Raw genomic sequence first — 56,928 nt, forward strand, 5'->3', positions numbered from 1 at the left:
ATCTGCCGAACCTGTCCGCCGGCTTGCGGAAATCCCCTTTCCGCTGGCGCCGCAAGGATCCGTTCCAGACACGCATCTCCGGCTTCCTCACCGGCTTTGAAAAAGCCGCCCAGGAAACCATGGATCACCTGGACCGGCTGTCGATCGCCCAGGAGCAACTGGCGCGCCATTGCCAGGCGTGCCGAAGCCACTCCCGGTTGCCGGAGTTTGCGCAGATGTTCCTGTCCCGCCCCTTGGTGACCATTCCCATGGCGCGCCAGACCCTCGGTGTCACCGCCGCCGCCGTCGACCGCATGATCCGCCAACTCGGCCCGGCGCTTCCGCGCGAGCTCACAGGTCGGGACAGATACAGAGCCTGGGGTATTCTGTGAGATTGGAGTGGGCGATCACGCGACAGGGACCAAGCACCGAACCAAGGTCTTAGTCCGGTCGATAGCCGCGCCTTTGTTTTTGCTTCGCCAGGCCCTGCTGATGGGCCGCAGCCGATGAGACATCGGCAAAGAGATCCAGCCGCGTCCGTCCCCAGGTGCCCACACGTCCCCATGTCCGTCGCACAGCAAATCCGCCGAACAGGGTCGGCTCGACCGACAGGTGGTAGAACCGGTTCATGTTCCGGTCGGGGTCCACTCGTTTGAGCAGAAGAGGGGTGTCACCAGGTTCCATCCCCCAAGTCTCGAGGACTTCCGATCTGCGGTCCAATGAATCATTGGAATCAAAACGTGAGGAAAGATTCAAACGGATGATGTGTAACGGAAGGGGGTCGCAGGACTGATGAGGTGGAAAACCTCCTGCTCCGGATAGTTGTAGGATAAATCGCCTCGAACGCCCCCTTGAAAGAGAATGCATTGCCCGGGGATCCACTGAACAAATTTGTCTCAGAAATCTTTTCTCGGCTTTTGAGGGCGTGCCTTTATTGGAAACTTCTAAATACGACATAAATCCCTAATTTTGTTACGGATTTTCCTTTATGACAATTTTTTGCCTTATTTCGATGCCGCTCGTTCGATTTCGATCGGGCCATATCACGCTCAGGGACTCTCAGGGCAAATTTTCTAAGCAAAATCGCCGAAGGGCAGCGCATTTTCTGGGCGAATTCTGCGGTTGACTTTCCGTTTCGTCAAATCTTAAAAGTCCCTTAATGCAATTGGTGATTGGTGCCCGGACTTGTGCCGGAGAAGGGATAATACCCCCGTTGGAGCGCTGATCTCTCCCTCTGAGGGAAGCCGAAAAGAGGACGTCCGGCGCGGTTGCGGTGGAGCTTCCCGAAAGGCGGAATGGTGCTTGGACAAATAGTGGGGCGATTGGTGACATTTGTTGAGATCGGCTTAGGTCGGGCGTGCCCCGCGTTAAATAGCCACAACTGACGATGAGTCTGGAACACGTTTCGGCGGGACATATAAACTCCGCGCGTGTGACGAACGACTTATCCGTGGGTCTTCGAATAACTTTGAGATCGCCAAGAGTACCTGCCGCCACAAGGATGCTGGCGCCAGGTACTACGGTGTCACCATACCTTGCCGGTAAGTGTCCAGGCTGCAGACTATGACGCGCATCTCCAGCCTGGTTAAGCCGCTCCGCTTTGAGTTTTGTCGACATGACAACTAGAGACGCGTCACACAGATTGCCGGCGCGAATGCACCGGTTGGGACACCGTCACGAAATGAGCGGGACGGCGCAGAATGGGGCGATAGTGTGAAGGGCAAAAGCGATCTCTCCGATGAAGCGAAGGGTAGGCCTGTCGTGCAGGCACAGGCCGGCCAGGTTCCTGTTCAGGCGAAATCTGTGGCATTCGGAAAGACTTCCGTTTCGGTGCGACCGAAACGAACCAGCGTGAAACTCCGGCTGGCGGACGGTTCGGAGACTGATTGCCGGGCCGAGATCCATCTCGCGCGGGAAGCGCATCTCAGGACGATCTTTCGCGACATTCCGTTCTCCGAAGCCAAGGCCCGGGCGATTTTTGACAAGGCGATAGTCGAGCCGGAGCGTTTCGGGCTGATCAATGCTGTACCGGGGCCGGACGTTCGCAGAAGGGCAATTATATCAGCTTTGATTGCTATTATTAGGCTTAAAGGCAGTCGACTGGCGAATGACGTGTCTGCTATTTTTGCTTTGCGGTGAGTAAACAGCATGAAAAAATTTTTGGCAGAATATTATGACGAAAATAAAATACTTATATTTGCAGCGATACTTGGATTATCGTATTATTTTTATAGAAAAATAACCGGAACAGACTCATGGTATACTGGAAAAGTGCTGATAGCAGTGTTTTTTTCTTTTGTTTATTTATTTATCCTCTTCGTTTTGAAGATAAAAGGGAATAGTACTTAAATATTCCTGATAAAGCATAAATAAGTAGAGCACCCTTTTAACGCTCTAGAACATCCTCGAAAAATCTCTTTGGTGGGAATATGGTAAATCCAAATGGAGTAATTCAGCCGCATCCTGTAGGCGGCTTCTTTTCATATGGCGGTACGAAATACACACCTGCACCCACCTACTACAACGAAAATATTACTTTCAGTTTAGAAGATTTGTATCCAGATCTTGGAGGCTACTTCGGCTCCATTGTTTCTGGGGCTGGCAACATTTTAGCCGAAATTCCAGGCGCGTCGCCCGTGACAAAATTTGTTGGTAAAGCGACGGGAATCCTTGGAATTGGCATTGATGTTTATGAGCGCTCCACCGACGAAGATGGATTAACTTTTAGAGACATAGCAGCTGTTGGCGGCGGCATCGTTACAGGTGCGCTAGTAGGAGCTGCTGTTGGGGGGCCGCTCGGAGCGTTTGTTGGTGCAGTCGCAGGCACATTAACTGCTGACGAAATTAGCCGAATTGAAGCGCTCGCGAACGATCCAATACCATCCTTTCGTCATAACAGCGGTATTGGCTTCCAGACTATCAACCCCAGTACAGCGTACGTTCCCACGGAGGTAGTTGAGAAGCCGGGAGATGGACTGCCGAGCCTGCCATTCGGCATGAAAAGTGAACACCTAGAGTATACCACAATCAATGGCACTAGGATCATTGATGTATACACGAAAGTCATGCATCCGTTTTTTTCAAAACTTCTCAAAGGTTATGAAATTGAACGAATTCAGATCACGAAAGAAGGTGTAGTAACACGTGAAGTTTTTCCGATTGACCGTAATCTGGATTTCCAAGCGATACGAGATAATTCAAACCATGTTGAAGTTACGCCTGAAGTAAAAGCGATTGCAGAGAAAATCGGCTCCGCAGTCTCCCTAAAACACATTGTGGGCGCCTTAAATAGTAAGTTCACTGAGGATCAGATCGTTAACGGGGTCAGGTTAGGGGCTGATGACCACACTCCTGGCGCCACAATTGATTTTTCCACAGCAGCAGGCGCGGCAAATAGAGAAACATCTACAGCGCAGTCGCAATCAAGAGGCAGTTCCGGTTGGTTTGGTGGCAATGGACCTGGCGATGGGTCAATTGCTCCTGGCACTGGAGGTGGTTCCAGTGGAGGAGGGACCACTCCGACGCCACGCTCCAAGCCGAGCAACAACAATGGAGACAGAGACGGCAACAACCCGGGGAACGACAATTACAGCGGCGGCAGAAACAATGGTAGCAGCGGTAGCTACGGTAACTCTAACACTGGAGGTGGCGGCTACGACGGCCGGGGTGGATCGAGCAGCAGTTCCACGGTTGGTGACCACGAACAAGGCACTTGTTTCGCTGCTGGCACGCTGATCCTTCTGGCCGATGGCTCGGAAAAGCCGATTGAGGAGATCCAGCTTGAAGACGAGGTGATGTCCTTCGACAGCCTGGGCGTTTTGGAAGCACGTAGGGTCATAGATCTCATCGTGCACGACGACCAGCATGTCATGAACATCGATGGTGTTCTGGTCACGCCCAATCACCCGTTTCTGCTACCGGACGGTTCCTTTAAGCCGATTGGCGACCTCTCGGTTGGTGATGCGATCGTCCGTGCCGATGGGGCCCTGCATGTCATCGAACACATCTCACCAACTGACGGCGTTCAAACGGTCTATAACTTCACAGTCGCCGACCTGCACACTTACGTTGCCGCTGGCTTCCGCGTTCACAACAAATTTGCGGCTCCGGTCATGCTCGACCTTGACGGCGACGGCCTTGAGGTCACGGCGCTTGACCGTTCGACTGTCTTCCTCGACACGGGCGGCGAGGGTTTTTTGCACCGCACGGCCTGGGCCGGTGAAGGCGACGGGGTTTTGTATTTCGACCCGGACGGGCGCAATGACATCACCGAAAAGCGCCAGTTCGTCTTCACCGAGTGGGACCCGACGTCGACCAGCGATCTGGAAGCGCTCGCCTCGGTGTTCGACAGCAACGGCGATGGCGTCCTGAACGCCAGCGACACGGATTTCCAGAAATTCAAGGTGATGGTGACCCTCGCCGACGGCTCAACGGTCTCCAAAACGCTGGCCGAGCTCGGCATCACCGAGATCGACCTGACGGCGGATGCCAGCAACATCGAGCTGAGCGACGGCTCGGTGATCACCGGCAAGACGACCTTTACGCGCGCCGACGGGTCGACCGGCACGGTCGGTGACATGCTGCTGGCGTCGGAAGAACAAGGCCACCGGGTGACCCAGGTGGAGTCCGTCGATGGAGCCGGCACGCGCAGCCTGACCACCACCGCCTATGCCGCCGACGGCAGCAAGGCTTATGAGATTGTCTCCGAAGTAAGCGCCGACGGGCTTTCGATCACCAATCGCTATGATGATGATGGTGACGGGGTGATCGACCGGATCCAGACAATCGAGACGGTGGTGAATGGCGATGGCAGTCGCACGGAAACCGAACGTAATTTCTCCGGCTCGAACCTCACAACCGCCGTTCTGACCTCGCGCGAAGTCACCACCAAATCCGCCGACCACAAGGTCGAGACCATTGAGCGAGACTCGATGGGCGGTGGCTGGTTCGACCAGCGCGAAACTCGCACGGAAGCTGCTGACGGCAGCTTCACGATTGTGGTCGAAAACCTTGCCCAAGACGGCACGGTGATCACCAGCACCAGCGAAACGGTCTCGCTGGACGGTTCGCAGCGTATTGACGGCATGGACGCCGATGGCGACGGCGCTGCTGACACCATCGAGACCCATCTGGTCGACAAACACGCCGATGACAGCCGCCCGGAAACCGTGACGGTGACCAACCAGGACGGCTCGCTGCACTCCAAAACGGTCGAAGAGGTCGAGGCTGATAATCGCTCCAAGGTGATCACTAGGGATTTCGACGGTGACGGGCAGATAGACCAGCGCGAGATCCTGGACATCACCGTGACGCCGGGCGGCGGCAGCACGTCGCGGCTGGAGATCCGCAACGGCGACGGCTCGCTCAAGAGCGCCTCCACGACCGTGACGTCTGACGATGCGCTCAACAAGACCACCGAACTCGATCGAGACGGCGACGGCGACATCGACCTGACAACCGCAGAGACGACCACGGTCAACGCCGATGGTAGCCGGGAGCGAACTGTCACGGAGACAAACGGCGACGGCTCGATCCGGGCGATGCGCAAGGAAAGCCTCGACGCGGACAAGGTCGGCCAGGAGATCTTTGTCGATCTCGATCAGAACGGGAGTATTGAGGCTGACGAGAAGGTGTCTTCCGTTGTGATCGACGCCGCCACGCAGGAGCGAACCGCAGCCCAGTGGACACGTTCTGCTGATGGATCGGTCCTGGCAAAAACAACGAGCATCACCTCAGCCGACGGTTTGGCCAGAACCACAGAGAGCGATCTCGATGGCGACGGCGACATCGACCTTCGGGTCAGCGACGTCACGGTGCGAAATGGCGACGGCTCGTCCAGCCGCACGGTGACGACGAAGAACGGCGACAACTCTCTGAGGACCATCGTGGTCACCGAGACCAGCGCGGACGGTCTCACCAAAACCGTGCGCGAGGATGTCGACGGCGACGGAGCGTTTGAGAAGAAGAGCGTCAACACACTCGAACTCGAAGCCGACGGTGGCACGACCCGGACGTCCTCGGCCTATGCCGGCGACGAGACCACGCTTCTGTCCGAGACCGTCACTACGGAGAGCGCCGACCGGCGCACCAGAACTATCACCCTGGACCGGGACGGCGACGGCACCGTCGACAGCACCACGGTGCAGGTCAAAGGTACGGATGGCGCCATCACCCGGACGGTGACCGAAAAGGCGGCCGACGGGACGGTTCTGGGAGAGGTTGTCAGCACGGCCAGTGCCAACGGCCTGGTGACCACGACAGCAAAGGATCTCGACGGCGACCAGGTCGCTGATGTTACACAGAGCAGCAGCACGACTCTCAATGCCGACGGCCGCAAGACCACAGTTCAGCGCACGGAAAATGGCGACGGCTCGCTTCGAAGCACCTCGACCGTAATCAAGAGCGATGACGGCCTCAAGATCGCCAGCAAAACCGACGCGGACGGCAACGGCACCTATGAGCGCATCGTCACCGATGAGACGGTTCTGGACGCCGATGGCGGTTCGACACGCACCATTAAGACCCGCTCGCAAACCGGCCAGCTTCTGAGCCGCACGAAGATAGACACCAGCGACGACGGGCTGATCACGGTTGAAAGGACCGACCGGGACGGCGACGGATCGTTTGATGTTGTCGAAACTTCGACCACAGTTCTGGAAGCCGATGGCGATACGGTGACGACGTCGGAAACCCTTGAGGGTGGCGTTCTGCGCGCCAGCACTACCCAAACCGTCTCCGATAATGGCCGCTCCAGCGTCACGGAAGAGAACGTTAACGGCGACGGCAAGACGGATGTGAGAACGTCGCTAACTGTTGCCGACACGGGCGTCGCAACGACCCTGACTCAATCACTCGACACGAGCGGCGGCGTTCAGAGCCAGAGCCGCGCGGTCGCCAGTGCCAACGGCCTGTCTGTGACTTCGGAAACCGATGCCGACGGCAACGGCGCCTATGAAACCCGCTCGGAAACCGTCCGTGTTCTGAATGCAGACGGCTCGGTGACCACAACCGTCAGCGCCAAGGCGCAGAACGGCACCCTGCAGAGCCGTCTTGTCGAAACCGTCAGCGCGGATGGCCTGACCACCACCCGCACACAGGACTTTGACGGGGATGGCAAAACGGACGAGGCCTCCGTGCGTGAAGCGGTAATTGCCGCCGACGGCACCGTCACCACCACGGAGACAGTGACCGCCCGCAACGGCGATCTGTTGATGAAGTCCGTCGAGACCGTCAGCGGCGATGGCCGCTCGTCGACGCTTGCGATAGATGCCGACGGCAATGGCATCAACGACAGGGTGACCACCAAGTCGGTTGGCGATGACGGCGTCACCACCACCACCGTCTCGTCCTATTCGGCAAGCGGAACGCTGATCTCCCGGACGACCTCAAGCGAGAGCGGCAACGGGCTGGACAGAAGTGTCTCCTTCGATCTGAACGGCAACGGCTTTGCAGAGCGTGTGCTTGACCAGACCACGGAGATCGACGCCGACGGTACCACGACCCGCACGGCAAGGCATGAGACCGGCTCCGGCCGGCTGCTCGCCCGCGAGGACGTCACCAGCTCCGATGACGGTCTCACGGTGACCACCGCGCTTGATCTGGACGGCGTCGGTGGCAATGATTTTGTCTCCACCAAGACGACAGAGTTCGGTGCTGATGGCTCGACCTTGGAAGCCTGGACCACTCATGGTCCGGGCGGCCAAAAGGGAAGCGCTACGCGGGAAACCAGCGGCGACGGCCTTGAGGTGGCAATAGAGGTCGATCTGGATGGCGACGGCGACATCGACCGCAGCACCAGCGTGACACGAAACGCCACCGGCGGAGCCACGGAAACGAGCCAGCTCTACGGCAACGGCACCAGTCTGCAGCGTTCCAAAACCACCGTCACCTCGGCAAATGAACGCCAGCGCATCACGACGATCGATCAGGACGGCGACGGCAAGCCCGATCTCCGCACCCAGACAAATATCGACCTGAGCGGCAACGAGACCACCACCTGGAAAGACCTCGCCGCCAATGGCAGCACCGCCGAGGCGATCATAACGCGTCAGGCCAATGCCAACGGCACTAGCGATCTCTACCGTCTGGACACCGATGGTGACGGCAGCACTGACATCAGCCGCAGTACCACGGTCTCCTACGACAGCGCCGGCAGGGAGATCCGCGTCTTTGAGGAAAAGGAAGGTGCGGCCGGTGTGCTTGCCTTCAAGTCGACGACGACAACCTCCGCCAACGGCCTGACCTCAACCACGGCAACCGACAGCGACGGCGACGGTGAGATTGATACGCGCGCGGAAACCAAGACGGTCTTCAACGCGGACGGCTCCACCACCACGACCAGCCGCGATTGGCACGAGGACAGCGGCGACCTGCGCTCCAGCTATTCCGAAACCATCAGCGCCGATGGTCGCACGATCACGGAAGAGTTCGACTTCGACGGTAACGGCGTTACCGACAAGACAAGCGTGACGAAGACCTCCGCCGATGGTTCGACAGTCGTCACCGAGACCGGCTATGGCGACAAGGGCGCCCGGAAGCGAGCCATTACCACCACCTCGTCGGATGGTCTCACCACCACTGTCCAGCGTGACGGTGTCACCCAGACCTTCTCCCATTCAGAACTCGGCAACGGCAGCTACGACTGGGAAAACGGCAAGACAGGTGCGGACCGTATCACTGTCTCCCACAAGGTCGACGCCACCGGGGTCGAGACCTGGGAAATGACGGCGTCTACAGGCACCCGCAGCGTGCGCTTCGACGCCGCCGCCAAGACCCGGCTCCTGGCCGAGGCCGCAAGGATCTATGACGCGGTGCTCGACCGCGACATGGACGCCTCGGAAATCGAGGTGCTGGTCAAATACGCGGCGCATGGCCAGCTCGATCTTGAGGATCTGGCAAGCGCGCTGCTCTCCTCCGGTGAGTATAAAGCGCGCTATGGTTCGCTCACCGACGCCGGCTTTATCGCCCACGCATACCAGAACACCTTCGGCCGGGAAATCATGCTGGAAGACCTCGGCGAGCATCTGGCCGCGCTCAAGTCCGGCACCTCGCGCGCGGCCCTGATCGCCGAACTTGCCGAGAGCGCAGAACACATCGTCGTCGGCAACGGACACGGCGAGACCAACAATTACGATGTCTTCCTGATTGATACCGTCAAAGAGGATGACCTGCGTGCGTCGTTTGGGGTGGACGGTCTCAATATCGACACCGATGAAGCAAAGGTCCTGGTTGGCACCAACGGTGGCAACACACTCACCGCTGCGAGCGGCGGTATTGTCTTTGGCCAGGCCGGCAACGACACGCTCAATGGCACCTCCGGCAGTGAGATCCTGGTCGGCGGCAAGGGTAATGACGGCCTGCGTGGAGGAACAGGAAACGATACCTATCTCTTCAACCGAGGCGACGGTAACGACATTATCATCGACGATGGCAGTGGTTCAAACGGCGACACCCTGCTCTTCGGGCCAGGCATTGAAATCGAAGACCTGAACTTTGCCCGCTCCGGCGATCACCTGGTGATCAGCTTCTATCCGGAAAACACTGCAGATGCGCAGGCCGCCGAGGCGGAAGGGCTCGACCAACTTACCGGCTCAATCACGATCCGCTATTGGTTCTCTGACAGCGCCAAACGCATCGAACGCTTCGCTTTCGACAACGGCGACGCCTACTGGTTCGGACACATCAACTCGTTTTACTCGGAGCCTGGTGTGAACATCAACATGTTCCGCCGCCAAGGCACTGGCAACGATACCTTCAGTGCAGATCCAGGTAGTGACATCATTGTCGGAGCCGAAGGGAATGATACTCTTTACGGCAACGACGGCAATGATGTCCTGTTGGGTGGAGAAGGTGACGATCGTCTCTATGGCGGTGCAGGAAACGATGTCCTTGATGCCGGCGATACGGCCGGCGGCTGGCAGTATCTATATGGCGACGCAGGCGATGACACGTACCTATACAAAAGGGAAAACGGCAAAGTATTCATCAACTATGGCGAGGGAGCCGGCAATGGTTCAGACACAGTTCAGTTCACGAACTTAAATCTCTCCGACCTGACCTTTACCTACCACGATTACACCGCAAACAACCCAAGCAATCCCGAAGGAATCGTCTTAGGCTTCTCCTGGAGTTCGGGCACACAGAGTGGCGAATTGCGAATTGCCCAGAAGGGACAGCATATCGAGCGGATCGAGTTCGCCGATGGCAGCGTCTACAGCCGTCTTGTCTGGCGAGAAGATGGCCGCGTGCAGCTGGAGGGAACAACAGGCAACGATCTGGTTATCGGCACCGACTTTGACGATTTCCTGACTGGCGGCTCAGGCGATGACGTTCTGGACGTTGGCGCGGGCAACGGATCCTGGCAGCATACTCGCGGAGGAGCCGGGAATGACACCTACCTGATCGGCAAGAACAGCGGCAACACTGTTGTGCATGAAGCGTCAGATGCCGGTATGGACACCCTGCAATTTAAAGATCTTCAGCTTTCAGATCTAACCTTCAGCTACCTCGACACGAGCAACTATGGCCGGGCGTTGCTGCTAACTTGGAATAAGGACGGCGAGAGCGGCAAGGTTCAGGTCTCGAATGGAGGCGCTGACATTGAGCGGATCGAGTTCGCCGATGGCAGTGTCTACAGCCGTCTTGTCTGGCGAGAAGATGGCCGCCTGGAACTCCATGGCACGGACGGCTCCGAGGTCATGGTCGGCACCGGCCATGACGATTTCCTCTTTGGCGGCGACGGCAACGATGTTCTGGATGTGGGCGCAGGGAACGGGAGCTGGCAGCATGCAAGGGGACAGATGGGCGACGATACCTATCTGATCGGAACTGACAGCGGCTCGACCACGGTTCATGAAGGCCCTGATGCAGGGACGGACACGGTCCGGTTCAAAGACCTGGTTCTCTCGGATCTAAGCTTCAGCTATCTCGACACCGATCCGTCCGGCAGCTACGGCCGGGCTTTGCTCCTGTCCTGGAACGTGGACGGCCTCACAGGCAAGGTGCAGATCTCGAACGAGGGCGATGACATCGAGCGGATCGAGTTCGCCGATGGCAGCGTCTACAGCCGTCTTGTCTGGCGAGAAGATGGCCGCGTGCAGCTGGAGGGAACAACAGGCAACGATCTGGTTATCGGCACCGACTTTGACGATTTCCTGACTGGCGGCTCAGGCGATGACGTTCTGGACGTTGGCGCGGGCAACGGATCCTGGCAGCATACTCGCGGAGGAGCCGGGAATGACACCTACCTGATCGGCAAGAACAGCGGCAACACTGTTGTGCATGAAGCGTCAGATGCCGGTATGGACACCCTGCAATTTAAAGATCTTCAGCTTTCAGATCTAACCTTCAGCTACCTCGACACGAGCAACTATGGCCGGGCGTTGCTGCTAACTTGGAATAAGGACGGCGAGAGCGGCAAGGTTCAGGTCTCGAATGGAGGCGCTGACATTGAGCGGATCGAGTTCGCCGATGGCAGTGTCTACAGCCGTCTTGTCTGGCGAGAAGATGGCCGCCTGGAACTCCATGGCACGGACGGCTCCGAGGTCATGGTCGGCACCGGCCATGACGATTTCCTCTTTGGCGGCGACGGCAACGATGTTCTGGATGTGGGCGCAGGGAACGGGAGCTGGCAGCATGCAAGGGGACAGATGGGCGACGATACCTATCTGATCGGAACTGACAGCGGCTCGACCACGGTTCATGAAGGCCCTGATGCAGGGACGGACACGGTCCGGTTCAAAGACCTGGTTCTCTCGGATCTAAGCTTCAGCTATCTCGACACCGATCCGTCCGGCAGCTACGGCCGGGCTTTGCTCCTGTCCTGGAACGTGGACGGCCTCACAGGCAAGGTGCAGATCTCGAACGAGGGCGATGACATCGAGCGGATCGAGTTCGCCGATGGCACGACGCTCAGCAAGATCGAACTGGCAAGCGACGGAAGCGTGATCCTTACCGGCACTGCAGGCAATGACGTGATTAGCGGTACCGCTGGAAACGACACCCTCATCGGCGGCAATGGCGCAGACATCCTCACCGGCGGTGCCGGCAATGACACGTTCGTCTTCACCGCGCTGAACTCACAAATTCCGCAAGCCATTCCAGCAGATATCGTCACTGACTTTGCCGCCGGCGCGGGTACGGACGATGTCCTGGAGCTGTCCTCAAGCCACTTCTCCGGCTTCGACGATGTTCTGGCCCGGGCGACGGAAAACGTCGCGGATCGCAGTGTCACACTCAATGTCGGCCTGGACGCGCCCCTGGTGGTTCTGGAGGACGTTGCACTCGCCGACCTGCACCAGGACGACTTCCGCTTCGTGTGATGCCAAAGCCCCTGTCACGCAGACTGCGTGGCGGGTTTCTTTATCAAGAGAAACCCAGCGATTGGGTCGATAAGGCGCTCTGACCGCCGAGTGGTGAATTGAGACAATAGACGATCAGACTTGAAGTAGATCTCGCTTCTCTGCCAGGATCGGCCAGCCTGGCGTTTGCGGCGATGGGCTTCGCCGGCCACCTGGCTGGCATATTTTGTGACACAGCGAATGAGCGTTGCATGGTCAACCTTAACGCCGCGTTCTTCAAGAGTTCCCTCAAAGTCGCAATACGATATGTGTATCGGGTGTCGAACAAGACAGCGAACAGAAACAGGTGGCATCGCCGGCTAGCTTCGCCATGCCGTCGTGCAGCGAACTTGCATTCATTCTAACGTCGGCCACCTTCTCGAAGATCGCGCGCCGCGTCGGATCAGCCAAGGCTGAATTTCTTTGACATGTTTACGAGAAATACTTTTAAGCGAACAGTTGTGAGAAAGACTATTCTCAGCGCGCAAAATCTTGTCTGCGTGCGCAAATTACTGCGTGCGATATAGCGTGCCGATCAGGACTGAGGAAATATTCCCGAAATAGATCGCAAGCTCATTTGGGGAAGAGAAATGGCAACCAGCACGGAGCACATCACTGAAGAGCTAGAGCGGATTATTGAAAGTCTGCCAGATAACAATGATGCGACTGAGACCGGCCCGAGCGGAAACCCATTCGTCGACTATGCTCGAGAAAACTTCGAAGCCGTTACGGGAAGCGAGTTCGACGGTCTCAATCGGCTGTCAGCCCAGTATCTGACTTACAATATATGGACCTCGTACAACATTTTGAAAGCCGCCGGTGGAGTTGGCTCGGATAGCGCTTCGCAGGAGATGAACGCGCTGCGCCACAAGGCAGGATACCATAACGCTATCGTCAATGTCATGTCGTCCATGGGTCGACATGGCTCCACCCTCGGAGCTATCAACGACGATGATGACGAGGCCTATAATATCGCTATAGCGAAGATGGCGTTTGATTCACTTCGAATGACCTTTCGAATTGTTTATCTCTTAAACGACAAGTTCAATGAAAAGTACGTGAAGGAAATCAAGGCCTGGTACCTAGATGATAAGAATAATCCCAAACACATTTTTGGAGAAAATAGTAACGAAGCTAAAGAATTTAGTGAAATAAAAAATAAATTAACTACGCAGGTCGATTCTTATTCTACCCTTATCCAGGAGCATCGGGAGTATCTTCAGGAACATAAGTCGCATCTGGAGAGTAAGAGCAATATTCTTGCGAGCCAGATTAACGACATCAACACTGAACGAGATTCCATCAATAATCTCTTGCCAGTCATTGCGGATCAGAAAGCACAGCTAGGCACTGAGATTGGTGCATTAAAAAAGACTATTGAGAAAGCCGAATCCAGCAACCCGGACGATCCCGGCGTGACTACGATGCAGTCAAAACTTGCATGGCTTGAACAACAACTTACAGATCTTGAAACTGAGAAGACAGGATTGGAGGAACAATACAAGGTCCTTACAAATCAAATGCACGATCTGGATAATCAGAAAATAGATATAGCCACAACCATGCCCACTCTTGAGGCCGAGCTCAAGAACTCAGACACTCCCTACTACAACAATCACAAAATGAGCGGTAACATCGCCGACCTTGGGCTTGACGGCTTGGGTATCGTAACTGGGGCGTTGGGTCTTGCACTTGTTTCAAACACGGCCGATTCCACTGACTTACAAAAAACCTCCGCCAACCTCGCAATGAGCAGCTTTGCGATCGAAGGGCTGACCACGATCGGGGCTGTGACAGCCGAATTGGGTGGTAGCAAGATGCCCACCATTATGAACAAGGGTTTCCGGGCAATTGCGTCAAGTCTTGGAACCGCTGCGATGGGTGTTGAGATTGCTAGCGTAGCGCAGCAATTGGACAATCCGGATCTTACAGACTATCAAAAGAACATGCTGCGAGCCGAACTCGGTATACAGGCGGTAGCGATGGTCAGCGAAACGCTGACGGGAGTTTTTCTCGCGAGCGGCGCTTATTTTGGTGCAGCATCGACAGCAGCAAAAACAGCGTCGAAAGCTGTTCCTGTTTTGGGTGCCGTCACCGCGATCGCCGGTGCCTTCAGCCCGTCCACATGGTCGTATTTCTCAGACAAGCAAGATCAAATAGATGATCTAAAGGCAATCGAGGACAGCCCTTCGGCCGCGCTGCTCGCCGAACTTATGGGAGCTCAGCTGAAAACGGAAATAAGGCATCACGCTGCAACGAAAGTCATTGATACAGCCACCGCGCTTGGTGCAACGCTGGTCGCAGGCGCTGGTATTGGAATTGGGATTGCTCTGGTCGGAGGCGCGGTTTCGGCGATCGTGCAGGCCACGCAGCAAGTGAAGTTCCGCCAAATCGCCGCTGGCATCGAAAAAAAGATGCGAACCGGACCAGACGGCCACGATCAAACGATCGAAGAATTTTTCCAACAGAGCTTTGACGCCCAACAAGAGGAGACGCTCGCGGGCTTTGAAGACTTTTTTGATGAGCTAGTGGACGAGGGAGGCTACGAGAGTATTTTTACGCTCGGAAGCCAGACCTTGACAGATATCGATGTACAACTTGCAGGTCAGACATATACTTCCGGTGAGTTGAACAAAACCGCCACTCACTACTTTGAAGAGTATTACGGCAACCAGCAGTGGTCTGACGTAGGGTTGGAGGCAAAGCTACAGGAAGGCAATGACGTAGTCGTTTTGACCGATCTGAGTGGCGCGGAGGCCTACCTTACCTTTACAAGTCCGCTTCTCGCAAGTGGTGTAGAGGATACAGATCGCGAGTCGGACGGGAAGAACAAACACGTCACTGAGTTACATATTTCTGATCTCGCCGGTTGGGAAATACAGGATGTTGGCACAAACGCGACGACGTTCAACCTGTCTCAGGTCATCAACCGCGTAAAGCCTCTCGAAGAAGAGGTTTCTATAATCGACTTCGTCGTTCATGCCGGGGCGGGGGACGACACCTATATCGCCTATGACTCTGAGATCACTTTTCACGGGGGCGAGGGTCGGGATACGGCAACCTATGTTCGACTGGATCCAACGCTCCTAGCCAATATCCAGGGCAAAGACCTTGAAGAGTCAGGGCAGAAAGTTGCAAGAAGTTTTTACCCTACTCCTTCAACTGGGCTAGCGGGGTCGCTTTCTGCCGTTTCTGCTGTGACATCGGCCGTTGAGTCTGGCAATTCGCTTGATGTTAAGCAAGCTCTGGAACAGCTTTACGAACTCGCTTTCTCTGGGGAATCGCCAGATGAACAAGATGCGGAATTGGCGCTGATAACTGCCATACTACTGGGTTTGAATCCTGGAGATTCCTTAGGCATTCAGGTGTTTGCGAGCGGTGACCTGACCACTGTCTTAAAAGTGATGGGAAAGGGCAGTGTCTACTATCAGGAATCGACAGAATTTAAACACACCAGCAGTGGGAAAGATTCGGAGAAACTCGAGGTTCGTTTCGTAGATGCCATAGAGCGCGAAGCTGATGAAATGCTTGTGGACCGCCTGTCATCCATCGAAGTCATTCAAGGGACACAGGCCGCCGACTTGTTTGAACTTAGTGAGAGCACCTCGGTCGAAGAGGTCCACGGCTTTGGCGGTAATGACATTATAAACGGCGGAGTAAGCACCCGTATTGCGGTTGGCGGTCAGGGTGACGACAAGATTGATCTATCCAAGGGAATAAAAGCCTTCATCGCCAAGGATAGCTTCGAGCAAAGCGATGTTGTTTATATCAATGGCGGCTCGGGTGTCGATACCGTCACCGTTGATCAGGAATTGACAAATACCCTTGCCGCCGCCTTTTCTGAAAAGGCGATATCACAAACTATTGCGCGTCAGATGGCGGCTTCACAATCTGGCGGCACGGATGATGGCACGGTGGCCAACATGTTTGCCGACTCGATGTGGATTACCGAAGATAACCCTTATGTTCGAATGATCCAGCAGGACGTTGAGTTTGTTAAATTCGGTCTGGATGAGGGAGCGCTTGTCCTCGACCCTGGCACATTAAGGTTCCGTTCTATCGACTCCAACGTCACCGAGTTGGGTGACCCGACATTCGCAAATGCATATTCCGCCATTTTCCCAGGCCTAATATCACAAGACCTGATGACAGATGGGGAATGGGACGGGCAATTGGTGGCCGACTGGGTCGCCGCAGCTGACATGAAAGCGATTGACTTCATTGAAGGGCAAGTTAGTGGCATGATCGACGAGGGAAACCTCGTGAAGGTCACAGGCGCAATGTACCTTCTGACCGGGGAGACCGTTGAATTTCAGGTGGTTCAGGGCGACTTGGGTCTTGTCTTCGTCGACGGATCTTTGCTGGCCGAGAGTGCTGGCAGCGGACCTGCCTCTGCTTTCTCCTACACCGCGTCCACCGACGGGTTTGTAACAGTCGATTTTCTGATGACCGGAGACAGCGCGGCACAGGGAGAATATCACGCCGAGATCAAGATGCCAGGGCAATCGGAGTTCGAGCCGTTGGAGTCGATCTTGCCAGGTCGCTGGGCATCGGCAATGTTGACCCCTACCTTGAAGAAGATTGGCTCAGGGGAACAACAAACCGAAGATACGTACCATCTGCGCGACTACAATGACCTGACCAACAGTATTCTGTTTGATCAGACAACTGCTACCTACTCGACACGTAACACCACCGTTACCTTCTTCGATGGTTTGCCGACGTTCTCGGATCATTACCAGTGGCAAAATGAGCTACCGCATACGATAGCTGACAATTGGAACGGGGTCGTTGATCGTCGAAGTGCAACGGATATACTCGATGGTGTATTTGAGGACCCATCCAGCTATGCGGTTTTCGAAGGCGAGATTTACCTGTCTTCGGATAACGAATACACTTTCCGCAACAGCGGTGACGTTATCAGTAGTCTGATAATAAAAGATCTCAAGATCAGCAATGACGGGTATGAAGTTCGGGCTGACGTAGATGTGTTTGGCGTGATGCCGGGTGCAGGATCTGCTCAGTCCGGGTCTTTCGCGACGACTGAGAGCGGCTATTATCACTATAGCTACGTCGTACGTGCCGACAATACGGCATCGACCGAAACGCCCTCTCGCTACGGTTTGGAAATAAGATCTGGACAGGATGCTGAGTTTGAAAAATTCGACCCCCAAACTTTAGCAGCTGCCTATCTGGACGGTTATGCGAACCAACAGATTGGATACGACCGCAGCCTTACAATGATCGGCGATGAACTGGGTGAGTTTCTGAAGGGTGGCAACGGCGACGACTTCATCATTGGAATGGCGGGTAATGATACCATCTGGTCCGGTGGCGGTTTTGATATACTGATGGGCGCAGATGGGGACGATATTTTCTGGGTTGGTCGCCACGGTACATTGCAGGATACCCCCACCGGTCATGACGCAGTCATTGAGGTTTATGCCGAAGATTACAAGTTCAACACCTTTGTTTTCGGCCATATTTTCGATGGCTCAGCCGCAAACCTTGATGACGTAAACTTCGTCAGGAATCAGGACGACCTTCTGATCGTGAATACTAATGATCACGTGACAAGCGAAGGCTTTAGCGTGGAATCTTCTGTCACGCTTGTCGATTACTTCAAATTTGCGACAGCTGAGACGGACACCAATCAGCGCGTGATGAACACTGCGGGAGACTCGAAGATCTTCGACCGTAGCACATTGCTGGATGCGGCAAACGCCGCCGACGATGTTTTGCTCGACCAGATTGAAGGCGCTATTCTGCAAAACGACGAGTATTTAGCTTTCATAGACAACGTGCGCCAACAATCTGCTGAATTTGACAGTATTCGCGATGGGAGCTGGATCGATGAGCAGATCGACCAGATCGAAGATACTCTGGCAACCGACTATAGAACAATTGGCGAAGTTGGAACCGAAAAAATTACGGATCAGTCGGTCAGGATTGATTTTGACAAGGAGTATGACAATCCGATCGTCTTTACATTTGTCTCCGGCTACGATGACGCCAGCCCTGTTGTTGCCCGCATCGCGAATATCGATGCCACCGGGTTTGAAATGTTCTTGCAGAAGCCCATCAACGAGGGGGGGCAATCGGAAGAGACTGTTTCTTACCTGGTGGTGGAGGAAGGCACTTACACCTTGCCGGACGGAACCGTTTTACATGCGATGACACAGGATGTCGGCAAGGTTGCGAAGGAAGGCTTTGTGAGCGTTGATTTCGGAGATGTATTCAAAGCGGAAGGCGCGACCTCAGCGCTTACTCCGGCGGTGATGTCAAGTGTCCAGACGTACAACGGAACCGATTTCGTCAAGACGCGTACCAAGAACGTGTCCGAAGACGGAATGAAGATCGCGCTGGAGGAAGAGGAGAGCCGCGAGAACGGCGGACATACGACGGAAACGGTTGGTGTCCTTGCTATCGAGCGCGGGGTTGGTGGCTGGGCCGTGGGAGGGGCCGAGACTATGCTCTTTGAAGTTTCGAGTTTGACCTCCGTTACCGACGACGGAAAGACGGGAAACTTTCTCGCCTCTTTTGATGAACAACCAATCATATTCTCGTCCATGTCGACCTACGATGGCAAAGACCCGGCCAGCGTGAGAATATCCTCATTCGACGAGGATAGTTTCAACATGTTTATCCAAGAGGACACTTCAGCAGGTGACGAAACGAAGCACAGTGATGAGACCGTCGACTACTTCGCTTTCAACTCGGAAGGGTTCCTGTACGGGCACGACAACGACTTGCCCTTTTCATGAGATCGTCGATTTTGCAGGGTGGAAATTACGTGATCAAGAAAATCGAAAATCGAAAATTCGAAGCTTGCGGTAAAATTGCATGGCTATGGAGTGCTTCACCTCTACATCAGGCATTTACGACCTCCCTTCAAGCGAGATTTATTCTGCCGGCAGTCGAACTTGGCAATTTTCACATTCTTGAGGCTCATGGAATGCCTGCAGCTTATTGCTCGTGGGCCATGATGAGCCGTGAGGCTGAAGCACGCTATGTCCTCAACCCCAGCGAGATGAAGCTGGAAGATTGGGCCTCGGGTGACCGGCTTTGGTTTATTGACTGGATTTCGCCCTTCAGCAGCCGATTCACATGGAGGCTGAAGCAGACAATGGCGGAGGAGAAATTTCCAAATAGCGTTGCCCGCTCCTATAAAGTCAAAGGGAAGTCTTCGAAGGCCCGCATCGCTACATTTATCGGAGCGAACCTTACGAAACAACAGAGTTACCAATTGCGCCGCAAATATCATTTGGAATTGACCGAAGAATTGCGGAAGATTTCAGAAACCGATCAGTCCTTCGCACTGAGAGACTCGGGCTGATACTGACGCTTTAGTCTCGGGCTCGAGTAAGTGGACGGTCTCATACCCCGGCATCTGAGATGCCATACTGCGCTTATTGGAAGCCACAGAAGGGAGAGCCGTCCACTTAATCAGCCCCTCCATCTTCCCACGTCAGCCCGCCTCCCTAGGCTCTCTCAAAACCTTCGAAATCCATGTCAAACAGCAAACAAACTTCTTTCAGGTCCCGGGCCTCGAATGACAATCCGGTTCGCTTGGCCTTTCGTCCTATACATGCCGCGTTCTGGGGTGTGGCAGTCGTCAGTTTTATCATCAATATCCTGATGCTGACCGGGCCTGTCTTCATGCTTCAGGTCTATGACCGGGTGCTTGCCAGCGGATCCATTCCAACGCTTGTGGCGATCGGTGCGCTGGCAATCGTACTCTATACATTCTACGGCCTTATGGAGGGTGTGCGCAGCAGGCTCTTGGCCAGGCTGGGGCAGCGCGTGGATGCGAGACTGTCCGGGATCGTCTACCGCGTCTCAAATGACCTTCCCGTACGCCTGGGACGCAAGGCCGCCAAACTGCGTCCGGTGCAGGACTTGGATACGGTAAGGCAATTCCTGTCCGGGCCGGGGCCGGCGGCCATTTTCGATATTCCATGGCTACCGCTCTACCTCGGGATCGTCTTTCTGTTTCACCCGGTCCTCGGGTTTGTGGGGCTGGGCGGCGCATTGGTCATAGTTGCCCTAATCGCACTGAACGAAATGATGTCCCGGGCGCCGGCGCAAGAGGCTGCCGGCCATGCAGGGCGCCGTTCTTCCGATGTCGAAATCGGACAGCGAAATTCTGAAGTCGTCACCGCCATGGGCATGCAAGATGCCCTGACGTCCAGGTGGGAGACGCAGAATAGCGACTATCTGGCAACCCAGCGGCGCGCTGCTGACCGCACGGGCTTGTTCGGCACAGCGATCAAAACCATTCGCTTCATTCTCCAGTCTGCCATTCTTGGTGTCGGCGCGTGGCTGGCGATCAAACAGGAAATCACCCCTGGCGTCATGATCGCCTCGTCCATCATGACATCGAGGGCATTGTCGCCAATTGAACAGGCCGTTTCCCAATGGCGCGGGTTTATCGCCAGCCGCCAATCCTTAAAACGTCTGCATGAGGTTCTGTTGGTCGCCGACACGGAAACCGACAAGATGGATTTGCCATTGCCGGCGAAAAAGCTGTCCGTCGAGCAGGTCTTTTGCGGTCCATTCGGTGAAGCCGTACCCTTTGTCCAAAATGTCTCACTTGACCTTGAGGCCGGAGATGGCCTTGGAGTGATCGGACCTTCCGGCTCTGGCAAATCGACCTTTGCGCGGGCGCTGGTCGGGGCAGTGCCGTCGCTCAAGGGTGTCATTCGCTACGACGGGGCGGAGATTGGCCAATGGCCCGGCGCAAAACGCGGGGAATTTATTGGCTATCTGCCCCAGGATCTTCAGCTCTTTGATGGCACCATCGCCGACAATATTGCCCGGTTCCGAACCAATGCATCGTCAGACCTCATCATTGAGGCAGCAAAACTGGCGGACGTACATGATCTGATCGTTGGTCTTCCGGAGGGTTACAACACAGTTATCGGCCGAAGCGGTCGCCTCCTGTCTGCCGGACAACGGCAGCGCATCGCACTGGCCAGGGCGCTTTACGGCAATCCCTTCCTTATTGTTCTTGACGAACCAAATTCCAATCTGGATGCGGAAGGGGACGGAGCTCTGTCAAGCGCCATCAAGGCAATGCGAGACAAAGGATCCATCGTGGTGGTGATTGCCCATCGTCCGAGCGCGATCGCGACGGTCGACAAGATCCTGTGCCTGAAAGACGGAAAAATGGCCGGCTTCGGGCCGAAGGATGAAGTGCTCAAGCAAACGGTCCAGCCTGTGCCAAACACGCGAACCAATATTGCCATGAGGGGGTGACGATGTCTGATCAAAATGAGGCATCACCGCACAGTGGCTCAGGATCGTCCCACGCCGATGACATGTTGCGTCACACAGTGCGCACGCACATGCTGTTTGCGCTGTTTTTGACCATCGTGATTGTTGCCGGAATTGGGGGCTGGGCTGCCTTCACCGAAATATCCGGCGCGGTTGTCTCTTCCGGTACCATCGTCGTGGAGACCAACACCAAACAAGTGCAACACCGTGAAGGCGGTATTGTTCGCGATATCCGCGTGAAAGACGGAGATGTTGTTGAAGCAGGGGACCTTTTGATCAGGCTCGACGACACGGTGACACGCGCCAATCTCGCGGTCATCACCAAACAATTGACCGACCTGACTGCGCAGGAGCTGCGCCTTGCCGCAGAGCGGGACGACCTGCGGGCAATTGAGTGGCCTGAAAAACGAGCCGCCAGTCTCGGTGACGTTGAAAGAGGTCAACAGCTTCTTCTGGAAGCCCGGCAGAATTCCAAGGAAGGCCGCAAGAACCAGCTTGAAGAGCAAATCCGCCAGTTCAACAAGCAGACCGAAGGCCTCGAAGCTCAGGTTAAGGCCAAGACATCCGAAATCGACCTGATCGGAGAAGAGCTAGGCGATCTCGGTGGACTGCTGGACAAGAAACTCGTCTCAAAGAGCCGCGTGACGGCGCTTCGCCGCGAAAAGGCGCGTCTGGACGGGGAGTATGGCGACCTGATTGCACAAATTGCTCGCACGAAGGAAGCAATCAGCGAGCGGCACATCCAGATCCTTCAGATCGAGGAGACCTACCGGGCCGAAGTCCTCGAAAATCTGCAGGAAGTCCGCTCCCGGATCGCGCAGCTTGAAGAACAGAAGATCGCAGCGGAAGATGAACTTACCCGCGTCGATATTCTGGCGCCACGAAACGGCTATGTTCATCAACTCGCTGTGCACACTATCGGCGGTGTCATTGCGCCTGGCGAAACCATTCTGCAGATCGTCCCTCGGGAAGATCAGCTCATCGTTGAAACCCAGGTTCGGCCGGTCGATATCGACCAGATGTCTCCAGGCCAACAGGCGAGGGTTCGCTTTCCAAGCTTCGATCAACGAACGACACCTGAACTGAAAGCGGAATTGCTGACCATCTCGGCAGATTTGAACCAGGATGAGCGGACGGGCATGAGCTACTATGTTGCCCGGCTTGTCATCGATGAGAGCGAACTTACGAAACTCGGCGAGCATGCCCTCATACCCGGCATGCCGGTCGAGACCTTCCTGCAAACCGGTGACAGGACGGTGCTCAGCTACCTGGTGAAGCCGATAAGAGATCAGATCGCACACGCTTTACGAGAGAGGTAGGGCCCTTAAAAATAGCCACCGCCCGGGCCGGGCCCCGGCGGTGCCTGTTTTGATCAGGTTGGCCTTTCCTCAGACGAAAATCACATCGTCATAGTGAAAATCAGACAGCACATGTCCCGTCACAACGATGCTGTTGTTCGCATCAATCGTGATGGTTGTGTCGGTGCCGTTGTCAGATGTGGCTGCGATCAGGCTGTCAACGTCGGCAAAAACGGACGTGTCAAATACGAGCACATCATCGGATCCTGCGCCAGCTGCAAAGCCGGTGATCGTGTCATGGCCGGTCTGCATAGAGCCGAAGAAAAAGGCATCATGCCCGGCTGCCGCGGCAAACGCGTCGTTGCCTTCATTCGAGAAGTGGGACGTGACGTCGTCAAAGCCGGCTACGCCATTTTCAAAATTCACCGGATCGGCATTGAAAAAGTCGTCCAGGATATCGGTCCCTGAGCCGTCATTGGCGCCGAGATAGTAGTGGTAGCTGGTTGGCCACCACTCGCCGGCACCCCAGGCAGTCCAGCCGAGCCAGACATCTCCGTTGGCGTTCATGTGGTTCAGCAGATCCACATATTCGTCGGCATTGGCACCGTCCGCAGCGACGCCAAACTCCCCAAGGAACAGCTCGATTCCGTGCGCGCGGGCCCAGTCGGTAACCCCTTGCAGCACCGCTGCGCCCTTGCCGTCGACCGCGTCAGGGGACGTACCGCTGCTGTCGCTGTCCAGATATTGATGCACCTCGAAAGCGAAATTGCCGGCCGGATCGTGGAAGGCCTCGTAGATAGCTTCCTCGTCCTGATAACCCGGATCGTTGAAGCGGTGTGCACCGGACCAGTCAACGGTCGGGATCAGCAGCTTGTTGGTCGCCCCCGTCGCCCGGATCGCGTCCGTCGCGGCCTGGGCGTACTCCATCCAGGTGGCGGCAGTAATGTCATGCGGTTCGTTCATGATGTCGAACCAGACATTCGGCTCGTCCTTGAATTCGTTGGCGAGTTTCGTCCAGACGTCCATGAAGGCTGTCTTGAGGCTTTGTGAGCCGCTCGACATTTCCTGGTCGAAATACGAGCCGAAATTATGCATGTCGAGGATGATCAGCTGGCCGTTGGCCTGCGCATGGGCAACCGAATCCTTGATCAACTGCAGGTAATCCGCATCCAGCGGGCCATTGGCCGTGTGCTGCACACGCTCCCAGGTGAATGGCAGACGGACAGTGTTCGCACCGGCATTTGCCCAGTAGTTGTAGTGCTCGATGCCGTTGGTGCCGTAATCGGTCCAGACTTGGCCAATATCGGCACTTCCGAATTCCATGCTGGAGAGGTTCACCCCGGTGTATTTCACCGCCGCCGGTTGGGGAGCGGAACCGATGGTCACCGAGACGGTTGCGGTCGAGGTCTCGTTGCCGTCCGAAACAGTGTAGGTGAAGCTCTTGGTTCCGCTTGCAGATGCGGACGGCTCATAGGTCAGCGTGCCGTCCGTGTTGTAGACGACCAGCCCGTCCGCATCGGACACCCAGGTCTGCCAGCCCGGCTGCATGTCGACGCCGTTGATCTGCGTGACGGTCAGCGTATCGCCGTTGGGGTCGCTGTCATTGGCAAGAACGTCGATCGTGACGGACCCGCCGGAAGACACTTGTGCCGTGTCGTCGGTCGGTGCCGGGGCCGTTGCCACCGGTGCGACCGTCGCCGTGACAGTTGCCGTTGCGGTCTCGTTGCCGTCGGACACCGTGTAGGTAAAGCTTTTGGTGCCGGTTGCGGAGGCGGACGGCTGATAGGTCAGCGTGCCGTCGGTGTTGTAGATGACGAGGCCATCCGCCCCGGCCACCCACGTCTGCCAGCCCGGCTGCATATCGACGCCGTTGATCTGGGTGATGGTCAGCGTGTCGCCGTTCGGGTCGGTGTCATTGGCAAGAACGTCGATGGTGACCGAGCCGCCAGGGGCGACATCGGCGCTGTCGTCGGTGGGCGTCGGTGTGGTCGGGACGATGGTCGCGGTGACCGTCGCCGTCGCTGTCTCGTTTCCGTCCGAAACCGTGTAGGTAAAGCTCTTGGTGCCGGTCGCAGATGCAGACGGCTCATAGGTCAGCGTGCCGTCCGCATTGTAGATGACAAGTCCGTCCGCTTCGGCAACCCATGTCTGCCATCCTGGCTGCATGTCGACGCCGTTGATCTGCGTGATCGTCAACGTATCGCCGTTCGGGTCGGTGTCGTTGGCCAGGACGTCGATTGTCACCGAACCACCAGCAGAAACCTGAGCTGCATCGTTCGTGGGGACCGGTGTCGTCGGGATCGGTGCGACCGTCGCCGTAACGGTTGCCGTTGATGTCTCATTGCCATCCGAGACAGTGTAGGTGAAAGTCTTGGTGCCGGTCGCGGTTGCTGACGGCTGGTAAGTCAGCGTGCCATCAGTGTTGTAGATCACCAGCCCATCTGCTCCCGCCACCCACGTCTGCCAGCCCGGCTGCATATCGACGCCGTTGATCTGGGTGATGGTCAGCGTGTCGCCGTTCGGATCGCTATCATTGGCCAGAACATTGATCGTCACGGAACCACCAGGCGCGACCTCGGCCGTGTCATTGACAGGTGCCGGTGCAGTCGCTCCAGCCGACGTTCCGGCAACGCCACCATTTCCGCGAGCAATGTCCGTGTCAGTGAGTGTCACTGTGACGGCGTCTCCGGTAAAATAGATCTCTTCTACATTGATGGCCGAGGTGAATTCAGAGCCATCGTTGGCACTCACAGTCACGTACCAGCCATTACCGGACCAGGCATAGGCGCTGCTGGTCCCATCAACGACGACAGTGTCCCAGCCCGTGCCGCCATCGATGCGGTTGCCGCCCGCGCCGCCGTTCAGCCGGTCGTCACCGGTATTGCCATAGAGATCGTCATCACCGTCGTTGCCGGAGAGGGTGTCGTTGCCCTGGCCACCATAAATACGGTCATCGCCGCCATTGCCGTTCACCGTATCGTTGCCGTTGCCGGCAAAAAGGCTGTCGCTGAAGGCGGAGCCCTGGACGCTGTCGTCGCCGTCATTGGTAAGGACGATATAACCGTTCAAATATCCAACACCGTTCGACCCCCAGCCAGAAATGTCTATCGCATTGGAGCTTACGACGTTTAGGATACGGATGTTGGGGTCGGAGTAGTCGTTGCCGGAGGTAACCGCCTGCAGGAAACCGACCACCGGCTTGGCGTATATCGTGCCGTCGGCATAGCGGCCATAAAGGCCGAAGGAGCCTTCTGCAGTGGAGGTGCTGCCGTCGTTGCTGCCGTCGCCGTCATATGCGTTAAAGGCGTCGTTGGTTTCCTTATAGTAGTTGTCGAGCACCATATGGGCCATGACGCCCTTGAGATCGTCATTGTCCCAGCTGTCGAGAACACCAATAGCTTCGGCAAAGAAGTTGGCCTGATCGATTTCCCCGGCCGCACCGGCACCGCGGTAACCCGCGTAAGAGGGTACACCGAATTCTGTGATCCAGAGCTCTGCATCGCCGAAGCCATGGTAGTCCTTCAGATATTGCACGCTGTAAAGCGCGCCCTGGAAGCTATGGTAGTAGTCCCAGGAGGAGGCCGCATCCGTTGGGTTGGGCACCCAGTCGGTCGGGCGGCCGGACTGCGGCGTCGTCGCGTTGTAGTCATAGATTGTATAGGGGTGGATGGTGAAACCATCGATGTCCGCGCCTAGGTTTTTCAACGTAGCGAACATCGTGTCCATATAAGCGTAGTCGTTATGGGCTATGCCGGCGCCGATGACCTTGATCTCCTGGCCGAGATCGGCCTCTACACCCTTGACCGCTTCGTTCACCGCATGCAGATAGCGGGCGTAATATTCCGCGTTTTCGGTGCTGAGGGCATAAAAGCGCGGGTTATTTGGGTCACCCTCGCCGCCATAGTAGGTTCCGGTATACTGATAGCTAAGATTGGGCTCATTGCCGACTTCCCAGCCTGCGATAGTGTCGGTGAGACCAGACCCTCTGGAATGGACTTCCTCGACGAGCAGGCTGAAGCGCCTCGCCAGTTCGTCTATGGCCCATTGCTGAGTCGGTACGTCGCCAACGTCGGACCCAGGCGGCAGCAAATCCAGGGGGGTCTGACCAGGTTCGAATATGATCTTAAATCCTCTCGCCTGGGCTTCTGCCATAGATTGCAACGCATCCTGCACGACATAGTCCCATTCGGCGGCATTGTTTGAACCGATCGGCGACAGATCGAGCGGAATTCTGACAACGGAGCTACCGGCTTGCGCTGCCAGCGCCATGTGATCAAACTCATCCAGCCCCTGGTGAGCCTCGCTGCTCGGGTTCCAAGAGTTGCTAAGTATGTGCATTCCGAACATCGTGTCTGAAATGGCCATGGAAAAACTCCATCCAATAAGCTAAGTAAAATTCGCATGATATTTTAACACAATCCTGGCGTGCGCAACCCTGGATTTCGTTTTTAGAGGCTAATCCGCATATCTTGCTCTATTCCTGAAACGCAGGACGACCTTTGAAACCAATGCGAAAAATCGGAATACTGGCAGAGAAAGGCTCGAGAATATTCGATTGGCAGCTAACGAGGAAAGCCCTTTCTCAAGCAGAAGTTGAACTGGTCTTTTTTGTCGAAATTCCAACTAACCGACCAAGACGCTATTTGCACAAGCTGCCCGCGCGAGTCCTCTGGCAAGTAATATGTACTGTCGAGGGCTTGTGGTTTGGTAAGATGGCCAACTTTCATCCGCCACTGGATGCTACCAAGCTCAATTGTGAGTTTCAGGGTTTCCGAAAAACTTTCTCGAATGAGGCACTTGAAGCCATCCGCTGTTCCGGCGTGGACTTGATCCTGCGTCTCGGTGGTCGAGGTATTTATTCAGACCCAGTGCTGGAGGCTGCCCCGCTCGGAATGATATCTATTCATCATGGAGATAACAGGACGTTCCGCGGGGGACCTCCCGGGTTTTGGGAAATTCTCAACGATGCGCCAAGGGTAGGCTTTATCGTTCAGCAGCTAACCCCAAAGCTCGACGGAGGCCATGTTTTGGCACGTGGAAACTTCAAGACCCGTCGGTTCGCGACCGAAAACCGAAGCAGACTCTTTGCTGAAGCCGATCGAGAACTTGCTCAGGTTGTGGGTCGGATTGTAAAGACCGGTCGATTACCGGATCCAGAGCCCTCTGAGCAGCTTGGTCCGATTTACCGCATGCCCGGTATCTGGGACCTTGTGCGCTATCTGAAGACGTCCTGGTTACGGCGCAGACCCGAAATCGCAGCGGAATGACATGCAGCCCGCTCCTCCAATGAAATTTCAGGTAAGACGCTTTAACGAAGCCCGTGCGCTCTGGCAGGAAATCGGCAGCGATGCAATTGCTTCGCCCTATGCGGATTTTGATTGGCTCGCGGCATGGTGTGAGACGATCGGCACAAAGGCCGACATTGATGCCATAACCATTGAGATGCGCCAGGCAGATCGTTTACTGCTAGTTTGCCCCCTCATGCTGCGGCGTATTGCTGGCGTCACGATCTGCAACTGGCTGGGCGGGCACACGCAAAATTTCAATTCGGCACTCTTCTCCTCCGATTGGCTTCGATCAGCTGATAGCGGAGACTTCGACGCAGTGTTTTTAGGACTGAAACAGGCTCTGCCCAACGTCGATCTATTTTGTCTGGGCAGGCAACCGGAACATATCCTCGGCGTTCGGAACCCCTTCTATTGTCGAGGATTTTCGACAAGACATCGCGATCCATTTTACCAAGTGCAAATGAGCGAAGACTTCTGTGCGTGGAAGTCCGACCGCAGATCGAAGGGATCCTTGCAACGCCTTCAACGGCAGCGAAAACAGCTTGAAAAGTCCTTTGGTCAGGTCGAGATCCTCCAACCGAAATCCAGCGGGCAACTGGAGAGCCTTCTCAACGTGTTTTTCATTCAACGAGCTCGTTCCGCACAGGCAGGACTGGTTCCTAACCCGTTCTTCGATTCCAAACTCAGAAACTTTGTGCATCGGGCGGCATTTGCAGGCTTACAAAAGAAACGTGGGCTGCAGGTGTTCGCTTTGATTGCGGACGGATCAATCCTAGCGACTGAACTTGTTTTGCTAACGCGTGATAGCTATTCCGGCTTTGCAAAGTCAATGGACCTAAATATGGCAAAGTTCAGCCCCGGGAAACTACTCTCGCACGAGGTCCTCAAGACGGTTCATGCGAGAGGAATTCGCTATGTTGACTTCGGTCTCGGAGCAGAAAAATACAAGGAAGACTGGACTGATCGGATTGAACTCTGCGATTCCTATTTTCCGATCAGAAGCAATGGTTTCGCGATGATGACAACGATGATGTCGATAAATATGGCCTGGAGATTGACCAAGAACCTGCCGGGAACCCGGTCCTTGGTAAGGCGGGGAAAGACAACCATACAGTCTCAACAGCATTGCTAACTTTTTGAACGTGTTTGGCTTTGTTAGATCGTGCTGATGTCTGAGGTTCTGTTGCACGCTTTTCATGCACCGATTTGGAGGTATTGATGCGTCGTTGAATTCCGGTGTCTTGGAGACCAGCGATGACTATTTCCTTCAAAGGTATGCATGGGCTTGTCTCAAGTTTCCTCGGCAGACGGATGAAACCGAGCATGGAAAACGGCGGACAGACCTGTGGGGGCGGGGATGTGGTCCACGCCCTGAACTTTGAGACGGCAGAAAAATGATCCGCCGCTCGGCCCGGCAATGCCGTCCAAAATGCCCCCTACCGATTTAACCTGACATCACCGTCGCGACTCATGAAGGAGATCCGCTTTTGCAGCTTGTGCCACGCGGGACTGCACACGCCTTCTATGTTCTCTTTTTTTCACTTTATCTCTATCTCGAATGAACTTTTATCACCTTCTCTCGTGACTTATAGCTGGAAGACAGAAGCGAGCATCACATGTACGAGCCCAAGAAAACCGCATTTACCGCCATGAAATTGCATCAGCGACTTGCCCATGCGCTAGCCGAACACGGTGTCACGCATCTCTATGGTCTGGTTGGAGATGCCAACCTGTTCATGGTGAATTCCTACCTCGAGGCACAGCTTGGACGCTACGTCGCCTGCACACATGAGGCGAATGCGGTTCTGGCGGCCATTGGCTTCGCGCAAGCCAACGGGCGCACCGGCGTTGCGACGATCACCCACGGCCCGGCTCTGACAAACGTATCGACCGCTTTGACGGAAGCCGCCAAGGGAGGCATACCCCTGGTCCTCCTGTGCGGCGATACCGCTCCGGGCGATGTGCAGCATCTGCAGAAAACGGATCAGTGCAAGGTAGTCGAAGCGACAGGTGCGATGTTTGTAGACATGCGCAGCCCTGAGACCGCGCCTGAGGATCTAGCGCGGGCTTTCCAACTTGCCACGCACCGGCGTTGCCCGGTGGTATTTAACATGCGCGTCGATCTGCAGTGGGCCGAAACGGAGATTGCGCTTCCATCGGGAAAAACCTTGGAAATTAAAATGGCGCCGGCAACAGGCTCGGACCTCGAAGAAGCGGTCGGTATGCTGGCCTCCGCCCGCCGGCCTCTGCTTGTGGCCGGACGAGGAGCCATCGAAACGACGGCACGTCAATCCATACTTGCGCTGGCTGAACGTCTGGAAGCACCGGTTGCCACCACGCTCAAGGCTCAGGGGCTTTTTCGCCACATTCCGTTCGACCTTGGCATCTGCGGCGGGCTCAGCCATCCGACCGCAATCGAGGTGATCATGCAATCCGATTGCATTCTCGCCTTCGGCGCCAGTCTGAGCAAGCACACGACAGAAGAACGGGCCTACACCCGCGACAAGCGGATTATCCAGGTTCTCCCGGATGCGGAGGAGACGCCCCGCCTCAACACGCCGACCCTGCGACTGATCGGCGATATCGCCGGCACGGCGGACGCGATGATCGACCTTCTCGATCTCGCGGAAATCCCGGGAACGCAGGCGGCCGACGAGGATCTGGCTGCCCGACTGCGGAACGAGGCGGCGCACTTTGCTGAAATTCCCGCTGCTAGGGAAACCGCCGCTGGGACGGTGGACATGGCGCCGGCATTGCGCCGTTTGCACCAGGCGCTGCCCGAAGACAGAGTGCTGGTCGCCGATCTCGGGCGCTTCGTCACCACTGCCTGGCGCAACCTGCCCGTCACCCGTCCGCAGGATCTCGTCTATACCAGCCATTTCGGCGGGATCGGCTGCGCGATGGGACAGGCTATCGGGACGGCAACCTCCGTCGATGACCGGCCGACGGTCATGGTCGCAGGAGACGGCGGTTTCCTCCTGTCCGGACTGAGCGAGTTGTCGACAGCGGTGCGCGAAAAGGCCGATCTCGTCATTATCGTGTGCAATGACGGCAGCTACGGCGCGGAACACATTCAGTTCACGAACCGCAGCATGGCACCGGGCCTTTCCATGATCTCGCCACCCGACTTTGCCGCTGTTGCGTCGGCAATCGGGTTGCGTGCGGTGCGGGTCACCGATCAGGGGAGCCTCGATGCCGCCTGTGCTGCTGCTTCGGAGCGCGCCGGGCCGTTGCTAATAGACCTGCAACTCGACCCGACGAAGATCGATATGTAGCCGCGCTTCCAGAACTCCCGTCCCCTTCCTTCCAGACGGGCAAATAGGGGGCTGCTGCCCTGGTCGACAGCAGTCCGGAAAACCGCAGACCAACAGGAGATGTAGACATGAGCTTTACGCGACGCACTTTCCTCAAGACCTCGGCCGGGGCTGCTGCGCTTGGCGCAATGGGAATGCCGGCTTTCGCCCAGTCCGACACGTTCATTACCACGATGTATGGCGGCCGCTGGGAGCACGACTGGCGCACGCAAGTTTTGCCGAAATTCTCCGAAATGATCGGTAAGCCAGCCGATCTGGACATCGGTCTTGGCATGGCCTGGATCTCCTCCCTGCGTGCAGCCGGCCCGGAAAATCCGCCATTTCCGGCTTTGATGACGAACGAAAAGTACATCGCAATGATCCGTGATGAGGGATATCTCGCCAAGCTGACACCGGCTGAGGTTCCCAACATGAAGGACCTGATCGCGCCGGCGGTTCTCAAGGGAGACACAGCTGTGACAGCAATGCTCGCGCCGCTCGTCATCGCCTACCGCACCGACTTGGTCGACACGCCACCTAAGGGGTGGGCCGATTTGTGGGATCCGCGCTTCAAGGGGCAACTCGGGCTCTACAAGATCACCAACTCCGCTGCCACGATGATGGCAATCTGGGCCGCGGACCACTTCGGCTCGGGACCCGAGGACATTGAAACCGCCGTAGCCAAATTCAAGGAACTCGCTCCCTTCCCGCAGATAGGTTACTCGTCACAGCTTACGCCGTTGATGACGCAGGGACAGGTTGCCGTTGCTCCGATCGATATCGGAGAAGTCAAGATCATGCAGGACCAGGGCGTGCCGGTCGATTTCGTGGTGCCCGAAGAAGGTATGCTGGTCTTCGATCAGTCCTTCGGCATTCTCAAGAACAGCCCGCAGGAAGACCTCGGCTTCAAGTACGTCGACTTCGTGCTCAGCCCCGAGATTCAGCTCTGGATGGCGAAGAATTGGCTGATCGCGCCAACCAACAAGACGGTCGAGTTGCCGGAAGATCTCCAAAAATGGCCGCTGCAGGCCGATCAGGTGTCGAAGGCCATTCGTTTCGACTGGGACATGGTGCTCAAAGTGATGCCTGGTCTTAATGACCTCTGGGAACGGTCGATCTGATTCATGGCGACGGTTGAAGTAACGGGGCTGCAGAAGCGCTATCAGGACTTTCTTGCGCTTGATGGTGTTTCGCTCAAGGCCAAAACCGGCCAGCTTATTTCGTTGCTGGGGCCTTCGGGCTGCGGCAAAAGCACAACGCTGCGATGTCTGGCGGGATTCCTCGAACCCAACGGTGGAGACATTCTTGTCGACGGCGAAAGCATCGTCTCCACCCCGGCCAACCGTCGCGGTTTCGGCGTGGTCTTTCAGGACTACGCCCTTTTCCCGCACATGACCGTAGCCGAGAATGTCGGCTACGGTCTCCGGTTGAAGCGCTTGCCCAAAGGCGAGATCGCCACGCGTGTCTACGATGTCATGAAGCTGGTTCGTCTCGACGGACTCGACCGGCGTTTGCCGAAAGAAATTTCCGGCGGCCAGCAACAGCGCGTGGCTCTGGCGCGCGCACTGGTGCTGCAGCCAAGGCTGCTGCTGCTCGACGAGCCTCTGGCCAATCTCGACGCGCGCCTGCGCGACGAGGTACGCTGGCTGATCCGGGATGTTCAACAACAGTCGGGCATCACTGCCTTTTATGTCACCCATGACCAGTCCGAGGCGATGGCCATGTCAGACATGGTGGCCGTGATGAAGGCGGGCCGGGTCGCACAATTCGCGACCCCCCGTGAAATCTATCAGAAACCGACCGAACGCTATGTCGCGGACTTTACCGGCGAAGCGAATTTTCTTCCTGTCTCCCAGGTAACCGGGACGGGGGAGGGCAGTTACCGCATCGTGGTGGCTGGAACGGACCTGGAGGTCACAGGCGTGCCGGACATTCCGATCGGTTGGGATGCCGAGCTTTTGCTGCGGCCGGAATCGCTTTCGCTGGTTGCTCCAGATGCGGGCACGTTCCGGGGCAGGGTGACGAAGAGCGCCTTTCTCGGAGCGGCCTTGCATTGTGAGATTACGCTGGACGACGGCGACGTTCTCAGGCTGGCGGCAGACCCCAACGAACAAGTGTCCGCTGAGGGAAAGGTTGGAGTCGCAATCGACCGCAGCCATGCTTGGCTCATGCCGAAGGTGGCGCCATGACGCGGCTGTCACGGTTCCGTATTCTGCTCGCGTTGCCCGCGGTCGGGTTGATCTTCGTGTTCATGATCCTGCCGATCACCAACATGGTCGACATGAGCTTCCGTACGACGGGGACGACGGGGCCCTTTGGCGACGCGTATACTCTCGGTCACTACAACCGGATCCTCGGGGACGGATACTATTGGGGCGTGCTACTGCGGTCGCTGGTCACCGCGGCCATGGTGACGCTGCTGTGCCTCATTGTCAGTTATCCGATCGCCTGGCACCTGTCGAAAGCGCGCGGGACCAAGGCGGTGGTGCTTTATGCCTGCATCGCCTCACCGCTGATGACCGGGGTTCTGGTGCGCAACTTCGGCTGGATGATCATCGTCGCGCTCAACGGGCCGCTGAACGAAGTGCTGCTGGCCTTTGGGATCATCGAGCGCCCCCTGCGGTTGCTGTTCACGCAAGGTTTGGTGATCCTGGCGCTTGTCCATGTCTTCATTCCCTTCATGGTGCTCCCCATCAACAACGCATTGCGCAACATCTCTCCGACTTTGACCGAAGCGGCTGCGTCCATGGGCGCGACCCGTTTAGACATTCTGCGCGACGTAATTCTGCCGTTGAGCTTTCCAGGCATCTACCCCGGCGTCATTCTGGTCTATGTGCTAGCCGTCGCCGCCTATGTCACTCCGGCATTGTTGGGCGGACAAATGGTCAGCTACATGCCGACCCTGATCATCAGCGAACTCACCGGAACGTTTCAGTGGCCGCTCGGCTCGGCCATGGCCATCGTTCTGTCGCTGTCGAGCCTGGGGGTCGTCATTCTCTTTACCGCCATGACATGGAAGATGATGGAAAGGTCCCGCGCATGACTTCCTCCGCTACGACCTTTGCCAACCAACGCTCCGTCTCCTTCGGCTTCGCATTGTTGATCGTTGTGCTCTACATCTTCCTTCTGGCGCCGCTTGTGGCGATTGTCGGATCATCGTTCACACAAAGCCTCCTGATCGAGTTTCCGCCCAAAGGCCTGTCGCTGCGCTGGTATGTGGAGTTTTTCAGCCGCCACGACCTAGTGTCCGGGCTAATCATGTCACTGCGGATCGGCATGATAACGGCGATTGTGACAACGGTTATTGCGGTGATGGCCGGCCTCGCGGGGCGGACGCTCCGCGGACGACTGTCAGGATGGTTTCAAGTCGGGATGGCCCTGCCGCTTCTGGTGCCCGAGCTCCTGACTGCCGTAGGGTTGCTGTTCTTCCTCTACGAAATCGACCTGGGCAAGACCGTCGTCGGTCTGCAGATGGGGCACATCCTGATGTCCTTCCCCTATGCGTATGTTTCGATCTCGGCCGCGCTCCGCCAAGTCCCGTCCTCGCTCGAGGAAGCGTCCGCCAGCATGGGGGCGACGGGCTGGCAGACCTTCCGGCTGGTGATCCTGCCGCTGGTCATGCCCGGTGTCGCCATGGGTGCGATCTTCGCCTTCATCAACAGCTTCGATCTCTACACGATCTCGCTGCTGCTCAAGCCTTTGGGGGGCAATACCCTGCCGCTCGCCCTGTTCGATTTCCTGACCTACGAGTTCAAGCCAACCGCCGCCGCAGCTGCGACTATTTCGATCGTGCTGTCGCTCATCGGGGTTGCTCTGGTGCAGAAACTCGTCGGCCTTCAACGCGCTTTCTAATCGTCCGGTCGTCAGCGTGCCAATATGAAAGTCTCCGCCATGTCTTCTTCGTCCGGTAGGCCACATCTTCTCTATCAACTGGTAAGCCCGCTGCACCGCTCTGCCGGCGAAACCGAGGTCGCTCGGCGGCTGGAGATGCTGCGGGGGTGGGCGCCCAATTCGACGATCGAGATCGCTTCGCCGAAAAACGGTCCGGCAGCGGTCGAGTCGGCCGCCGATGCGGCAATGGTTTTCCCGAGCCTGCGCCGGGATGCGGAGCGCTGGACTGCCGACGGATACGACGCGGTCATCATCGGCTGCTTCAGCGATCCGAGTACCGAGGCGCTCACTGAAATCGCCGGTCTGCCGGTGATCGGACCGGGCGAGGCCGGCCTGCTGGCTGCGGTTCAGCTGGGTGAGCGGTTCTCGGTGCTGTCCTCCAATCCGACGCCACCGGGCCTACGCCGCCGCATCCGGGGTATCGGCCTGGAGCCAATGTTTGTCTCGGAAGTCCTGGTCGGTGGGTCCGTTGCCGAATTGGTGTCCGATCCCGATAGGCATATGCCCTTCGTTGAGGCTCAGGGCCGCGCCTGCGTTGAGCAGGGAGCGGGTGTGATCGTCTTGGGCTGCTTTGCAATGTCCTTCGCCCCCGGCTTGCCCGAACGGCTTTGCGAGGCCGTAGGGGTGCCGGTGGTCAATCCCGTCGTTGCCGGGCTCAGAGCGGCCGAGGCCACTGTTCTTTACCGCGCCGGACTGACGCGGCCCCATGCGACTTCCACAAAAAATCGGAGTGCCGAATGACCCTCGCCGATAGTGAGGCGCCAGTGACAGACGCCTTTCAAGACCTCGTCCGGATTGGACATTTCCAGCAATCGCGCCGCCTGCCGATTCCCGATTTCGCCTATCCTGAGGGCGTAAAGCTCGCGGTGAATTTCACGCTCGACTTCGATGCCATGCTGCTGCGCCGTCTGTTGAACGAGCCCTGGGGACAGAAAGCCAAAGGCGAGTTCGGAGGCCGTGTCGGAATCTGGCGCATCCTCGACATGTTCGACAGCGAGGCGGTGAAGGTAACGCTGTTCACGCCCGGACGTATCCGTGAACTCTATCCCGAGGCGCTGAAACGGGCCGTCGATGCCGGACACGAACTGGCCGACCATATGTGGGAGCACGACGTTTCTGCTGATCCGGCTGTCGAAGAGGCGCATCTTTCGCGGACGCTCGCGGCGCTCACGGAGATTTCGGGCATACCTATTACCGGTACGCGTTCCAGCCACTCACCCGCTCTGCTGCGCGCGAAAGGAGTGGTCTATAACTCTTTCTCGTCAGCCAGCTACATGCCGTTCTACGAACTGGATGAAGACGGCAGGAATCCCATGCTGCAGCTTCCGTTCCACTACGCGCTCGACGATGCGATGTTCTTCAGCTTCGGGTGGCTCGACACTCCGAATGCCGCCCAGCGGGTCATGGATGTGGACGAAGTATTCGAGATCTGGTGGGAGGCGTTCGAACAGCAGTACCGGCAGACCGGCTACCTCAACTTCCTGCTTCATCCTTTCGTCTCGGGGCATGCGATGCGGGTGGATATGCTGCAACGGCTGATCCAGCGAATGAAGATGCTGCCGGGCGTCTGGTTCCCGACCTGCGCCGAAGTCGCGGAACACATCAAGTCGAATTTCCCTTGCCCTATCGTGACGGAGTAAACGCATGCCCTGGAAAGATTTCTATACCACTAGCAATGAAATCGGCATGCGCGATGGCGAGACCCGGTGGCCGCAGGGCCGGCAGATGGCCATGGGCCTGACGGTCAATCTGAACCCTGCGGCCAGCCCGAAGGGGATCTCGGCGAAGGACCTTGCCTATCCAACCTGGCATTTCGGGATGAACGAAGGCCTGGACGCCTTTCTTGAACTGTTTCGCGATCTTGGCGTTCGCGCAACGTTCGCCGTGCCGGCTGTGGTTGCGGAGACTTACCGCGAGCGAATGAACACCATCCTGGATGCGGGGCACGAGATTGCCGGGCAGGGGCTTTACGGAGAGGACCCGACTACGCTGGCGCCCGGTGGGGAAGCGGCGCATATGGCGCACGCCACTGCAGTCCTGGAGAGCGTCATCGGAACTGCGCCGCTGGGTTGGTACGCTCTGTCGCGCCCCGACGACCAGACGGCGACTGGTTGCGCGACAAACGACACGATCGGGTTGCTGAAAGCGCAAGGCTACACCTATTTCGGCAACGGTCTGGCCGACGATGCACCTTATTGGTGGGTGAGCGATGCCAGCAAGGCCGAAGCTCTGCTGACCTTGCCGTATTACTACCATCTCGACGACTGCTTCTTCCTGATGTTCCCGCGAGAGGGCACCGGGCTGGAGCGGCCGGCCGCGCTGTTGCGCAACTGGAGAGCGGAGTTCAAGGCTCAGTATCGCCGGGGCCGCTACTTCAATCTCTGTGTCTCGCCGGCCCGTTCGGGATGGGGGCACCGGTTCGAGAACCTCGCCGCTGTCCTGCGCGAGGTCATGGGGCATCTCGGCATCTGGGCGGCAACAGGCGCGGAGATCGCCGCACATTGGGAGGCGACCTATCCGGCGGCCGAGACCCTGAAGCTCGCACCGTCGATCTGGAAAGACTACGCAGACAGCCTGAGCTGAGACATGTTGAACAGTGAAGATATCCTGCAAGGGCTGCTGACGTGGGTCGGGATCGACACGCCGACCGGCTCGGTGGAAAACATCGCCCGGCTAATCGATCTGATTGCAGCTGACCTGTCCCCGCTCGGGCCCACGCTTGAGCGGGTACCCGGCCGGGACGGCATGGGAGATCATCTGATCGCCCGCTTTTCCGGCGGGCCGGGACCTGGCGTCCTGATTTCGAGCCATATCGATACGGTCTGCAGCCCCGGATCGGTCGCGTTGCGGCGCGAGGGCGACCGGCAATACGGCCCGGGCATCGCCGACATGAAGGGCGGCGGCTATCTGGCGTTCTGCGCGATGCGCGCCATCCGTGCCGCGGGTATCGACTTACCCGGACCCGTGACTCTGCTTTACAACAGCGACGAGGAGATTGGCTCACCCACGTCGCACGAACTGATCCAGACCGAGGCCCGCAGGCATGGGGCGGCGCTGATCCCCGAACCCGCGCGCGGTGACGAGGTCATCACTTTCCGCAAGGGGCGGGCCAAATACACCCTGGATTTTCTGGGCCGTGAGGCGCATGCAGGGTCGGCCTTTGCGGACGGACGTTCCGCGATCCTTCAAATGGCGCGCACCATCAGCGCGCTCGAAGTACTGACGGACCTGGAAACCGAAACCACGGTGAACGTAGGACGGGTGCGCGGCGGAACGGAACCGAATGTGGTTGCCGGACATGCCGCCTGCGATATCGACGTCCGTTTCGCCGACGACGCCCTAGGGACGGCAGTGGAAGAAAAATTACTTGGCCTTGTCTCCGAAGATCCCGATGTAAAGATCGTACTGTCCGGGGAAATCGAGAAGCCCTGCCTTGCCCGGACGCCGGCGACACGCGGGATGCTGGAGACCGCTCAGGCAATCAACCGGACAATTGGCGTTTCGTTGACGGAGACTCGGTCGGGCGGCGGCAGCGACGGCAACTTCACGTGCGCTGCCGGCGTGCCGACACTTGATGGCTTGGGGGCCATCGGCAACAACTGGCATTCGCCGGATGAGCACATCCTGATCTCACCTCTGGAGCGGCGGGAGAAGCTGCTGCGCGAACTCATCATGACTTTTGCGGGCACGCGCCCGGTGGAGGCCTGAAATGTCTACCAACTTCGGCATGACCCGGTCCGATATTCAGCGAAACCACGCGCTTCTGACACCGGAAAGCCACGAATGGATCACCCAGCCGGACTGGCCTGGCGGCGAACTGGCCTGGCTGATCAGCCCGGACATGGGGGCAAAATTTGCCATGGGGATCGTGCGCAGCACCGACGGCATTCCAGCGGCAGCGGCACCGCCCGAAGGCATTGCACGCTTCCTATTCTGTCTCGATGGCAACGTCAGACTTCAGAGCGGCGTCGCGCTTGCCCCGGAAGGCTTCGCCTTCATTCCGCCCGGGACTAGAGACGTGGTTTCGGCCGGGCCCGGCAGCCGGTTCGTCCTGTTCGAATGGCATTTTCTCGCGCACGGTCCGGGTCCCGAACTCGTTTCCGGATCTGTTGCCGATACCGCCGGAACGCCTTTGCGGGGCGACGACTGGCTCATGGTGCAGAAACTGCTGCCGACCGACCCGGCCTTCGATGCGGAGTTCAACATCATGAATTTCGAACCCGGCGCATCGCTTGCCTATGTCGAAACCCATTTCATGGAACATGGGCTCCTGATGCTGGATGGAGGCGGGATCTACCGGCTGGACGAGCGCTGGTATCCGGTCCAGGCTGGAGACGCAATCTGGATGGGGCCGCATGTCCCGCAGTGGTTCGGTGCTCTGGGACGGCAGAAGAGCCGTTACCTCATCTACAAGAACTACAATCGCCCGCCGCTCAGTCAGCGATAATGTGTTCAACGCTGCTACGACGCTTCACCCGCCGTATTGGGCGAACAGCGACTTGATCGCGAAGGCGAAAGCCACGGAGGAAGCAGTCGGCGTGCGCCCGGCGATGCGGCAGCAGGACAGCGGTTTGCTGACGATCATAGGATTGTCGATCTCGATGAAGGCGATGTCCTCGCGTTTTTTCTGAAGGAATCGGCCGATCACCACGCTGACGCCGACACCGTCCTGCACCATTTGACGCAGAAGCGTGAAGGAGTTGGTGGTCATGACGTCCTTCACATCGACGGAAGAGTGCACCAGTGCGTCCTGTAGCATCTGGTAGAGCGCCAGCGATTTGTCCGGAAAAATCACCTTTTCTCCGGCGATTTCTTCCAGACGGACCCTACGACGGTGGGCGAGGGGATGGTCGAGCGAGGTGATGAGAAAGGTTCGCCGCTGCAAGGTGGCAAGGGTTTCCAATTCAGGCGAAGACGGGAAATTGTAGCCGAGGCCGATGTCGATATCCCCGTCATGCATGCGGGACAGCATTTCCGGGGTGTTTTCGACAAAAATGGTGTAGCGCAAATTCGGATGGTTGCTGTGCAGGTTTCTGATGACACCCGGAAGGAGGTCCGAAGCGAGCACTTCGTTTACACCCAGGCGCAGATGTCCCCGTTGCAGGCCGCGCAACTCGTTCAGCTCATCCCGCGCGATGCTGAGTTCGTTGATCACCGATGCGCAGCGGTAGAGCAGAATCTCTCCGGCTTCGGTCAGTTCCAGCCCGGCCCGTCCGCGGGCGCGGCGGAAGAGTTCGGCATCCAGGCTGAGTTCGAGATTCTTGATTTGCTTGCTCACGGCCGACGGCGCGACGTTGAGTTTGTCTGCGGCAGCGCGAAACGAACCCTGGCGGGCAACTTCGACGAATTGCCGCAAGCCGGGAAGGCGGGCAAGAATGTTGCTGGAGGTCATTGTGAACCGTTGACGGCAGATCACCGAGAAATGAGAGCTGCATAATAGATGGAGTAATTGAAGATGCAAGACGACTTGGCCCGCCGCAGCCATGCAGGCCTTGAGTACCTGAAACGAGTTTTCGGCCCCAAGGGGCTGTTAAGCACGCGGGAGGATTGCCAGCGCTATGCCGCGGACCAGTCCGGTCTTGCGGGCGAGGCACCACTGGCGGTTGTGCGTCCTGCGACGACGGAAGAGGTGGCGCGTGCGCTGGAAATCTGCAACGGGCATAATTTAACCGTTATTCCGCAAGGGGGGCGAACCGGTCTGTCCGGCGGCGCGTGCGGCCTTGCCCGCTCGGTCGTGCTGTCGAGCGAACGCCTGACCGGGATTATCGAGCTCGACCGGCAGGCGATGACACTGACCGCTTGGGCCGGCACGCCGCTTGAAACAGTGCAGATGGCAGCGCGCGATGCCGGGTTCGAATATCCCGTCGATATCGGCTCCAGGGGGTCGGCAACCATCGGAGGCACGATTGCCACCAATGCCGGCGGCATCCGGGTACTGCAACACGGCATGACCCGTCAGAATGTACTCGGTCTCGAGGCGGTTCTGGCAGACGGATCGGTGATTTCTCGACTCGGCAAGACGGTGAAGGACAATTCCGGTTTCGATCTGAAACATGTCTTTATAGGCTCTGAGGGAACGCTGGGGGTGATCACCCGCGCCGTTCTGCAATTGCGCCCGAGCGTTCCCCACAGCGCGCTGGCGCTTCTGGCGCTTCCCGATCATGCGGCCGCGCTGGCCTGTCTGGCTGCCGCGCGCACCAGGTTCGGCACCCGCGTCGCGGCATTTGAGGGCATGTGGCCCGACTACTGGGATTTCGTGTGTCACCAGACACAGCTCGTAACTTCTCCCTTTAAAGACCGGCATGGTTTCTATCTTCTTCTGGAAGTGGTCTCCGGCGAAGACGACGCCGGCGAGCAGATGGAGGCGTTCTTTGCCGAGCGGTTCGAGGCGGGCGAGGTCATCGACGGCATTCTCGCCAAGTCGGTAGCAGAAATGCAGGCGCTTTGGGCCATCCGCGAAGCCGTGGGGGAGGTCGATGCGGATCTTGGCCCGCATATCAATTTCGATATCGGCCTGGCTCCGTCGGATCTCGGCCGGTTCTGCGATGCCGTCGATGGGCCCCTGGCCGCGTTGGACTGTGCCGGACAGACACTCAAGGTCGGTCATGTGGGGGATGGCAACGCGCATCTCCTTGTGGCCCACGAGGGTAGCAAGGAAGCCGAAGAGCGGATCGAAGAGACCGTCTACAGCTTGCTGAGTTCGTGGGGAGGAGCGGTAACTGCCGAACACGGCATCGGCCGTATCAAGGTCCGTTGGCTTGACAAAAGTCGCAGTAAATCTGAAATGCAGTTGATGCAGACGATGAAAACGGCTCTGGATCCGCAGAATATCCTCAGCCCGGGAGTGCTGTTCGCGATGACATGAACGGGGATTGCCAACTTATTCTGATCGGCGAGACGCAACAGCTTCGGGTTTGAAACTGGCGAGCGTCAGGGCTTGTCGCAACTTTCGCCGACGGGCAGCTTTCTCATGTTTTGGGAGCGACTTTCAGGTTTCGTTAACTTTTTCAATTCCGAAGATCATCGCAAGCAGATCGTTCTGTTCGCAGACGCTCCATTGACCGGTCAAGCCGAAGCCCTTCCTGAGCCACAGGCGCCGCTGCCGGCTCAGAAAGCCGCGCGATAGATTGAAAGCACATCCTCCTCGGATACCGGGCGCGGGTTGTTGACCAGAAGTCGGGTCTGGTTCATCGCATCGGATGCAAGTATCGGAAGCATGTCTTGAGGAATGTTCATTGCTCTTAGATTAGGTTGCAGACCGCAGGCGCGCGACAGCTCCTCCAGCTTCTCGCAGAAGGCCACGGCTCGTTCCTGCCCCTCCAAAGCCGACAGCTCCGGAAAAGCGTAAGGCGCGAGCTCTGCATAAGGGCCGGGCGAGGTGACAATATTAAAACGTAGAACATGCGGTAAAACCAACGCGTTCGAGAGGCCGTGCGGTATGTGGAAGTGCCCGCCGAGCGGATAGGCCAGCGCGTGCACCGCAGCGACCGGCGAATTGGCGAAGGCCTGGCCGGCCAGCATCGATCCAAGAAGCATGTCGGAGCGCGCTGCCGTGTCCGACCCGTCTTCAACTGCCTTCAAAAGGGACCGTCCCATCAGCGTCAGGGCCTGCGACGCCAGCATGCGTGACAGAGGGTTGTTATTGGGGCTGGCCGAGGCGAAGGCCTCGATCGCATGAACCATGGCGTCGATACCCGTCGCCGCAGTTATGTGTGGCGGGAGGCCATAGGTCAGAACCGGATCTAGCAGGGCGATATCGGGAAGAAGCTCAGGCGAGACCACGCCCATCTTCTGGTTCTCGCCAGTGGTGACGATCGATATCGGCGTGACTTCAGAACCGGTTCCGGCGGTCGTCGGCACCAAGATGAGCGGCAGACGCCGACCACGCACCTTGTCAACGCCGTAGACATCTGCAAGCGTTTCTTCGCCGGGAACCAGGAGGGCAACCAGCTTGGCAACATCCAGCGATGACCCGCCACCAAGACCGACAATACCTTGCGCGAGCGCCGACCGAGCTGCAGTGACCGCTGAAAGCACTACTTGCTCGGGCGGATCCGCTTGGACGTCGGCGAACAGTTCCACGGCGATGCCGCCTTCGCGCAGCAGGCCAACTGCCCGGTCAACAATCCCCGTCGCCATCATGCCAGGATCTGTGACAAGCATGATGCGTTTGCCGATCTGAGCATGTACGAGCGTCGCCAGATCATCGATCATGTCGACCCCGAACCGGATCGACTTGGCGGTATTGAATGCAAATCTATTCATGGTTTCCTCGAAGGTCGGTTGTCGCGCCAAGTGCCAGTTGCCGAAGCTCAACGCGTGAGGGATAGCGGGCGCGACGGCGAAAGGCTGGACGGCTTAGGTTTCATCCGGAAATCCCGCCAATCTGCAACTCGGCCATGCGATGCGCCATTGCGCGCTGCTGTTCAGGGCTTTCGCCGGATCGCGGGCGATACCAGATCGTCATCCAGTTTACTGCGCCGAGCATGCCTTTGACGGCCAACGAAACGTCGATGTCCGGACGGATGCTGCCATCGGCCTGGCCTTGGCGAAATGCATCGACGAAAAGCTGTTCGAACTTTTGCCTGATACTCATCAGTTCATCGAGACTAGCGCGTTGTTCGGGGGTGGTCGCACCGAGGCGGTGCATGTGCACGCCCTGCACCACGACTGCTTCATAAGCGATATTCTGCATCATCGTCAGAGCATGCGCCTCCAGCATGCGCATAAGCTTTTCGCGACCAGCCCCCTCGGGTGACATCGCTTCGCTCACCGCGTCCATCAACCGTCTCATTCCTTCGCGGTGCACCTCAAAGAAAAGGTCGGTCTTGGAGCGGAAGTAATGGTAGATGCGTCCCTTGGTTGCGCCAAGGCGGCGAGCAACATCATCGATGCTGGTGCCCTGAAACCCCATTTCGGTGAAACAGAGCGCGGCGCAATCCAGAATTTCAACCACGCTCTCGACAAGATAGCCAGACTCTTCCTGACCTCGGGTTTTCAGCGCCCATTCGCGGTGCATTTCGTTTTTGGCCACCGTTTGCCCCCTACGGTCAATTTCTTAAGGTCCATCCTTCCAGCAATAAAGCCGATCCCGAAAGCGAACAACAAACTTGATGACACGCATACGGTCTGGACAGTTTCGAGTTTGCATACTACTGAGTATGTTGCAACAAGAAAGTCATCCGCGTACAAGGAGCGCCCAAGTTGAAAGAAGCACACGCCCCCTTTGTTTCCGAGTGGAAAACCGTCGATCAGCCGATGGTCGACCGGTTTGCTGACGCGATTGACGACCATCAGTTCATTCATGTCGACCCTGAGCGGGCGAAGGCAGAGACCAGCTACGGCGGTACGATCGTGCACGGTTTCTACCTGCTATCGATGCTGACCGCCTTCACCCGCAGCGCCCTGCCGCAGGCGGAAGTAGGGGCGGTGGAAGTCAACTACGGTTTCGACAAGCTGCGCTTTCTCAACCCTGTTCCTGTGGGTGCGCGCGTGCGCGGCAGCTTCAAACTGGAGAATGAAACCCCCAGGGCGGAGGGCGTTCTGCGCAGCTACAACGCGCGCGTTGAAATCGAAGGGACGGAGCGGCCCGCTCTGGCAGCCAGTTGGCTGGTCCTGACGGTGGTTGGGGACCAAGAAACGGATTGACGGCGCGACGCGGCCACAGACAACACCGGAATTATCAAGACAGCCAATTTGATGGAGATGACATGACGGTTTCATTCAAAGATCAGGTGGCGATCGTCACCGGCGCGGGAGGTGGTCTGGGCTATTCACATGCTCTCACTCTTGCCAAGCACGGCGCTGCCGTCGTGGTGAACGATTTTGGCGGCAGGCGCGACGGTAGCGGCGGCACCACAGAGGCCAGCGAAGCCGTCGTGCGGGAGATCACCGCGGCGGGTGGACGCGCCATCGCCAATGCCGGCAATGTCGCCTCAGAAGCCGATATGACACAGATGGTGGACCAGGCACTTTCGGCCTTTGGTCGTATCGATGTGCTGATCAACAATGCGGGCATTCTTCGCGACAAATCCTTCGCAAAGATGGAAATCGAGGATTTTCGGCGCGTGGTCGAGGTGCATCTGATGGGCGCAACGATCGCGACGAAGGCGGTCTGGGCGCAAATGCGCGAACAGAAATACGGCCGCGTCCTCGTCACCTCCTCGACGTCTGGCAGCTATGGCAATTTCGGCCAGTCCAATTATGGCGCCGCCAAGATGGGCGTTCTCGGGCTGATGAACGTGCTCCATCTCGAAGGCGCAAAATACGGTATCCACGTCAACGCGATTTTGCCTACCGCGGCAACGCGCATGACCGGCGATATGATGGACCCGTCAATGCTGGAGCTTCTGTCGCCCGAATTGGTATCGCCCGCCGCGGTCTGGCTGGTGAGCCGTGATGCCCCCTCTCGCACCGCATTGCTCGCAGGCGCGGGCACCGTAGCGCGTCTCGCGCTGGTCGAGAGCCAGGGCGTGTGCTTCGCGGGTCAGGAGTTCACGCCCGAAACGGTCGGAAACCGTTTCGAGGAGATCGCCAGCCTAGACGGGCAAATCGAAGTGATGGCAGGTCTCGATCACGTTGATCGGATCATCGCAAATGCCCGTGCGGCATTGGCGAAGGAGGACTGAGGCGATGAGCGAACGTCTCGCGCCGCTTCCGAGCAGCGCTTACGCCTGGCACTACGATACGGCGCCACAATGGAACGATTGCGACATTTATGGCCATGTGAACAACGTGGCCTACCTGTCCTACTTCGACACCGCGATGAATATGGCTCTGCTTGAGCATGGCGCGCTTGATCTCTCAGCCGATGCCGAGGGGCCAATCGGGCTGGTAGTGCAGAACGGCGCTCAGTACTTTCGCGAGATCACCTTTCCCGCAAGCCTCAGCATCGGTGTTCGCGTCGAGGTCATCGGGCGAAGCAGCCTGTCCTGGGGCTTTGGTCTTTTTGACCGAACGGGCGGCACTTGCGCCGCGCGGGGGCATGTTGTCCACGTTTATGTGAGCCGAGCAGCTCGCCGTCCGATCTCGCTCACGCCTGAGTTGCGGGCGTGCGCTGAGGCGCTGTTCCGTGATGTTGCCACCGATAACAAGGAGCCCCTGTCATGAGGGAAGCCGTCATCGTTTCGACCGCTCGTACGCCGATTGGAAAAGCCTATCGTGGTGCCTTCAATGCCACCACTGCACCCCGCTTGATCGGCCATGCTATCGAGCACGCCGTCAGCCGCGCGGGTGTCGCCCCCGCAGAGATCGAGGATGTGGTCGTGGGGGCCGCCCTCCAGCAGGGCACCACGCATATGAACATCGCTCGCACGGGCCTTCTGCGCGCCGGCCTTCCCGTGACCGTTCCGGGACAAAGCGTAGACCGGCAATGTGCTTCAGGCCTGATGGCGATCGCGATCGCTGCAAAGCAGATCATATCCGACGGGATGGATGTGACGATTGGCGGCGGTGTCGAGCAGATTTCGCTGGTTCAGACTCGCGAGATGAACACCCGTAACTGGCAGGATCCATGGATTACCGAGCGGCTTCCCGCGACCTATATGTCGATGGTGGAAACCGCGGAGATCGTCGCGCGCCGCAATGGTGTGAGCCGCGAAGCCCAGGATGCCTACGCCCTGCAGTCGCAACATCGCACCGCCGCTGCCCAAGTAGCCGGCAGGTTCGCCAAGGAGATCGTGCCGCTCAGCACGGTCATGCAAGTCACCGACCGTGAGACTGGCGAAACCACGATGCGGGAAGTGACCCTCGAGCGCGACGAGGGAAACCGCCCCGGCACAACTCTGGACGGTCTCGCCAGCCTTGCCCCGGTATTCAAGGATGGCCAGCAGGTGGCGGAGGGCGAGTTTGTGACTGCCGGCAATGCCTCGCAATTGTCTGATGGCGCGTCCGCCGCAGTTCTGATGGAACGCAGCCAGGCGGAACGCCGCGGGGTCACGCCGCTCGGTCTTTATCGCGGCATTGCCGTGACCGGCGTTTCGCCAGAGGAGATGGGGATCGGCCCGATTTCCGCGATCACAAAGCTTCTCGCCACCCACGGAATGAGCGTCGACGATATCGGCCTCTGGGAATTGAACGAAGCCTTCGCCGCCCAGGTCATCCCCGTGCGCGACCGGCTTGGCATTCCGGAGGAGCTGATGAACGTGAACGGTGGCGCAATCTCGATTGGCCATCCCTATGGTATGTCGGGCGCACGCATGGTCGGCCACGCCCTGATAGAAGGTAAGCGGCGTGGCGCGCGTTACGTTGTCGTCACCATGTGTGTTGGCGGCGGCATGGGAGCTGCAGGACTCTTCGAAGTTCTCTGAGCAAAAGCCGTGAAACGGTCAGCGTGAACGGTGGCCGTTTTCTCATTGGCTTCAAGGCTTGTCCGGTATGCACTGAAGAGGCCGGACGGGCGAGCCTGGAACCTCAAACTCAACCGATGCCGGTGCGCCGATTGAGCCAGTCCGGGTAAGGTTGGTCCCGCTGTGCCCTTTCCAACGTCTCGAGGTGTGCGGCGACAATCGGAGGAAAAGGCGCGGCCTTCGGCTCGCCGGACTTGCGGGCAACATGGAGCAGCACTTGCTCGCACCATGCCAACCGCTCTCCGCTCTCGTCCAGCATCTCCTGATAGAGGTGCATCCGCTTGAGATCAACCGCCAGGACCCGCGTGCCGACCGTGAAGGTATCGCCCTCATGGCACTCTCGCTGATAACCGATCCGCATCTCAAGCGTGTAGAGCGTGGCTTCATTTTCGGTGCGGTAGGACTCGTCGAGGGCGATTTCCTCCATCAGCGCAGTGACCGACCGAGAAAAGGCGATGCCATACGCGAAATCGCCCATGTGGCCGTTGTAGTCGACCCAATCTGGCAGCACACTGAACGCCTGCCTGGACACTGCGATGCTCATTGTTTGCTCCTGGCTGCGAAACGGTGGCGAAGTTCCCCCACGATTCCACGCCGGAACAGCAGAACGCAGACAATGAAAGTTGCGCCAAGCGCCGTGGTTACTGGAAACCCGGTGGTGGCAAAATAGTTCTGAAGGGTGACAACCAGCCCCGCGCCGACGATTGGCCCCGCAATGCTGCCGATCCCGCCGAGAAGCGTCATCAGGATCACCTCGCCCGACATGTGCCAATTCACGTCCGTCAACGTGGCGAACTGGAACAGAATTGCCTTGAGTCCGCCAGCAAGCCCAGCAAAGCCAGCCGACATCACAAAGGCGCCAAGCTTGTAGCGTTGCACCGAGTAGCCAAGCGAGACTGCCCTTTGCTCATTCTCGCGGATGGCCTGCAAGACCATACCGTAGGGCGAATATACAATCCGCCTGATCGCAAAGATGCTCGCAACGAAGACGACGGCGATGACGTAGTAAAGCACATTGCTGTCGGCGAGATCGATCAATCCGAAAAGACGCCCGCGCGAGAAACCCTGAATCCCGTCTTCGCCATGGGTGAAAGGGGCTTGCAGGCAGAAGAAGTAGAACATCTGCGCAAGCGCTAGGGTGATCATCGCAAAATAGATTCCCTGCCGGCGCACCGCCAGCAGCCCCATGATCAGGCCCAGCACCAGCGCGGCGGCGACCCCTGCAAAAATGGCAAACTCGGGGTTCACCTCCCAGACCTTCAGCGCATGAGCTGTGACATACGCGGAACCGCCGAAAAAAGCAGCATGGCCAAAGGAAAGGAGGCCGCCATAGCCAAGCAACAGGTTGAATGCCGAGGCGAAAAGAGCGAAGCACATCAGCTTCATCAGCAAAACCGGATAAACCCAGAGCGGAAGCAGCATCAGCAGGGCGATGAGCGCCAGCATGACGAGCTGTTGAAGCCGGTGCGGACGGGTGGTGTCGACTACCGTTTCGAATTCTTCGGCTTCGATCATCTCAGTTCTCCTTTCCGAAGAGACCTGCGGGGCGCAACAGCAGAACGATCGCCATGATGACGAAGATCGCAATATTCGCTGCCTCGGGATAAAACACCTTGGTCAGACCCTCGACGAGCCCCAGCAGATAGCCCGTGGCTATGGCGCCGAGAATCGATCCCATGCCGCCGACAACGACCACTGCGAAGATGATAATGATCATGTTGGAGCCCATCGTTGGGCTCACCTGAAAGATCGGAGCTGCAAGGACCCCGGCAATGCCCGCAAGCCCGCAACCGAAGGCATAAGTCAGGGTCAGCAGGAGTGGCACATTGACCCCGAATGCCTGCACGAGGATGGAATCTTCGGTTGCAGCGCGCAGGTAGGACCCGATCTTGGTCTTTTCGATCAGCGCCCAAGTGCCGAAGCATATCAGCAGAGAGGCGACGACAACCCAGCCTCGATATACGGGCACTGTCACGAAATCGGTGCGCACGACGCCCCGCATTTCAACCGGGGCCGAAAAGGGTTTGCCGGACACACCGTAAAGATGCTGGAACACCCCCTCCAGAAGCAGCGCGAGACCGAAAGTGAAGAGCAGGCCGTAGAGGTGGTCGAGATCATAGAGACGGCGCAACATAGTGCGCTCAACCAGCGCGCCGGCAAGACCAACGATGATAGGTGCAATCAGCAGCGATCCCCAGTAACCCAGTCCCAGATATTGGCCAAGCATCCACGCAACGAAGGCTCCGAGCATGTAGAAGGCCCCATGGGCGAAGTTCACCACGCGCAACAGCCCGAATATCACCGCCAGACCGAGCGACAAGAGCGCGTAAAACGATCCGTTGATCAGACCGATCATCACCTGACCGGTCAGCACCACAAGCGGCACGCCAAAAATCATTGTCATGTCAGACTCCTAGGGCCTTGTTCAGCGCTTCGCGCCTTCCGGGCAGTTCGGCGACTGCAAAGCTGTCAATAATCTCGCCTTGATCCATGACGTAGAAGTGATCCGCAATCCTGGCGGCGAAGCGAAAATTCTGTTCGACCAAAAGGACGCTGAGGCCGTGCGCCTTGAGCGCCCTCAGCATCTCACCGATCCTGTTCACGATCACCGGGGCCAAACCTTCGGTCGGTTCATCGAGCAGGATCAAACTGACGCCGGTACGTAAGATGCGCGCAATAGCTAGCATCTGCTGTTCACCGCCCGAAAGCTTGGTGCCGGGGCTGTAACGTCGTTCCAGCAGGTTTGGAAACAGCGTGTAGATCTCGTCGAGCGACATTTCCTTGCCGTTGCGGGCCACCAGCGGCGGCAGCATCAGATTCTCTTCCACGTTCAGCGAGGCAAAGATCCCGCGTTCCTCGGGCACGAAGCCGATGCCGGTCCGCGCGACCCGATGCAGCGGCAATCGCAAAATCGACTGTTGATCGAATTCGACCGTGCCGGTCCGCTTGCGCACGATACCCATCAGGCTTCGCAACGTCGTGGTCTTGCCGACGCCGTTGCGACCGAGCAGGGAGACGGTTTCGCCGGGATAGACGTCAAGATCAACGCCATAAAGCGCCTGGCTCTCTCGGTACCAGGCTTCCAGGCCGCGCACTTTAAGTTGCTGAGACCCGCGAGCCTCGCGCGTCGTCACGCAAGTATCATTCATCGTCCTCGGTCCCCATATAGGCTTCCCGCACGCGCGGATCGGCGCTGACCTCGTCGTAGCTTCCCTGTGTGAGGATCTCGCCGCGCTGCAGCACGGTGATGTCATCGCCAATATTGGCAACAACCTTGATATTGTGTTCCACCATCAAGACAGCGCAGTCGCGGGCGACATCGGAAATGAGCCTGGCCATCGTTTGCACGTCCTCCTGGCCCATGCCCGCCAGCGGTTCGTCAAGAAGGAGCACTCTCGGGTCGAGCGCCAGCGTGGTGGCAATTTCCAGAGCGCGTTTGCGGCCGTAGGAAAGGTCCGCTGCCCTTTTATCAGCCATGTCTGCAAGGCCGACGCGAGCGAGCAACTCCATCGCGCGGGGCCTCAGCCGCGACAGGCTGGCGAGCGACCGCCAGAACTGCACGGCAAGCCCGTTCGGCCTTTGCAGCGCCACGCAGACATTATCCACCAGCGACATGTCGCCGAATGTGGCTGAGATCTGGAACGATCGCGCTACGCCGAGCCGCGCCACATGGGCCGGTGCCAACCGGGTTATGTCTGTCTCGCCAAACATGATTGTCCCCGCGCTCGGCTGAAGGAACTTGCTAAGCAGGTTGAATACCGTGCTTTTGCCTGCACCGTTTGGACCGATCAGCGCATGGATTCGGCCCTGAAGAATGTCGATGTCGACATCCTTTACAGCCTGGAAATTTCCGAAGGACTTGCTGAGTCCCCGTGCCGACAGTGCGGCACGGGTGCTCTTAAGCGTGGCGTTCACCGAAACGGTAGCCATCGTCATGATGTCGCCTTTACCCGTCGATCAGCGGACAATCGCTCTTGTCGAGCGGCCGGAACGCCTCGGCACCCGGAATGGTGCGCAGAACCTTGTAATAGTCCCACGGACCCGCGGATTCCTCGGGCGTCTTTACCTGAACGAGGTACATGTCGTGAACGACGCGACCATCCTTGCGCAAGGAGGCGTTGCGGTTGAAGAAGTCGTCGATATCCATGCCGCGCATGGTTTCCATGACCCGCGAACCACTCTTTACCTGCCCCGTTGCCTCAGCCGCCTTGAGGTAGTTCATGACAGCCGAATAAACCCCGGCATGCACCATTGTCGGCATCTTGCCGTCCATCCGCTCGCCAAAACGTTCAGACCAGGCGCGGGTTTCGTCGTTCATGTCCCAGTAGAATGCGGTCGTCAGCGTCAGGTTCTGCGCGATGTCAAGGCCGACGCCATTGACGTCGGTCAGGAAAAGCAGCATGCCGGCGATATTCTGCCCGCCAGCCGTGATGCCGAATTCTTCCGCCTGTTTCAGAGCGGTCATCGTATCACCCGAGGAATTCGCAAGCGCGATCACATCTGCGCCAGAGGCCTGAGCCTGCAGCAGGTAAGACGAAAAATCGGAAGTCTCCCGCGGATGCATGACCTGGCCGACAACAGTGCCGCCGGCGGCTTCGACAGCCGCTGCCGTGTCGGCCTCGAGCGCGTGGCCGAAGGTATAATCGACGGTCAGGAAAAACCATTTCTTGTCGCCTTCGAGCGTCATTGCACGGCCGGTTCCGTTGGCAAGCGCATAGGTGTCCCAGGTCCACTGGGCGGTCGATGGCGAACAGGAAGCGCCGGTAAGAGCTGATGAACCTGCAGTCGAGATCAGCAGCGCTGTATCGCTTTGGCGGGTAATTTCCTGCACGGCGAGCGCCACCGAGGATGTCGGTACGTCGGCGATTGCGATCACATTCTGCTCATCGATCCAGCGTCGCGCCAGGGTTGAGCCGACATCAGGCTTGTTCTGGTGGTCGCCTACGATGACTTCAATATTTTCGCCCAGAAGCGTGCCGCCGAAGTCCTCGACAGCCATTTGCGCAGCGACTTCCGAGCCCTTGCCGGAAAGGTCATAATTCATACCCGACATGTCGGTCAGAACGCCAATCCGATATGGCTCGGCCTGCGCTCCCGCCACGAGGGCGACAGAAAAGGCCGACGTCAGAATAGCCCTTCTTATTAAAGTCATGCAATTTTCCTCCCGTTTAGCACCACTCGGGTGCATGAAAAAGCCAGACGAACTCACGCCCGGCCAGTGATCATCCTGCGCCGCCTTCAGAAAGCAGCTTGGCCAGTAGAAACTGGTCGCCCTCGGTGCCTTCGGCCCAATTGCGACGGGCATGGGCGTCAATGGTGGATTTCGTCATGCGCAGCGACATCGGCGGTATTTCCGCAATTTCGTTCGCCCATGTCTGCGCCTCGTCAAGCGCCGCGCCTGCAGCAGCCTTGCGGTCGGCGAGGCCGAGCGTCAGCGCTTCGTCGGCCCCGATCGTTTCGTCGCAACACAATATCCTTTTAGCGCGACCCGCACCGACGCGTTCGGTCAGCAGCGGCAGCCCGCCCCAGCCGAGTGTCATACCCAGTCGGATTTCTGGAAAACGCAGATAGGCATCCTCGGCCATGACGCGGAAGTCGGCGCAAAGGGCAAGGATCGCGCCACCACCGATCGCCGGCCCCTCAAGCGCGGCGATGACGATCTGCGGCAGCAGCCGCCAAGCCGTGCTCATGCGCACGCCCGCGTTCATCGATAGATGGCGGGAGACGGCGTGGCCCTGTGGGTTCCACAGCCGTGCATCCTTCAGATCAACACCCGCAGCGAAGATTTTCGGCGTCCCGGCCAGCACTATCACCGAAACGTCGGGATTGAGCGAAAGCTCTCTGGCTACCCTCTCCAGCGCATCGATCATCGCATGATCCAGCGCATTGGCGTTCCCGTCACGATCGAATCGGACGGTTGCAATTGCGCCTTCAACCTTAACCTCAGCACCCGGCATTGCGTTCATTCCTCCCGTTATTGCGCTGCGGCAGAGCGACATACTACTAAGTATGTTGCACACTGAGGCGCAACAGTGCAATATGAAATGTGAGAGGATAAAAGCCTTCGCGCGTCCTGTTTTTGACTTTTCTTGAGGAGGAAAAGATGGCCCATACGCCTGCGGGCACGGCCCCAGAAATCGTTAGGTCGGTTGATCCTGCACTGGACCGAAGGCGTTCAGTTCTGCGGTATGTTCTTGATGGCTATGCACAAACCCAGCCTGACGCCCCCTTCGTCCAATTCTGGCCAGGGCCGACGTGGACCTATGGCGAACTGCATCGCAAGGTGCGCCTGCGGGCGAGCGCGCTGGCCCAGGCGGGTGTCAAACGAAGCGATCATGTGCTTTGTCTAATAGGCAACAGCCCCGACCTTCTTTGCACCTGGTTCGCGATCAACTACCTCGGCGCGGTCTATGTGCCCATCAACACAGGCGCGCGCGGGCACATGCTTGAACACATCCTCAGCGATGCCGATGCGCCCGTTCTGATCGCTCAAGCCGCGCTGCTCGAGCGGCTGGCGGAGGTGCAACCCGGCAAGATTGAGACCGTGCTGGTGGTCGAGGGCGAACCCGCCGCAATCGATGGCTACGACGTCCAACCGCTGATCGATCCGCAGGCCGAAGACGCGGACGCGCTGGAACTCGCGCAGCCGATCGAACCCTGGGACCTTCATGCGATCATGTATACATCGGGCACCACCGGCAACGCCAAAGGTGTGATGAGCACCTATGCCCAGCACTACACCATGGGACCGGACGCCTTCGACTGCGTCGAGGCCGATGACCGTTGCATGATCTGCGGCCCGATCTTTCACTGCGGTTCGACGCTTTATGTGAACGCTATGCTGGCGCGCGGCCTTTCAATCGGCATGATGCGCGAGTTCAAGACGGACACGTTCTGGCAGGCCATTCGCGAGACCGGATCGACCTACTGCCTTCTTCTTGGCGTCATGGCCGCCTTTCTGGTCAAAGCCACGGCCCAACCGGACGAACGCAATCATTCGTTGCGCCGCGCCTTCATAACGCCCTTCGGCGAGGATGGCCCTCTTTTTGCCGAACGCTTTGGTGTTGAAGCCTGGACCATTTACAACATGACGGAGATCGCGAGTCCTTTGCACGCAGGCCCCGGCATCAAAACCAAGGGGATTGCCGGCAAGCCACGCCCCTGGTGCGAGCTTAGGGTCGTTGACGAAAACGACATGCCGCTGGGTGACGGTCAGGTGGGTGAGTTGATCATTCGTTCGCACCGTCCCTGGGCGCTGATGGCCGGCTACTACAACAATCCCGCAGCAACCGTCGAGGCCATGCGCAACGGCTGGTTCCACACCGGCGACAGCTTCCGGAGAGGCGAGGACGGGACGTACTACTTTGTCGACCGGCTCAAGGACGTCATCCGGCGGCGAGGCGAGAACATCTCGTCGTTTGCGCTGGAGAGCGAAGTCCTCAACCTGCCGGAGATCCGCGAATGCGCCGCCGTGGCGGTGCCTTCCGAGTTCACCGAGGATGAGGTGCTGATCGTAGTATCGCCTGCCAGCGGACAACGGATCGACGCGAATTCCGTTATTGGAAGGCTTTCGGCCACGTTGCCACGCTTCATGGTGCCACGTTACTTGCGCGTTCTGGAAAACCTGCCGAAGACGGCATCAGGCAAAGTGCAAAAGCATCTGCTGCGCGAAGACGGCGTGACCGCCGACACCTGGGATCGCGAGGCCGTGAAAGCTTCTCTTGCGCGGTGACATTACCTTCACAACGGCCGGGTGTGTCGCAACTTTCCTCAAAAGGCAGAAATCTGTCTGGCGGGAAAAGTTGCGACAGGCCCTTCCGATCTGCAGTTTGACCAACTGGGTGGCTCGATATGAAATGTGATCGGAGTATTTTTGACGGGATTGCCATCTCATTCCGAGCCGAAGAAAGCTCATTCGGTTGATGTTCGTCCGCGTTTCTGAAGATCGCGAACCAACGGCTTCGCATTCCCTGATCAGTCGTTCGACGAACCGGAGACCGCTTTCCTAAAGCCGCCGTTCACCGCAAGCGCAGCTAATTCAAACTTTGGGTGGGAAGCTCCCCGCCCGCCGCAAGTTTGCTCCTTACTCTACCCAGGTATTCCAAATCGAGGACAAAACAGTCGGAAAGAGACTTGGACATTGTCACAGGTTGAACGGTATCTGTGCCCGGTACAGAAAGGACGTTCTTGTGACGAAAACAATTCTCTTTATGACGGCTTCTTTGATCGCGCTGGCGACACCGGCGGCGGCAACGGAGCGTATGGTCTGCACCATGGCGAAGGAAATCGGTGCGACTGCCCCCATTCTCGATCAAGGCAACTGCGCAGATCGAATTTCGTCAGCATCGACCTTCAAGATTGCCATTAGCCTCATGGGTTTTGACAGTGGCATCCTTACTTCGTCGGACACTCCAAAATGGCCATTTAAGGAGGGATATACTGCCTGGAACCCGAAGTGGAAACAGGCCACGACACCGCAAACGTGGATGAGGGACTCGGTTGTTTGGTATTCGCAGAAAATTACCGAGAAGCTCGGTGGGGAACGGTTCGCGGCATATGTCGACAAATTCGACTACGGCAACGAGGATATTACCGGAGACAAAGGAAAGCGAAACGGGCTGACGCACGCCTGGCTGAGTTCCTCCCTTAAGATTTCACCGAAGGAACAAGTTGCGTTTCTCACGCGCATGGTCGAAGGAAAACTGCCGGTATCTGCGTCAACTGTCATGCAGACCAAGCGTCTGATGGACAATGGCGAGCAGACGGGCGGATGGCATGTTTATGGAAAGACAGGAGCAGGGCTACCATTCGGTGAGGATGGCGAACTGTTGAAGGGACAACCTTTCGGTTGGTACGTCGGTTGGGCGGAAAAAGATGGCCGTAAGGTAGTGTTTGCCAGACTGGTTCGGTTCAACGAGCGACCGGCCAGGAAGCCGGGACCGATTGCACGTGACGGATTGCTAAATCTGCTCTTTGCTCCGGACGGCATACTGAACTGATGTTGCATTGACTGGAATACGTTTTGAACTGCCAGCTGCGTTCCAGACCTGCGGAGGGCAAAAGTCACATGAACATCGAACAATTGCGCGCCTGTCCGTCGTCAGGTAAATTGAGACATCAAGCGGCCTGACTAAAGGAGGGTCTGGCACATCTGGGTTTCAGTTAAGCAGCGGATTTGGCGTGCTGCAAGCGCCGCTGTTTCATGGTCCTCCTCTTGA

38 protein-coding genes and 1 pseudogene are annotated in these 56,928 nt (G+C 57.7%); 26 read left to right on the forward strand and 13 right to left on the reverse strand.

What is annotated here, in order from left to right:
• On the forward strand, positions 1 to 371 hold a 371-nt coding region (locus FMN63_RS02835; RefSeq protein ID WP_148582448.1), incomplete at its 5' end, for a helix-turn-helix domain-containing protein.
• A gap of 49 nt (positions 372 to 420) precedes the next feature.
• On the opposite strand, the gene FMN63_RS02840 is transcribed toward FMN63_RS02835, so the two are convergent.
• Positions 421 to 663, reverse strand: coding sequence for a WGR domain-containing protein (locus FMN63_RS02840; RefSeq protein WP_148582449.1), 243 nt, complete (start codon positions 661 to 663; stop codon positions 421 to 423).
• A 1,029-nt stretch (positions 664 to 1,692) separates the two neighbouring features.
• Between FMN63_RS02840 and FMN63_RS02845 the strand changes: the two genes are divergently transcribed.
• Together FMN63_RS02845 and FMN63_RS02850 are read left to right on the forward strand one after the other, a co-directional pair.
• Positions 1,693 to 2,118: a hypothetical protein gene (locus tag FMN63_RS02845; RefSeq protein ID WP_148582450.1), complete on the forward strand. Its 426-nt coding sequence runs from the start codon at positions 1,693 to 1,695 to the stop codon at positions 2,116 to 2,118.
• A gap of 926 nt (positions 2,119 to 3,044) precedes the next feature.
• The gene (locus FMN63_RS02850; RefSeq protein WP_286192532.1) at positions 3,045 to 12,299 is read left to right on the forward strand and encodes an SPM autocatalytic domain-containing protein; all 9,255 of its coding nucleotides are present in this window, start codon (positions 3,045 to 3,047) and stop codon (positions 12,297 to 12,299) included.
• 348 nt (positions 12,300 to 12,647) lie between these two features.
• On the opposite strand, the pseudogene FMN63_RS29715 reads toward FMN63_RS02850, so the two are convergent.
• A pseudogene (locus FMN63_RS29715) lies at positions 12,648 to 12,728 on the reverse strand (transcriptional regulator); the annotation flags it as partial.
• 179 nt (positions 12,729 to 12,907) lie between these two features.
• Between FMN63_RS29715 and FMN63_RS02860 the strand changes: the two are divergent.
• The 4 genes from FMN63_RS02860 (at position 12,908) to FMN63_RS02875 (ending at position 22,912) form a co-directional block, all read left to right on the forward strand.
• Positions 12,908 to 19,081 carry a hypothetical protein gene (locus FMN63_RS02860; RefSeq protein WP_148582452.1) on the forward strand — a complete coding sequence of 2,058 codons (6,174 nt, stop codon included), beginning with the start codon at positions 12,908 to 12,910 and terminating at the stop codon, positions 19,079 to 19,081.
• Between the two features lie 29 nt (positions 19,082 to 19,110).
• Entirely contained in the window at positions 19,111 to 19,653 is a 543-nt protein-coding gene (locus FMN63_RS02865) for a toxin-activating lysine-acyltransferase (protein WP_162529968.1), read from the forward strand.
• Between the two features lie 233 nt (positions 19,654 to 19,886).
• Positions 19,887 to 21,575, forward strand: a complete 1,689-nt coding sequence (locus tag FMN63_RS02870; protein WP_353619107.1) for a type I secretion system permease/ATPase — start codon at positions 19,887 to 19,889, stop codon at positions 21,573 to 21,575.
• A gap of 2 nt (positions 21,576 to 21,577) precedes the next feature.
• Entirely contained in the window at positions 21,578 to 22,912 is a 1,335-nt protein-coding gene (locus FMN63_RS02875) for an HlyD family type I secretion periplasmic adaptor subunit (RefSeq protein WP_148582455.1), read from the forward strand.
• A 69-nt stretch (positions 22,913 to 22,981) separates the two neighbouring features.
• Here the strand turns inward: FMN63_RS02875 and FMN63_RS02880 are convergent, their stop codons facing one another.
• The gene (locus tag FMN63_RS02880) at positions 22,982 to 27,256 is read right to left on the reverse strand and encodes an Ig-like domain-containing protein (RefSeq protein ID WP_148582456.1); all 4,275 of its coding nucleotides are present in this window, start codon (positions 27,254 to 27,256) and stop codon (positions 22,982 to 22,984) included.
• Positions 27,257 to 27,390: 134 nt separating this feature from the next.
• On the opposite strand from FMN63_RS02880, the gene FMN63_RS02885 reads away from it, so the two are divergent.
• The 12 genes from FMN63_RS02885 (at position 27,391) to allE (ending at position 39,810) form a co-directional block, all read left to right on the forward strand.
• A complete protein-coding gene (locus tag FMN63_RS02885; RefSeq protein WP_162529969.1) occupies positions 27,391 to 28,158 on the forward strand; it encodes a formyl transferase in 768 nt (255 codons plus the stop codon).
• Positions 28,159 to 28,177: 19 nt separating this feature from the next.
• The gene (locus FMN63_RS02890; RefSeq protein ID WP_162529970.1) at positions 28,178 to 29,311 is read left to right on the forward strand and encodes a GNAT family N-acetyltransferase; all 1,134 of its coding nucleotides are present in this window, start codon (positions 28,178 to 28,180) and stop codon (positions 29,309 to 29,311) included.
• A gap of 484 nt (positions 29,312 to 29,795) precedes the next feature.
• Positions 29,796 to 31,454: a thiamine pyrophosphate-binding protein gene (locus tag FMN63_RS02895; protein ID WP_209000911.1), complete on the forward strand. Its 1,659-nt coding sequence runs from the start codon at positions 29,796 to 29,798 to the stop codon at positions 31,452 to 31,454.
• Between the two features lie 107 nt (positions 31,455 to 31,561).
• On the forward strand, positions 31,562 to 32,593 hold the full coding sequence (locus tag FMN63_RS02900) for an ABC transporter substrate-binding protein (RefSeq protein WP_148582481.1): 1,032 nt from the start codon (positions 31,562 to 31,564) through the stop codon (positions 32,591 to 32,593).
• Positions 32,594 to 32,596: 3 nt separating this feature from the next.
• Positions 32,597 to 33,661, forward strand: a complete 1,065-nt coding sequence (locus FMN63_RS02905; RefSeq protein ID WP_148582459.1) for an ABC transporter ATP-binding protein — start codon at positions 32,597 to 32,599, stop codon at positions 33,659 to 33,661.
• On the forward strand, positions 33,658 to 34,515 hold the full coding sequence (locus FMN63_RS02910) for an ABC transporter permease (protein WP_148582460.1): 858 nt from the start codon (positions 33,658 to 33,660) through the stop codon (positions 34,513 to 34,515). The genes FMN63_RS02905 and FMN63_RS02910 overlap by 4 nt, the downstream gene beginning before the upstream one ends.
• Positions 34,512 to 35,324 carry an ABC transporter permease gene (locus tag FMN63_RS02915; RefSeq protein WP_148582461.1) on the forward strand — a complete coding sequence of 271 codons (813 nt, stop codon included), beginning with the start codon at positions 34,512 to 34,514 and terminating at the stop codon, positions 35,322 to 35,324. Before FMN63_RS02910 ends, FMN63_RS02915 begins: the two co-directional genes overlap by 4 nt.
• 39 nt (positions 35,325 to 35,363) lie before the next feature.
• Positions 35,364 to 36,104, forward strand: a complete 741-nt coding sequence (locus FMN63_RS02920) for an aspartate/glutamate racemase family protein (protein ID WP_148582462.1) — start codon at positions 35,364 to 35,366, stop codon at positions 36,102 to 36,104.
• On the forward strand, positions 36,101 to 37,003 hold the full coding sequence (locus FMN63_RS02925) for a polysaccharide deacetylase family protein (protein ID WP_148582463.1): 903 nt from the start codon (positions 36,101 to 36,103) through the stop codon (positions 37,001 to 37,003). The genes FMN63_RS02920 and FMN63_RS02925 overlap by 4 nt, the downstream gene beginning before the upstream one ends.
• A gap of 4 nt (positions 37,004 to 37,007) precedes the next feature.
• On the forward strand, positions 37,008 to 37,946 hold the full coding sequence (locus tag FMN63_RS02930; protein ID WP_148582464.1) for a polysaccharide deacetylase family protein: 939 nt from the start codon (positions 37,008 to 37,010) through the stop codon (positions 37,944 to 37,946).
• 3 nt (positions 37,947 to 37,949) lie between these two features.
• Complete coding sequence (locus tag FMN63_RS02935; protein ID WP_148582465.1) at positions 37,950 to 39,071, forward strand: M20 family metallopeptidase; 1,122 nt, start codon at positions 37,950 to 37,952, stop codon at positions 39,069 to 39,071.
• A 1-nt stretch (position 39,072) separates the two neighbouring features.
• Positions 39,073 to 39,810 carry a (S)-ureidoglycine aminohydrolase gene (allE, locus tag FMN63_RS02940; RefSeq protein WP_148582466.1) on the forward strand — a complete coding sequence of 246 codons (738 nt, stop codon included), beginning with the start codon at positions 39,073 to 39,075 and terminating at the stop codon, positions 39,808 to 39,810.
• A gap of 24 nt (positions 39,811 to 39,834) precedes the next feature.
• Here the strand turns inward: allE and FMN63_RS02945 are convergent, their stop codons facing one another.
• Positions 39,835 to 40,755, reverse strand: coding sequence for a LysR family transcriptional regulator (locus FMN63_RS02945; RefSeq protein WP_148582467.1), 921 nt, complete (start codon positions 40,753 to 40,755; stop codon positions 39,835 to 39,837).
• A 63-nt stretch (positions 40,756 to 40,818) separates the two neighbouring features.
• On the opposite strand from FMN63_RS02945, the gene FMN63_RS02950 reads away from it, so the two are divergent.
• On the forward strand, positions 40,819 to 42,228 hold the full coding sequence (locus FMN63_RS02950; protein WP_148582468.1) for an FAD-binding oxidoreductase: 1,410 nt from the start codon (positions 40,819 to 40,821) through the stop codon (positions 42,226 to 42,228).
• A gap of 242 nt (positions 42,229 to 42,470) precedes the next feature.
• Here the strand turns inward: FMN63_RS02950 and FMN63_RS02955 are convergent, their stop codons facing one another.
• Together FMN63_RS02955 and FMN63_RS02960 are read right to left on the reverse strand one after the other, a co-directional pair.
• Positions 42,471 to 43,628: an iron-containing alcohol dehydrogenase gene (locus tag FMN63_RS02955; RefSeq protein ID WP_148582469.1), complete on the reverse strand. Its 1,158-nt coding sequence runs from the start codon at positions 43,626 to 43,628 to the stop codon at positions 42,471 to 42,473.
• 100 nt (positions 43,629 to 43,728) lie between these two features.
• On the reverse strand, positions 43,729 to 44,397 hold the full coding sequence (locus FMN63_RS02960) for a TetR/AcrR family transcriptional regulator (protein WP_205513831.1): 669 nt from the start codon (positions 44,395 to 44,397) through the stop codon (positions 43,729 to 43,731).
• 170 nt (positions 44,398 to 44,567) lie between these two features.
• Between FMN63_RS02960 and FMN63_RS02965 the strand changes: the two genes are divergently transcribed.
• The 4 genes from FMN63_RS02965 (at position 44,568) to FMN63_RS02980 (ending at position 47,671) form a co-directional block, all read left to right on the forward strand.
• Positions 44,568 to 45,011 carry a MaoC family dehydratase gene (locus FMN63_RS02965; protein ID WP_209000912.1) on the forward strand — a complete coding sequence of 148 codons (444 nt, stop codon included), beginning with the start codon at positions 44,568 to 44,570 and terminating at the stop codon, positions 45,009 to 45,011.
• 62 nt (positions 45,012 to 45,073) lie between these two features.
• On the forward strand, positions 45,074 to 45,991 hold the full coding sequence (locus tag FMN63_RS02970; protein ID WP_148582470.1) for an SDR family NAD(P)-dependent oxidoreductase: 918 nt from the start codon (positions 45,074 to 45,076) through the stop codon (positions 45,989 to 45,991).
• Positions 45,992 to 45,995: 4 nt separating this feature from the next.
• Complete coding sequence (locus FMN63_RS02975) at positions 45,996 to 46,472, forward strand: acyl-CoA thioesterase (protein WP_148582471.1); 477 nt, start codon at positions 45,996 to 45,998, stop codon at positions 46,470 to 46,472.
• The gene (locus FMN63_RS02980; RefSeq protein WP_148582472.1) at positions 46,469 to 47,671 is read left to right on the forward strand and encodes an acetyl-CoA C-acyltransferase; all 1,203 of its coding nucleotides are present in this window, start codon (positions 46,469 to 46,471) and stop codon (positions 47,669 to 47,671) included. The genes FMN63_RS02975 and FMN63_RS02980 overlap by 4 nt, the downstream gene beginning before the upstream one ends.
• A 109-nt stretch (positions 47,672 to 47,780) precedes the next feature.
• Here the strand turns inward: FMN63_RS02980 and FMN63_RS02985 are convergent, their stop codons facing one another.
• From FMN63_RS02985 to FMN63_RS03015, 7 genes are all read right to left on the reverse strand, one after another.
• Positions 47,781 to 48,254 carry a thioesterase family protein gene (locus tag FMN63_RS02985; RefSeq protein WP_148582473.1) on the reverse strand — a complete coding sequence of 158 codons (474 nt, stop codon included), beginning with the start codon at positions 48,252 to 48,254 and terminating at the stop codon, positions 47,781 to 47,783.
• A complete protein-coding gene (locus tag FMN63_RS02990; RefSeq protein ID WP_148582474.1) occupies positions 48,251 to 49,225 on the reverse strand; it encodes a branched-chain amino acid ABC transporter permease in 975 nt (324 codons plus the stop codon). Before FMN63_RS02990 ends, FMN63_RS02985 begins: the two co-directional genes overlap by 4 nt.
• Before the next feature lies 1 nt (position 49,226).
• Entirely contained in the window at positions 49,227 to 50,114 is an 888-nt protein-coding gene (locus tag FMN63_RS02995) for a branched-chain amino acid ABC transporter permease (protein WP_148582475.1), read from the reverse strand.
• A 1-nt stretch (position 50,115) separates the two neighbouring features.
• A complete protein-coding gene (locus tag FMN63_RS03000) occupies positions 50,116 to 50,859 on the reverse strand; it encodes an ABC transporter ATP-binding protein (RefSeq protein ID WP_148582476.1) in 744 nt (247 codons plus the stop codon).
• Complete coding sequence (locus FMN63_RS03005; RefSeq protein WP_286192534.1) at positions 50,852 to 51,646, reverse strand: ABC transporter ATP-binding protein; 795 nt, start codon at positions 51,644 to 51,646, stop codon at positions 50,852 to 50,854. Before FMN63_RS03005 ends, FMN63_RS03000 begins: the two co-directional genes overlap by 8 nt.
• A 10-nt stretch (positions 51,647 to 51,656) precedes the next feature.
• Positions 51,657 to 52,862, reverse strand: coding sequence for an ABC transporter substrate-binding protein (locus FMN63_RS03010; protein WP_148582477.1), 1,206 nt, complete (start codon positions 52,860 to 52,862; stop codon positions 51,657 to 51,659).
• A gap of 70 nt (positions 52,863 to 52,932) precedes the next feature.
• The gene (locus tag FMN63_RS03015; protein WP_205513833.1) at positions 52,933 to 53,676 is read right to left on the reverse strand and encodes an enoyl-CoA hydratase/isomerase family protein; all 744 of its coding nucleotides are present in this window, start codon (positions 53,674 to 53,676) and stop codon (positions 52,933 to 52,935) included.
• 137 nt (positions 53,677 to 53,813) lie between these two features.
• On the opposite strand from FMN63_RS03015, the gene FMN63_RS03020 reads away from it, so the two are divergent.
• Both FMN63_RS03020 and blaOXA read left to right on the forward strand, forming a co-directional pair.
• On the forward strand, positions 53,814 to 55,442 hold the full coding sequence (locus FMN63_RS03020; protein ID WP_148582478.1) for an AMP-binding protein: 1,629 nt from the start codon (positions 53,814 to 53,816) through the stop codon (positions 55,440 to 55,442).
• 457 nt (positions 55,443 to 55,899) lie between these two features.
• Positions 55,900 to 56,709, forward strand: coding sequence for a class D beta-lactamase (blaOXA, locus tag FMN63_RS03025; RefSeq protein WP_148582479.1), 810 nt, complete (start codon positions 55,900 to 55,902; stop codon positions 56,707 to 56,709).
• Positions 56,710 to 56,928 lie beyond the last annotated feature (219 nt).

Source organism: Stappia sp. BW2, from assembly GCF_008107695.1.
Lineage (GTDB): Bacteria > Pseudomonadota > Alphaproteobacteria > Rhizobiales > Stappiaceae > Roseibium.

Bases quoted from the DNA above. Each gene is read 5' to 3' on its own strand.
- FMN63_RS02840 (WP_148582449.1), bottom strand. From the start codon at position 663: ATGGAACCTGGTGACACCCCTCTTCTGCTCAAACGAGTGGACCCCGAC.
- FMN63_RS02850 (WP_286192532.1), top strand. From the start codon at position 3,045: ATGCATCCGTTTTTTTCAAAACTTCTCAAAGGTTATGAAATTGAACGA.
- FMN63_RS02860 (WP_148582452.1), top strand. From the start codon at position 12,908: ATGGCAACCAGCACGGAGCACATCACTGAAGAGCTAGAGCGGATTATT.
- FMN63_RS02875 (WP_148582455.1), top strand. From the start codon at position 21,578: ATGTCTGATCAAAATGAGGCATCACCGCACAGTGGCTCAGGATCGTCC.
- FMN63_RS02880 (WP_148582456.1), bottom strand. From the start codon at position 27,256: ATGGCCATTTCAGACACGATGTTCGGAATGCACATACTTAGCAACTCT.
- FMN63_RS02890 (WP_162529970.1), top strand. From the start codon at position 28,178: ATGAAATTTCAGGTAAGACGCTTTAACGAAGCCCGTGCGCTCTGGCAG.
- FMN63_RS02895 (WP_209000911.1), top strand. From the start codon at position 29,796: ATGTACGAGCCCAAGAAAACCGCATTTACCGCCATGAAATTGCATCAG.
- FMN63_RS02900 (WP_148582481.1), top strand. From the start codon at position 31,562: ATGAGCTTTACGCGACGCACTTTCCTCAAGACCTCGGCCGGGGCTGCT.
- FMN63_RS02905 (WP_148582459.1), top strand. From the start codon at position 32,597: ATGGCGACGGTTGAAGTAACGGGGCTGCAGAAGCGCTATCAGGACTTT.
- FMN63_RS02910 (WP_148582460.1), top strand. From the start codon at position 33,658: ATGACGCGGCTGTCACGGTTCCGTATTCTGCTCGCGTTGCCCGCGGTC.
- FMN63_RS02915 (WP_148582461.1), top strand. From the start codon at position 34,512: ATGACTTCCTCCGCTACGACCTTTGCCAACCAACGCTCCGTCTCCTTC.
- FMN63_RS02920 (WP_148582462.1), top strand. From the start codon at position 35,364: ATGTCTTCTTCGTCCGGTAGGCCACATCTTCTCTATCAACTGGTAAGC.
- FMN63_RS02925 (WP_148582463.1), top strand. From the start codon at position 36,101: ATGACCCTCGCCGATAGTGAGGCGCCAGTGACAGACGCCTTTCAAGAC.
- FMN63_RS02930 (WP_148582464.1), top strand. From the start codon at position 37,008: ATGCCCTGGAAAGATTTCTATACCACTAGCAATGAAATCGGCATGCGC.
- FMN63_RS02935 (WP_148582465.1), top strand. From the start codon at position 37,950: ATGTTGAACAGTGAAGATATCCTGCAAGGGCTGCTGACGTGGGTCGGG.
- allE (WP_148582466.1), top strand. From the start codon at position 39,073: ATGTCTACCAACTTCGGCATGACCCGGTCCGATATTCAGCGAAACCAC.
- FMN63_RS02945 (WP_148582467.1), bottom strand. From the start codon at position 40,755: ATGACCTCCAGCAACATTCTTGCCCGCCTTCCCGGCTTGCGGCAATTC.
- FMN63_RS02950 (WP_148582468.1), top strand. From the start codon at position 40,819: ATGCAAGACGACTTGGCCCGCCGCAGCCATGCAGGCCTTGAGTACCTG.
- FMN63_RS02955 (WP_148582469.1), bottom strand. From the start codon at position 43,628: ATGAATAGATTTGCATTCAATACCGCCAAGTCGATCCGGTTCGGGGTC.
- FMN63_RS02970 (WP_148582470.1), top strand. From the start codon at position 45,074: ATGACGGTTTCATTCAAAGATCAGGTGGCGATCGTCACCGGCGCGGGA.
- FMN63_RS02975 (WP_148582471.1), top strand. From the start codon at position 45,996: ATGAGCGAACGTCTCGCGCCGCTTCCGAGCAGCGCTTACGCCTGGCAC.
- FMN63_RS02980 (WP_148582472.1), top strand. From the start codon at position 46,469: ATGAGGGAAGCCGTCATCGTTTCGACCGCTCGTACGCCGATTGGAAAA.
- FMN63_RS02985 (WP_148582473.1), bottom strand. From the start codon at position 48,254: ATGAGCATCGCAGTGTCCAGGCAGGCGTTCAGTGTGCTGCCAGATTGG.
- FMN63_RS02990 (WP_148582474.1), bottom strand. From the start codon at position 49,225: ATGATCGAAGCCGAAGAATTCGAAACGGTAGTCGACACCACCCGTCCG.
- FMN63_RS02995 (WP_148582475.1), bottom strand. From the start codon at position 50,114: ATGACAATGATTTTTGGCGTGCCGCTTGTGGTGCTGACCGGTCAGGTG.
- FMN63_RS03000 (WP_148582476.1), bottom strand. From the start codon at position 50,859: ATGAATGATACTTGCGTGACGACGCGCGAGGCTCGCGGGTCTCAGCAA.
- FMN63_RS03005 (WP_286192534.1), bottom strand. From the start codon at position 51,646: ATGACGATGGCTACCGTTTCGGTGAACGCCACGCTTAAGAGCACCCGT.
- FMN63_RS03010 (WP_148582477.1), bottom strand. From the start codon at position 52,862: ATGACTTTAATAAGAAGGGCTATTCTGACGTCGGCCTTTTCTGTCGCC.
- FMN63_RS03015 (WP_205513833.1), bottom strand. From the start codon at position 53,676: ATGAACGCAATGCCGGGTGCTGAGGTTAAGGTTGAAGGCGCAATTGCA.
- FMN63_RS03020 (WP_148582478.1), top strand. From the start codon at position 53,814: ATGGCCCATACGCCTGCGGGCACGGCCCCAGAAATCGTTAGGTCGGTT.